Origin of the sequence: Rhodobacter capsulatus SB 1003 (genome assembly GCF_000021865.1) — a bacterium.
GTDB classification, from domain to species: domain Bacteria; phylum Pseudomonadota; class Alphaproteobacteria; order Rhodobacterales; family Rhodobacteraceae; genus Rhodobacter; species Rhodobacter capsulatus_B.
Window position 1 is genome coordinate 2,863,037 of the sequence record NC_014034.1, and the last position, 54,441, is coordinate 2,917,477.

The following is a 54,441-nucleotide window of genomic DNA, read 5'->3' on the forward strand; positions in this document are numbered from 1 at the left end:
GTGGCAGTCAAAGAACCACAGATCGGGCGTGATGTCGAATTCGGCCACCACATGGCCCTTGCCATGCAGCCCGCCGTCTTCCGAAATCTCGGTGATGCGGTCCATCATCAGCATCGGCGGCGCCGGAAGCTGGGCATTGCCCGGCCCGAACAGCTCGCCTCGCGCACATTTGAGCAGATCGTCCTTGCCGAAGCTTGTCGGATAGAGTGACATCGGCGTTTCCCCCCAAGGTCTTGTCCCCCTTCCTCTAACACCCCCCCGCCCGAAGGTGCAAGGCCCGCCCCCGCCCCCGGGGGTGCGTCAGAATCCCGTTGAATGCGATGCCGGTTCAACTTATAATAGTTACAGGAAAAAAGGGTTTTCGATCATGAAGACGATGGCTCAGGAACGTGGACTGCGCTGGCTTGCCGCGGGCGGGCTGCGGCCGACCCGGCAGCGGATGTCCTTGGCGTCGCTTCTGGTCGGCGACGGGATGAACCGGCATGTGACCGCCGAGGGGCTTTATGCCGCCGCCCGCGACGCCGGGGAAAAGGTCTCGCTCGCCACCGTCTACAACACTTTGCGCGCCTTTTGCGAGGCGGGGATCATGCATGAAATCACCGTCGATGCCGGGCGCAGCTATTTCGACACCCGCATGGACGACCACCCGCATTTCTTCTGGGAGGGCGAGAACCGGATCTCTGACGCCCCGGTCGAGGAACTGGAACTTGTGCGCGTGCCGAAGGCCCCCGAAGGGACCGAGGTCAGCCGCGTCGATGTGGTGATCCGGCTGAAAAAGATCTGAGCACAACCGAATGCAGCAAAAGGCCGGGGGGTTCCCCGGCCTTTTGCATGTCGGCCCGCAACGGCGGTCTGCCAGTGGCAGACCGCGCGGGACGATTGCCCGAAGGCGCAAGCCGCAGGGCAAGGGGCCAGACGCAAGACTGAGGGTTGAAAATCGGGCCGCGCCTGACTGGGCTGGCGCGGAAACGCGCCTGCCACGGGCAGGCAGGCGCGGCCCGATTTGTCACGGGCCAAATCGGGCAAAGTCCCGGCCGGACCCACGCCCCCAAACCAAAAGGCACCCCGGAGGGTGCCTGAGGGTCGTCGCTGATCCGAAGGATCACTCCTTGGCGCGCTCCACATAGGAGGTGTCGGCGGTATTGATGATGATCTTCGTGCCCACGCCGATATGCGGCGGCACCATCACGCGGATCCCGCCGGTGCACATCGCGGGCTTGTAGGAGGAGGACGCGGTCTGCCCCTTCACCACCGGCTCGGTCTCTTCGACCTCGACGGTGACCTTTTGCGGCAGTTCGATCGACAGCGCCACGCCTTCATGCGTCAGCAGCCAGACCCGGATACCGTCGCGCAGGTGCACCTTGGCATCGCCCACCACATCTTCCGACACGGTGATCTGGTCGTAGGTCTCGGGGTTCATGAAGTGGAAGCCCTCGCCATCCTCATAGAGGAAGTCGAATTCGTTCTCATCGACATGCGCCTTTTCCACGCTGTCGACGGTGCGCCAGCGTTCCGACACCTTCACCCCGTCCGAAATCCGGCGCATCTCGACCTGCGTCACCGAGTTGCCCTTGCCCGGGTGGATGTTTTCGGCGGTCAGCACGATGTACAGCACGCCGTCCATGTCGACGACGTTGCCCTTGCGCAGCGAAGAGGCGATGACTTTGGCCATGTGTGGTTCCTTGAATGGGGTCTAAGACAGGCTCTGGCGCCCGGATGGCGAAGCGCCTAAACCATCGCGAGCCGTATTTCCAGCAAAAGCCCCGAAAATGAGCCAAACGCCCTGGTGGAGCCCCTCTCGTCACGCCGATCGCCGCCCGGCGCTTCTGGCGCGCGCCCGCATTCAGGCCGCTTTGCGCGGCTGGCTGACCGATCACGCCTTCCTTGAAGTCGATCCGGTGGCGCTGCAAGTGAGCCCCGGCAACGAGGCGCATCTGCATGGTTTCGCCACCACCGCCATCGGCAATGATGGCGCGGGCGTGCCGATGTATCTGCACACCAGCCCCGAATTCGCGATGAAAAAACTGCTGGCGGCGGGCGAAACCCGGATCGCCGCCTTTGCCCATGTCTGGCGCAACCGCGAACGGGGACCGCTGCATTCGCCCGAATTCACCATGCTGGAATGGTATCGGGTCGGCGAGGACTACTCCGTGCTGATGCAGGACTGCGCCGATTTCCTGCGTCTGGCCGCCGAAGCGGCGGGCAGCAGCGTTCTGCGCTACAAGGGCCACGCATGCGACCCCTTTGCCGCGCCCGAACGGCTTTCGGTGGCCGAGGCGTTCTTGCGCCATGCTGGCATCGACCTTCTGGCCACTTGCGGCGCCGATGGCAGCACCGACGCCGAGGGGCTGCGCGCCCAGGCACGCGCCGCCGGGATCAAGGTCGGCGACGAGGATACCTGGTCGCTGATGCTCTCCAAGGTTCTTGTGGAAAAGGTCGAACCGCATCTGGGCCATGGTCGCGCGACGATTCTGGATCGTTATCCGGTGGCCGAGGCCGCGCTGGCCCGTCCCGCCCCCGATGATCCCCGCGTCGCCGAGCGCTTCGAGCTTTACGCCTGCGGGGTGGAGCTGGCGAACGGCTTTGGCGAATTGACGAACGCGGCCGAACAGCGGCTGCGGTTTCAGGCCGAGATGGACGAGAAAGCCCGCATCTATGGCGAGCGCTACCCGATCGACGAGGATTTTCTGGCAGCCCTTGCGCAGATGCCCGCGGCCAGCGGCATCGCGATGGGCTTTGACCGGCTGGTCATGCTCGCCACCTCGGCGCCGCGGATCGATGACGTGATCTGGACGCCGGTCAGCGATCAGATCGCGTAAAGCCGCAAGACCTCGAGCGGCACCAGTTCCAGCGTGCGGCGATGCGTGGCCTCCAGCCGGATCTCGGGGGCGCAGCCCTCCTCATGCGCCTGCAGGAAGCGGCTGGCGCAGAGGCACCAGCGATCCCCGGGCTTCAGCCCCGGGAAATCATGCTCGGGCCGCGGCGTGGACAGGTCATTGCCGACATAGGCCGACCAGGCCAGAAACTCCGCCGTCATCACCGCGCAGACCGAATGCAGCCCGCGATCCTCCCAGCAGGTGTTGCAATGCCCGTCGCGAAAAAAGCCGGTCTTCGGCGCCATCGAACAGGCCTCAAGCGGCCCGCCCAGCACATTGACCGAAGGTTCCATTTCCATGCGATCCCCCTTTCAGGGTTGAGCCTGCGCCAGTTGCCGGAACATCGCAAGGTTTTCATCGGTCACCCCCGGCGCGGCAAAGCCCAGATCGGCGGCATTGACCGCGATGACCACCTTGCGGGCGGGGTTGATGTAGAGGAACTGCCCGTAGATGCCCTGCGCCATGTAGTCGTTGCCGAACGCGGCATTGTCTTTCGGCACCCACCATTGATAGCCGTATCCCGCCCCATCCGCCGCCTGATGCGCGGTCGAGGCCGCGACCCAATCGGCGGGCACGATCTGGCGCCCGTTCCAGAAACCGCCTTGCAGGAACATCTGCCCGATGCGCGCATAATCGCGCGTGCGCAGATTGAGCCCGCCCAGCACGAAACCCGTCCCCTCGCCATCGGTCAGCATCACCGGGCTCGCCTCGAGCCCCATCGGCGCGATGATCCGTTCCGCCATCAGATCGACCGGATCGCGCCCGGTCGCGCCCTTGATCACCATCCCCAGAACATGCGTGTCGACCGAGACGTAATGCATGTGGCTGCCCGGCGCGGTGTCGCGGGTCTTCAGCGAGGCGGCAAAGCCGTCCATCGAGCCACCCAGCGCCAGAACCCGGCCCATCCGGTTGATGTCGGAGGAAAATTTCATGTAATCTTCATCGAAATGCACGCCCGAGGTCATCGTCAGCACGTCATGGATGCGGACACCGTCATAGGCCGAGCCCTTCAGCGCAGGCACGACATCCACCACCTGCGCGCCCAGATCGGGGATCGCCCCTTCCGCCACCAGCGTCCCGAACAGCGCCGAAAGCACCGATTTCGCCATCGACCAGCTGATCCGCAGATCCTCGGGCCCTGTGCCCTGATAGTAGTTTTCATAGGTGATCTGCCCGTCACGCAGGATGACCAGCGCGGTGACCGCACGGCGCTTCACCCAGGCCTCGGCCGCGGGGGACAGCGTTTCCGGCACGCCCATCGGCAGGGCCGAGACCGGCCCGGGGCCGCGGTCAAGCACGCGGGAATGGAAAAGCCGGTCCATCTGCGAGAAATTCGCGACGATCCGCCCCTCGTCGAACAAGGTCTGCACCGCCATCAGCCGGGCGATGTCGGCGCGTTTCACATAGGCCGCCGCCGCGCCAAGGACGAGCAGAACCAGAAGAACGCGCCAAAAGATGCGCAGAAACCGCCGCATGATCCCCTCCCAAGCTCCGGCGCCTGGCGCCTGACGGACCCGCAAAGGAAAGCACGCCGCCTGCCCCGGGGGCAAGCGGCGCGATGCAGCCTGTCGCTGCGTCAGTCCTCAGTAGATGTAGCGGATCTGATCCGACCCGTAGCGCTCCATCCGGCGCAGGGTGCGGTTCATCTCGTCCATCGCGTCAAGCGTGATCACGTTGCGCGCATCCATGCCCTTGGCATGGCGTTCAAAAAGCGCCGTGACCCGTTCGCGCAGATCGACCCCCTTCGCGGTCAGCTTCACCCGCACCGAACGGCGGTCGATCTCGCAGCGCTGGTGATGCATGTAACCGCATTCGACCAGCTTCTTCAGATTGTAGCTGACATTCGAGCCCTGATAGTAGCCGCGCGTCTTCAACTCGCCCGCCGTCACCTCGTTCTCGCCGATGTTGAACAGCAAAAGCGCTTGCACAGGGTTGATTTCCAAAATCCCCAGCCGTTCGAATTCGTCCTTGATCACGTCCAAAAGCAGACGATGCAGACGCTCGACCAGAGACAGACTGTCCAGATAGCAGGACATGATACCGGGAGAGGCGCCTTCTTCCGTTCCGGGCGCTTTCATCGGGGTTTGAAATGACATTCGGTTCTCCGCCAGCCTCGCTTCCTGAGGCCACCTTGGCGGCAAAACCCGAAAATACGGTTAAACCCAGACGAAGTTTCGGAAATTCGTCACAATTTCTGCAAGATAGCGCCTCAGCCCCGCGCCAGCTTGCCCTGCATGAAGGTGGCGATTTCCGCAAACAAATCAACATATTGTGGCGGGCAGGGCTGCGCCCCCGAAAACCAGGGGTACAGATCCTGGTCATTTTCTTCCAGAAGCGTATCGAACAGATCGAGCTGCGCGGTATCGAATCCTTCAAGCTTCGCATCGGCATAGGGCCCCAGAATCAGGTCCATCTCGCGGATGCCGCGGCGCCAGCTGCGCATCTTCATCCGCTTGATCCGGGCTTCGTGCGTTTCGCTCATGATCCACCTTCCTTGCCGTGCCTGCCCCTGCCTTGCACCCGCCAACCCCGCCCGTCAACTGCGTTTTCCTTGAACGCCTGCGCCCGCGCGCGTGAAGGAGGGGCGACCCAGAACAGGAGCCCGCCATGGCCTTTTTGTCCGATACGCTTGCGCGCGTGAAACCCTCGCCCACCATCGCGGTGACCAACAAGGCGCGCGAACTGGCCGAGGCCGGGCGCGACGTGATCGGCCTTGGCGCGGGCGAGCCCGATTTCGACACCCCCGCCCATATCAAGGCGGCGGCGGTTGCGGCGATCGAGGCGGGACGCACCAAATACACCGCCGTCGATGGCATCCCCGAGCTGAAGAAAGCCATCTGCGCCAAGTTCGAACGCGAAAACGGGCTCAGCTACAAGCCGAGCCAGATCACTGTCGCCTCGGGCGGCAAGCAGGTGCTTTACAATGCGCTGGTGGCCACGCTGAACCCGGGCGACGAGGTGATCATCCCCGCGCCCTATTGGGTCAGCTATCCGGACATGGTTCTGCTGGCGGGCGGCACCCCGGTCTTTGTCGAGGGGCGGATGGAAGCGGGCTACAAGATCAGCGCCGAGGCGCTGGAAGCCGCGATCACGCCGCAGACGAAATGGGTGATCTTCAACTCGCCCTCGAACCCCTCGGGCGCGGCCTACACCCGCGATGAACTCAAGGCGCTGACCGATGTGCTGCTGCGTCACCCCCATGTCTGGGTGATGTCCGATGACATGTACGAACATCTGGTGTTCGGCGGGTTCGAATTCACCACCCCCGCGCAGGTCGAGCCCGGGCTTTACGACCGCACGCTGACCTGCAACGGCGTCTCGAAAGCCTATGCGATGACCGGCTGGCGGATCGGTTATGCGGGCGGGCCCGAGGTGCTGATCAAGGCGATGGCCAAGGTGCAGTCGCAATCGACCTCGAACCCCTGTTCGATCAGCCAATATGCCGCCGTCGCCGCGCTGAACGGACCGCAGGATTACATCACCGAAAGCCGCGTCGCGTTCGAGCGCCGCCGCGATCTGGTGGTGGCGGCGCTGAACACCTGCCCCGGCATCAGCTGCCCCGTGCCCGAGGGGGCGTTCTACGTCTATCCCTCGATCGCCGGGCTGATCGGCAAGACCTCGGCGGCGGGGGTCAAGATCACCGATGACGAGACCTTTGCCACGGCGCTGCTGGAGGAAACCGGGGTGGCCGTCGTCTTCGGCGCGGCCTTCGGCCTTTCGCCCGCGTTCCGCATCAGCTACGCTACCTCGGACGCGGCGCTGGTCGATGCCTGCGCGCGGATCAAGTCCTTCTGCGAGGGGCTGAAGTAAGGCCGGACCGGCCCTGGGAGTGTGCGATGGCCGGGGATCTGCCCGAGTATTATTTCCGTATCCGCGACAATGGCGCGGCGGTGTTTCGGGTTGATACCGAAAACCGCCAGCGCCGGATCGAAATGGAGCAGATCGCCGTCGTCAACGTCAAGAACGGCGAGATCAAGCCGCAGGGCGACCGCAAGCTGACGCCCGCCGACCTGCGCGAGATCGAGGCCTGGATGGCGAAGCGCATCGCCACCCTGGCCGCGCGGGATGTCGATGACATCCTGCGCACCGTCGATCACCTGAACCTGACGACGCAATGGGTGCAGGCCAAGGCGACCGAGGCACAGCTGGAAGAGGTCACCGATGCGCTGCTTCTGGCGATGCACGACCTGCGCACGGTTCTGGTGCGCAAGAAGGCCGAGCGGATGATGAAAGCCGGTCCCGAGGCTGACACGGAGACGTGAGCCGGTTTTGCTTGCCTGAACGGGCGGCGCTGCGCTAGCCTTGCATTCACAAAACGGAATGTAAGGAAGCCCCCATGACCCATATCGTCGTCCTCGGCTCGGGCTTTGCGGCGCTGACCGCGGTGCGCTGCCTGCGCAAGCGCGGCGTGACGGCCGAGATCACCCTGATTTCCCCGCGCGACAGCCTGCATTACCTGCCCTCGGCGATCTGGATCCCCTCCGGTCTGCGCGAGGTGGAAGAGCTGCAGATCCCGCTGGCCCCGTTCCTCGCCCGCCACAAGGTGCGGTTCCTGCAGACCGCGGTCACCACGCTGGATGCGGGCGCGCGCAGCGTCACCACCCTGGACGGGCAGGTGATTTCCGCCGATCACCTGATCATCGCCACCGGGGCGCGGTTCCTGCGCAAGCTGCCGGGGATCGAGCATGCGCTCATCCCCTGCGAGGGGCTTGCCCCGGCGCAGGCGATTTCCGAACGCTTTCATGCGCTTGAGGGCGGCACCATCGCCATCGGCATGGCCACGAACCCGAATGAACCCGGCGCGATCCGCGGCGGGCCGATGTTCGAATACCTGTTCATCCTCGACACGCTGCTGCGCCGGCAGATGCGCCGGGACCGCTTCAAACTGATGTTTTTCTCGCCCTCGGACCGGCCCGGGCAGCGGCTGGGCGAAAAGGCGGTCGACGGCATTCTGGCCGAGATGAAACGGCGCGGCATCGAAACGCATCTGGGACACAAGATGGTGCGGATCGAGCCCGACAAGGTGGTGACCGAGGCGGGCGAAATCCCGGCCGATCTGATCCTGTTCCAGCCGGGTCTGACCGGGCTTTCCTGGTTCGAGGACACCGATCTGCCGCTCTCGCCGGGCAAGATGATCCTGGCCGATGCGTTCTGCCGCGTCACCGGCAAGCCGGGCGTCTGGGTGGCGGGGGATGCCGGATCCTATCCCGGGCCGGACTGGCTGGCGAAACAGGCGCATCAGGCCGATCTGCAGGCGCAGGCGATCGCCGCCAACATCGCCGCCATCGAAAAGGGCCTGGAACCGGCGACCCCGTTCCTGCCTGAACTCATCTGCATCATGGACAGTCTGGACAGCGGCCGGTTGGTGTTCCGGCGCGGCAAGATCAATCTGGTCCTGCCCGCGCTGAAACCGCTGCACTGGCTCAAGCGGCTTTACGAAGGCCACTATCTGCGGGCGTTCCGTTAAGCCAGGGGCCGCGCCAGAACCGCACCATCAGCGTGATGCCGACACAGGCCAGCCCGATCACCAGACCCAGCCACAGCCCCACCCCGCCCAGATCGAAGCGGAAGGCGAGGATGTAGCTGGCGGGCACGCCGACCAGCCAATAGCTGATCGTGGCGATCACCATCGGCACCCGGGTATCATGCACGCCGCGCAGCAGGCCCAGCGCCATCACCTGCGCCGCGTCGAAGAGCTGGAACAGCCCCGCCACGGCCAGAAGATGCGCGCCAAAGACCAGAATCTCGGCCGCCTCGGGCTTGGTGCGGTCCAGAAACAGCCCGATCAGCGTTTCCGGCATCGCCAGAAAGACCGCGATCGTCAGACCGGCAAAGACCCCCGACATCAGCACCGCGGCCTTGGCGCCCGCCCGCAGCCGCGCGGGATCGGCGGCGCCATAGGCATGGCCCGCCCGGACGGTGGCCGCATTCGACAGCCCCATGTGGATCATGAAGGTCAGCGAGGCGAGTTCAAGCGCGATCCCATGCGCCGCCAGCTGCACCGTGCCCAGCCAGCCCATCATCAGCGCCGAGGCCTGAAACAGCCCGGCCTCGGACAGATGCGTCAGCCCGGCGGGCAGGCCCAGACGCACGACGGCGCGCATCGCCTCCCAATCCGGGCGCCAGAACCGGGTGAAAAGCTGGATCTGCCGCAGCTTCGGATGCCAGGCGGCATAGGCGGCCAGCAGCAGCGCCGAGACCGCCTGCACCAGCACCGAAGACAGCGCCGCCCCCCGCACGCCCATCTCGGGCGCGCCGAAATGGCCGAAGACAAAGGCCCAGTTGCCCAGGATGTTGACGCCCACGCCCAGAACGGTGATCCACATCACCACCTGCGCGCGATGTTGCGCCCCCAGATAGGCGCGCAGCACCGCCACGACCAGCGCGGGCACCAGCCCGAAAGCGGCGATGTTCAGGAATTGCGCGGCGAGCGCGGTCAGATGCGGGTCCTGCCCCAGCACGCGCAGGATCGGCGTGGCGGCGAACATCACCGGCATCGCGACCAGCCCGTAGCCGATCGAGACCCAAAGCCCCATCCTTGTGTCGCGGCGCAGCTGGGTGGCATTGCCTGCGCCAAGGGCCGCGGAAATCCGCCCCATCAGCGCATAGGAAAAGCCGGAGCCAAGGATGAACAGGAAAAAGAAGAACGACGATCCCAGCACGACCGAGGCCAGTTCGGCGACCCCGTACCAGCCCAGCATGATCGTATCGGTGATGTGAAGCGCCATCTGGGCAACGTTGGAGCCGATCATCGGCAGGCCCAGAACCAGAGTGGCGCGGAGATTGGCGGCAAGGCCGGATTGCCCTGCGGGAGAGTTAACCTGTGTCATCCCCGCAGGTTAGCGCAAAACCCGGCCGCCGTCCATATGGCTCAGTCGGGGCGACGCCCGGTGATCATCGGGGTGATCAGGTCCTCGCGCTTCCAGAGCCGGTAGAAGAAGATCGCCGCCACATGCAGCCCGACCAGCGCCAGAATGAGCGGCGCAAAGGTCTTGTGCCAGCCCAGCACCAGCTTGTTCACGTCTTCGGACACATAGCCCGACAGCGGCCCCATGTTCACGTAATCATCGGTGCCGACGAACAGCCCGGTCAGGACCTGCAGGCCCAGCAGGACCAGCATCGCCACGACCGCCCAGCCGCCCAGCGGATTGTGGCCGGGCGTATGGCTCGGCTTCCGGCTCGGCAGCGTCAGGGCATAGCGCAGAACCGGCCCCGGCCCGGTGACGAAAGTGGCAAACCGCGCCGTGCGCGGACCGACAAGGCCCCACAGGATGCGGATCAGCAGAAGGCCGCCCACCGCATAGCCCAGCCAGAAATGCAGCGTCATGATATCCGGGCCGAATTCGCCCAGAATCCAGGCCCCGACGACGCAGATCATCAGCGTCCAGTGAAACACCCGCACCAGCGGATCCCAGATCATCGGGCGGCGCCCGGCGGCGGCATCGGTCACATCGGTCATCGGACTACACCTTCAACGGAAAGGAAAAGGGGGCGGGGGTTTCCCCGCCCCGGGAAGATCAGTCTTCTTCGCGATAGTCGTCGTGGCAGGCCTTGCAGGTGCCGCCCAGCTTTTGCAGCGCCGCGCCGAAGGCCGCGCCGTCCCCGGCATTGGCCGCCGCGATCACCGCGCCACCGGCTTCGTGCATCGCTTTGCCCTTGGCGCCGAAATCGTCCATGTTCGCCCAGATCGCCGCCTTGGCTTCGGTCTGGCCGGGCAGATCGGTGCTCGAGGTGCCCGCCGGGAACAGCGGCGCGACATCGGTCGCCAGGATCTTTTCAAGCTTGGCCGCTTCGGCCTTCGCGGCTTCGGCATCAAAGGCCTTGGCCACGCCCGTCATCGCCTTCATCGAGCCGCCAAGCGACTTGAAATAGGCCTCACGGGCTTCAAGAACTTCTTTGGTATCAGCGGCATAGGCGGCCGAGCCCAGAACAAGGGCCGCCACCGGAAGAGCGAGAAGGATTTTGCGCATGCGTCATCTCCTGAAAGGGTTGGGGTCAGTGCATCGAGCCTACTAAACGCACGACAAGCACGGTTCCGTCTATGCCGGGCGCAATAAATTGTCTGTGACGAGGTCACAGTTGGCATCATCTTGCCGGCTTGACCGCGACCAGGTCGATCAGCGCCGCCTTGCCGCTGTGCCCGGGGCCCTCGGCCAGAACGGCGTCGTAATCGGCCTGATGCCGGATCTCCCAGCCGGGAAAGGCCGCGCGCAACAGATCCAGCGTCCAAAGCTGCGCCGCATCTTTCGGCCCGCCCGAGGCATTGGCCAATTGCCGCACCGAAAAACCGTGCAAAAACAAAAGCCCGCCGGGTTTGAGCGCCGATGCCATGCCGCGAAAGATCGCGCTGCGCAGCGCGGGCGGGGCGAATTGGATGAAGACGCCGAAGACCGCGTCATAGGCGGCGACGGGCCAGATGAAGCGGGCCAGATCGGCCTTTTCGGTGCTCAGGCTCACCCCCCGCGCGGCAGCAAGTTTCTGCGCCTTGGCCAGCGCCGGGGCAGAGCCGTCCAGCGCATGGATGCACAGCCCCTGTGCGGCCAGCCTCACCGCATTGCGGCCCTCGCCCTCGGCGACCGAGAGCACCTGCGCGCCCTGCGCCAGCCGCCAGGCCTGCGCCGCAACGAACCGCGCCGGTTCGGTGCCGTAGAAATATCCCTCGCCCGAAAACCGTTCGTCCCACATGGCCGATCCCCCGTTGCCCCGTGCCAAGATGGGCCGGGGCCGGGGGTCACGCAAGGGACTTCACGGTTTCGCCCGTGTCGCAGGGCCGCGCCGCTCGGGATGCTGCGCGCTGGCCAGAATATGCGCCGCGCCATGCACGACATGGCTGGCATGGCCGACGATCAGCGGATCGGGGGGCGTGACGATCGCCGGATCCTTGTCGGGATAGTCGAGCGAGGACAGGAAATGCTTCATGCAGTTCAGCCGCGCCCGCTTCTTGTCATTCGACTTGATGATCACCCAGGGCGCATCGGCGGTGTCGGTGTAAAAGAACATCGCCTCCTTCGCCTCGGTGTAATCGTCCCATTTATCAAGGCTGGCCATGTCGATCGGCGAAAGCTTCCAGCGCTTGAGCGGATCGGTGGCGCGTTCGGTGAAGCGCCGCCGCTGCTCCTCGCGCGAGACGGAGAACCAGTATTTGTAAAGCCGGATGCCCGAGCGCACCAGCATGCGTTCGAATTCGGGCGCCTGGCGCATGAATTCCAGATATTCGGTGGGGGTGCAAAAGCCCATCACCCGTTCGACCCCGGCGCGGTTGTACCAGCTGCGGTCGTAAAACACCATTTCCCCCGCGGTGGGCAGCCAGCGGACATAGCGCTGGAAATACCACTGCCCGCGTTCCTCGTCCGAGGGCTTGTTCAGCGCCACCACCCGGGCAAAGCGCGGGTTCAGATGTTCGGTATAGCGCTTGATCGTGCCGCCCTTGCCCGCGGCGTCGCGGCCCTCGAACAGGATGACGAATTTCTCGCCCGTCTCCTGCGCCCAGCGCTGCACCTTGAGCAGTTCGGCCTGCAACAGCGCCTTTTCCCGCTCATAGGCCACGCGGCCAAGCCGGTGCGGATAGGGATATCTGCCGCTTTCAAAGGTCTTGCGGACGGTGGCGGCCTCCAGCGTCGGAAATTCCTGCGGCCCGCTCAGCGCGGCGCTTTCGCCCGCGGCCGGCTCGGGCAGCGCTTCGGGCGCGGGCCCGGCCGGGGAAACCTCCTCGGCCTGCGACGGTTCGGCAACGGCCTGTTGCCCCCCCAAGGTGACATGATCTTCCATCCGAACCCCTCCCTGCTGACCGCTCAAGCGTGGCAGACAAAGGTGAAAATCGCCTTGATGCGTGTCAAGAAACCGTCATCCGGCAGTTGCATTTTCCGCCTTCCCTCTGCCCCGATCCCGGCGCAGCATGGGCAAAACAGGAGGGACCGATGATCACACTTTACGGCATGTATCGTTCGCGCGCGACGCGCAACATCTGGGCGGCGACGGAACTGGGGCTCGACTGGCATCTGAAGCCCGTCATTCAGGCCTATCGGCTGGAAGCCCAGGGGATCGACCCCGCCCACCCCGAGGCCCCCTTCAACACCCGCACGCCGGAATTTCTCAAGCTTTCGCCCGCGGGCGCGATCCCGGTGATGGAGGATGCGGGGCTGGTGCTGTCGGAATCGCTGGCGATCAATCTTTACATGGCGAAAAAGGCGGGCGGGCCGCTCGCGCCGAAAGACCTGCGCGAGGAAGCGCAGATGCTGCAATGGGCGCTTTACGGCGCCACCGCGATCGAAAATCCCGCGCTCGACATTTCCTTTGCCTATGCCCGGGGCGAGGCCGCGACCGAAAACGGCGAGGCAAAGATCGCCGCCGCCTCGGCGCAGCTGCACCGCCCGTTCAAGGCGCTTGAAACCCATCTGGCGGCGCATAGCCACATGGTCGGCGGGCGCTTCACCGTGGCCGACATCAACATGGCCGAGATTGTCCGTTACGCCCAGGCCCACACCCGGCTGATGGCGCAATTCCCCCGCCTCTCCGGCTGGCTCGACCTCTGCCAAAGCCGCCCGGCCTTCCGCGACCTGATGGAAAGACGCGCTGCCGAACCGGCGTGATCCGCCGCGCGCCCCTGCTTTTTCTTGGGGAAAATACGCCGGGGGTCGTCCATTGCGGCGCCATCGGTTCAAGCCCGATGGACGACGGGGCAGCGCCCCCGCCCGGGTCGCCCCGGGCGCAGCCCCGGGGCGAAATCCCCGCCCACCCCCGCCCACCCTTGACCCAGAGCCCGGTCTCGGTCAGATGAACCCATGGTTCCGCTCGACAAACTTGCCCAGATCACCGCGCGTTTCGAGTTTCTCGAAGCGAAGCTGAACACGGCCCTGCCGCCCGCGGAGATCGCGACGCTCTCGCGCGAGTACAGCGACCTGCGCCCGGTCGTCACCGAGATTGCCGCCTATCGCCAGTCGCTCGACGATCTGGCCGAGGCCGAGGGCTGGCTTTCCGACCCAGAGATGAAGACCTTGGCAGAGGAAGAGCTGCCGCGGCTGAAAGCCCGCATCCCCGCGATGGAACAGGCGCTGCGGCTCGCCCTTTTGCCCAAGGACGCGGCCGATGCCCGCCCGGCGATCCTGGAAATCCGCCCCGGAACGGGGGGCGAGGAAGCGGCGCTTTTTGCCCATGACCTGTGGCGGATGTATGAACGCCACGCCGAAAAGATGGGTTGGCGCTTCGAGCGGCTGGAATTCACCGCGACGGAACTGGGCGGCGTCAAGGAGGCCATGGCCCGGATCGAAGGCGAAGGCGTCTTTGCGCGGCTGAAATACGAATCCGGCGTGCACCGGGTGCAGCGCGTGCCGGAAACCGAGGCCGGCGGGCGCATCCACACCTCGGCCGCGACGGTCGCCGTCCTGCCCGAGGCGGAGGAAGTCGACATCGACATTCCCGCCGCCGATATCCGCATCGACACGATGCGCTCGTCGGGCGCGGGCGGACAGCACGTCAACACCACCGATTCCGCGGTCCGCATCACCCATTTGCCCACCGGCATCATCGTGACCTCCTCGGAAAAGAGCCAGCACCAGAACCGCGCCAATGCGATGGCCGTGCTGCGCGCAAGGCTTTACGAAATCGAACGCGAGCGTCTGGCGACGGAACGCGCCGAGAACCGGCGGTCTCAGGTCGGCTCGGGCGATCGCTCGGAACGCATCCGCACCTACAACTTCCCGCAGGGGCGGATGACCGATCACCGCATCAACCTGACCCTTTACGCCCTGCCGCAGATCCTGGCGGGCGATCTGGGCGAGGTGATTGATGCGCTCGTCGCCCATGATCAGGCGGCCAAACTGGCGGAGATGGACGAATGAAGGCACAGATCGCGCTGATGTTGGGCACGCGCCAGCTCGAAGGCGCCGGGATCCGGGGGGCGGCCACCGATGCCCGCCGCCTGCTCGCCCAATGTGATGGAGGTGCCGCCGGAGCGGCTTTACCTGTCGATCCATTCCGAACTCTCCGAAGACCGCCACAAGCAGTTCCTCAAATGCCTCGCCGCCCGCGAGGCGCGTCAGCCGGTGGCGCAGATCACCGGGCACCGCGCGTTCTGGAAACACGAATTCCGGGTCACGCGGGCGACGCTTGATCCGCGGCCGGAAACCGAATTGCTGGTCGAAGTGGCGCTTGAAACCGCCTTCGAGCGGGTTCTGGATCTGGGCACCGGCACCGGCTGCATCCTGCTCAGCCTTCTGGCCGAACGGCCCGCGGCCCGGGGCGTCGCCACCGACATTTCCGAAGCCGCGCTGGCCGTGGCCCAGGAAAACGCCGAACGGCTCAGCCTGTATGAACGCGCCCATTTCGTGCAGGGCGACTGGTTTCACGGCGTCGAGGGGCGCTTTGACCTGATCGTCTCGAACCCGCCCTATATCACCGAGGCCGAGATGGCCGAGTTGGCCCCCGATGTGCGCGACTGGGAACCCCACACCGCCTTGACGCCGGGCGGCGACGGGCTGGGCGCCTATCGCGCCATTGCATTCGGCGCCTTTGCCCGGCTCAAGCCCGGCGGGCGGATCGCGCTGGAGATCGGCCCGACCCAGGCGGCGGCGGTTTCGGCGATGCTGACGGCGCAGGGCTTCGCGGATGTCGAGGTGCGGCAAGACCTTGGTCACCGCGACCGCGTCGTGCTGGCGCATCGGCCCTGAGCATCGGCCCCGCGCCACGCGAAACGCGGTTTTCCCGCCGCAATCGGCAGATTTTCACGATCTTTTCCCTTGCAGCGCCCGATTCCGTCTTGCACCACCGCGCCCGAAATGCTTAGTGCAGTCGCGTGAGGGGCTGGTTTTCGTCCTCCCCCCGGTCAGCTTCCTTCCAGGGTCGGTTCCAGGTGCAGGCGATGCCTGCCGGGTTCGAACCCCGGTCAGACGGGCGCCCAACTCCGGTCCGGCCCAGACCTTCCACCCGCAAGGGTCCAACAGACGCAGGCTCATGAGATCCTCCAAGTCCCGTTCGCGCAACAAGTCGAACCGCCAGCGCAGCATCGGCAACATCATCAACCGGGTCTTCGACAGCTCCGGCCCCGAGGGCAAGGTGCGCGGGACGCCGCAGCAGATCATCGAGAAATATCTGGCGCTGGCGCGCGACGCGCAGCTGGGCAATGACCGCGTGGCGGAACAGAACTTCCTGCAACATGCGGAACATTACACCCGCATGCTGGGCGAGGCGCAGCGCGAACTGGCCCGCGAACAGGAAGAACGCAGCCGCAATTACCAGCAAAACGGCAACCAGAACGGCGGCAACGCGCAGCAGGGCGGCCAGAACGGCAATGGCAACGGCAACGGCTATCGCGAGCGGCCCGAACGGGAACCGCGCGAGCCGCAACAGCCCGACCCGGTCCGTTTCGAGGACGCGCCGCAGCCCCGTTACGAAGGCGCGCCGGTGCTGATGCCCGATTTCTTCGCCGCCGCCGCCGAAGATGACGGGCCGGGCCTCGTCGAGACCCCGGAAACCCGCCAGCCCGAGCCGCCGCGCCCCGAAAAGCGCAGCCCCGCGCAGCGCCCGGTCGAAGCCGCCGCCGCCCCGGCCGAACCTGCGCCCGAAGCCGCCCCGGCCTCCGCGAAAGCGGAAACCCCGAAACCCGAGGCCGCGCCGAAACCGCGCAGCCGCGCCCCGCGCAAGCCGCGCACGGACAAGCCCAAGGCCGACCGGCCCGCCGAGGCGCCGCCCGAAGGCTCTGCCGCAGAATGAAAAAACCGCGCCTTCGGGCGCGGTTTTCGTTTCAGCAACCGGGATCGCGGCTCAGCCCGCCGCCACCAGCCGCGCCAGATGGCAGAACTGCTCCAGGCTCACCCGCTCGGCCCGCTCGGTCGGCGGGATGCCCGCTTCCTCCAGCAGCGCATCGATGCGCGGATGCACGCCTTTCAGGCTGGATCGCAGCATCTTGCGGCGCTGGTTGAACCCGGCCGCCACCACGCGTTCGAGCACCGCCGGATCGGCCGGATAGCGCGGCGCGGGCAAGGCGGTCAGATGCACCACGGCAGAATGCACCTTCGGCGCCGGGGTAAAGGCCTCGGGCGGCAGCACCATGACGATCTTCGCCTCGGCCCGCCACTGCGCCAAAAGCGCGAGCCGCCCGTAATGATCCGTGCCGGGCTTCGCCACGATCCGCTCGGCCACCTCTTTTTGAAACATCAAGGTCAGGCTTTGCCAGAACGGCGGCCAGACCGCGGGGGTCAGCCAGCGGATCAGAAGCTCTGTCCCGACGTTATAGGGCAGGTTCGCCGCGATCCGAATGGGCGGGGTCAGATGCGCCAGAACGTCGACCGCCAAAGCATCGCCGTTGATCACTTCAAGCCGCCCGGGGTAATGCGCCGCGATCTCGGCCAGCGCGGGCAGACAGCGGCTGTCCTTCTCCACCGCCAGCACGCGCCGCGCGCCCTCGGCCAGAAGCCCGCGCGTCAGCCCGCCCGGCCCCGGCCCGACTTCGAGCACGTCACAGCCGGTCAGATCCCCCGCCGCCCGCGCGATCTTCGCGGTCAGATTCAGATCGAGCAGAAAATTCTGCCCCAAAGCCTTCTTCGCCACCAGCTCATGGGTCGCGATCACCTCGCGCAAGGGCGGCAGCCCGTCAATCGCAGCCAAAGCCCGTCCCCTTCCTTTTCATCTTGCTTCAAATATCCCGGGGGTCCGGGGGCAGAGCCCCCGGCGGCCCGCCGCCCCCATCTTCGCCGCCATCGTCAAGGCCGCGATCAGACTGTGCGGGCTGGCCTTGCCGGTGCCCGCAATGTCATAGGCCGTGCCATGATCGGGCGAGGTCCGCACGAAGGGCAGCCCCAGCGTCACATTCACGCCGCCGTCGAAATCCAGCGTCTTGATCGGAATGAGCGCCTGATCGTGATAGGCGCAGATCGCCGCGTCATAGCGCGCCCGCGCCGCGGGGTGAAACATCGTGTCGGGCGGCAGGGGCCCGGTCACCGCCAGCCCCTCGGCGCGCAGACCCGCCACCACATCGGCGATCCAGTCGATTTCTTCCTGCCCCATCGCCCCGCCCTCGCCCGCATGCGGGTTCAGCCCCGCCACCGCAAGGCGCGGATTTTCAAGGCCGAAATCGCGCCGCAGCCCCTCGGCGGTCAGCCGCACCACCTCGCGCAGAAGCGCGGGCGTATAGGTGTCGAAGACCTCGCGCAGGGCGATGTGGATCGTCGCGGGCACGACGCGGCAGGGCGGATCGACCCGGTCGGAGGCCAGCATCATCACCACCCGCGCGCCGCCCGCCAGATGCGCCAGATATTCGGTATGGCCCGGAAAGGCGAAGCCCGCCCCGTCCTTCAGCGCCTTCTTGTTGATCGGCGCCGTGGTCAGCGCCAGCCCCGCGCCGCGGGTGACCAGATCGACGCCGCGCGCGATCACGTCGATCACCGCTTGCGCATTGGCCGGATCGGGTTGCCCCGGCACCGCCGCCGCGGGGAACGGATGCGGCAACACGCAGAGCGCCGCCCCGGCATGGGTCATCGCCTGATCGGGCGTGTCGATTTCGCGCACCGCCGCGCCGCGCGGCAGATGCGCCGGATCGCCCAGCCAGACAAAGGGCAGCCGCGCCCCCAGCGCCTGGCTCGCCCGCACCGCCAGTTCCGGCCCGACCCCGGACGGATCGCCGCAGGTCAGGATCACCGGCCGGTCGCCCCCCGCCGCCTCGGTTGCGCGCAGGCTCATTTCCGCACGATCACCGCTTCGGCGCGCAGCTGCGCCAGCAGCCGGTCGGCCAGGGCGCCCACGCGGGCATTCAGCAGCTGATCCCGCGTCCCCTCGCGCGAGGGGCCGGTCTCGCCCACCGCCGCGTTGATCGCCCGGCCGCGGTCGCACAGCATCACCAGCACGTCATTGCCGCCGCGGGTCAGGACCGTCATCTCGCCGATGTCCATCCGCGGCAGGACCCGCGCGATATCGGCCGGGATCTGCCCGGCCCGCGCCGCCTCGACCCGCTCCAGCCGCTCGGGCGGCAGCTGCGCCGCCACCGAATAAAGATCGTCGCAGCGCTGCGCATCGGCCTCGGCCTTGGCACGCCAGCCCGCCGCCTCGGGCGAGCCCGAGGCGCCCAGAAGCAGCGTCGCATAGCCCTGGGCCACGGTCTGCGGCGTCAGCGGCGCGCCCTCGTCCAGACCGCGCAGGAAGAAGACCGACACCGAATTCGGCGTCTCGACCGGCGCCGAGGCGCGGCCGGGCCGCAGCCCCAGCACGGTTTCGCGCACTTCGGGCGGCAGCGCGGTGACCGGCATCCAGTCCAGCCGCCCGCCCTGCCCCGCGCTTTTCGCCGAGGACAGCTCTTTTGCCAGCGCGGCAAATTCCGCCTCGGTCTTCGCCGCGGCGGCCTTGCGCGCCTTGGCCATGGTCTCGGCATCGCGGCCGGGGAAATTGCGGATCACGATTTCCGAGATCAGCACCTTCGGCGGCTCGGGCTCGGCGCCCTTCGGCGCCTCATGGGCCAGCGCCCGGTCGATCTCGGCATCGGAAATCTGGATCCGGCCGCCGCCATAGGTCGTCTTGACCACCTCGCGCCAGATCACCCCGGAGGTGACGAAATCGCGATAGGTCTGCGCCTCGACCCCGGCCCCGGCCAGCGCCTTGAGGAAATCTTCGGCGCTCAGATTGGCGCGGGCGGCGAATTCCGCCATGCCGCGGGTCACCGCCTCGCGCGACACCGAAATGCCAAGGCTCTGCGCCTTCCAGCCCTGCAGCCGGTCGTCGATCAGCGCCTCTTCGGCCATCTTGCGCACGTCGCCCGTGGCGCCGAGCAGTTCCATGAACCGGGCGCGCTGCGCGATTTCATAGCCGCTGATCGCCAGGCCGTTGACGGTGATCGCCGGGGCGAAATCGCCCGTCGCCTGCGCCTGCAGCGGCGCGGCGGTGCCCAGCGCCAGCCCGGCCGTCAGAACCCATCCGAGAAGCGAGGGAAAATGCCGCATCATTCGTTCCGTCATCCGTTCGTCGTTTCTTCGTCGTTTCCTTGCGCGGCCGTGCGCCTGCGGGCCCGGTCTCAGCGCCGACAGACCCGCTCGGTCCGGTTGCCCCCCGATCCGGCGCCAAAGCCCGCAAGCGAGATCGACAGGCCGAAGTCGGTTTCGGGCTCCACACTAGTGGAGGACGTGAACCGGCGCGAGAGGGAAAGATCGACGGTGACGCATTCGTTTGAATATTGCAGGCCCAGCGACGCCTTGGCGGCGCGGTCGGCGACAAGGTCGTAACGGGTGTCGAAACCGGTGGACCAGCCCCGGCGTAGCTGCCAGTCGGATTCGAACAAAAGCTCGGATGTTTTCGGCGTCGCCTCGGTTTCCAGCATCCACAGATAGCCCGCCGCCACCTGCGCCCGCTCTCCCAGATAGGCCAGCCGCAATTCGTCGCGGTCAAAGTCCAGATCGTCATCGACCAGCGCCCGGTTCGACAGCACGAGCCCGCCCGCCGTGCTCAGATGCGTGGCGATCAGCCAGTCGGACCGGCTGCCCGAAAGCCCGGAGCCCTGCGCGAAATCATCCAGATCATCCAGCCGGATCACCCGCCCCGCCGTCAGCCCCAAGGACCAGCCCGAGGCATCATGCCGCGTCCAGCTGAGCCCGAGATTGGCCCGCGTGCCGCGTTCGCGCCGGTCGCCGCCCGGATAGCGGGAAAAGTCGAACAGGTTGCCCTCGTCGAATTCGGTCAGCAGGCTGTCCTCGTCGGGCAATTCCTTCAGGCTCTTGCCGCTCCAGATGATCTGCGCGACCGGCTCGATCACCTGCGCCGCGCGGCCTTCGCTTTTCACCCAGGGCCAGCGCAGCTCGACGCCGAGCGAGGGCAGCGCGCGCAGGCTTTCGCCGGAAAAATCCCGGTCCTGACGCACCGCCGTCGCGTCGATCGCCAGCTCGCCTTCCAGCGCCGCCAGCACGCCGCCGCCCAGAAGCCAGTTCCGCCGCCAGTCCGCCACGCCCGAAAGCCGCGTCACGTCGCGCCCGTCGGCGGCGTCACCGGCATCGGCCCCGTCCGTCGCCAGATCCGAGGCCCGCCAATGCGCATGCAGGCTGCCCTCGAAGCTGAGTTCGCCACCGATCAGCCCGGGCCGCCAGACCCGCGTCCAGGCCGCATCGGCCGAGCGCATCGGCTCGGTCTCGTTGCTTTCGCCCTCGCGCAGGGAATGGGTCTTGCCGATCTTAGCCTGCACCATTTCCGTGGCGCGCACCCGCCCCAGCGTCACCCCCGACCACAGCCGGTCATCCTCGGTCACGTCGTAATTGAGCAGATAGGACGGGTCCGAGACCATCCGCAGCTGCAACCCGAGCGTGTAATCAGCGGGCAGCGCAAAGGTGCCGGTGCCAAAGAGATAGCCGCGGGTCCTGCCCTCGCGGATGGAATCGCGGCTCGCGGCGCCCTCGATCTCGAAACTGCCGCTGCGCAGCGCCTGACGGTAGCGCAGCCCCAGCGTGCGGGTGTAATTCGCCGACAGATAAGGCGTCACCGTCAGATCGGCCGAGGGGCCGAAGGTCAGGAAATAGGGCACCTTGAGCCCCGGCCCCAGCAGCGAGGTGGTGCGCAACGTCGGGCGCAGCACGCCCGACATCCGTTCCACCGTCGGATCGGGCATGCGCAGCCGCGGCAGCCAGATCAGCGGCACGCCCATGGCGCGGAACTGCGCGCTTTCAAACAGAAGCTGGCGGGTTTCGGTGTCATGGGTGATGGTGCGGGCGCGGATTTCCCAAAGCGGTTCGGGATCGGTCAGACAGACCTTGCAGGAGGAGGCGACGACCTCGCGCAGCACGGTGCGGGTGCCGCCCTGCCGCTCCATCCGGTTCGCCGCCAGCTGCAATTCGCGCGACAGCACCATCCGCGCGCCGCTCAGCACGCCGTTTTGCAGATCGCGGCTCAACTCGGCGGTATCGGCCAGAACGACCGAGCCGGTCGCCCCCGGCTGCACCAGCCGGATCGGCCCCTCGATCGCCAGCCGGTCGCTGGCCTTGTCATAGGTGATGCGCTCGGCGGTCAGCCGGTGCTCGTGCCAATAGACCTTGACATGGCCCGAGGCGATCAGCCGGTCGGTGCCGGTGACCTCGATCCGGTCGGCGAGCAGCGTCGCGGCATCGGAATAAAGCGGCGCCGCCAGCGCGGGGGCGGGGGCAGCCGGGGTCTGCGGCCAGGCCGGGACGGCAAGCGTCAGCGCCAGAGCCGAGCCCAGAGCCGTACCCAGCGTCCAGTTCCGCAAGCGGCGGTTGCGCATCATCCCTCCTCCTGCTGCAGAACCAGCGTCAGCGCCAGCATCAGGGCGATGGCCGGCGGCGCCCAGGCCGCCAGCGCGGCGGGGATCTGCCCGTTGTCTCCCAGAACCTGTGCGACATTGCGCAGGAAGAATAGCGCAAGTCCGGCCAGAAGCGCCAGCATCACCCGCCCGCCGGTGCCGCCGAACCGCGCCGGACGCATGGTGAAACCCGCCGCCACCAGCACCATCGCGGCCAGCATCAGCGGCTGCGCCAGTTCCACCTGCAGCCAGACGATGTGACGGCGCGCGGAAAAGCCCGCCGCCTCCAGCGCGCGGATGAAGCCCGGCAATTCCCAGATCGGCATCGCCGAGGGGGCGCCGAAACTGTCGGCGATGCTTTCGGCGGTCAGCGTCGAGGGCAGCGAGATCGTCTGTGCCCGCGTCGCGTCGCGTTCGGGGTTGGTCGAGCGGCCCAGCGGCCAGTCCTTCGCCTCTGACAGCACCCAGGCGCCGGGCGTCAGCCAGGCCGAGGCGGCATCGATCCGGCGCACCGGCCCGGCCTTGGCGTCGAACAGAAGGAAGGTCACCTGGTAAAGCGCCGTCGCATCGGCATTGCCGCGCATCGCATGGATCACCGCCTGCCCGCCATCGGCCGTGCCCTGCCGCATCCACAGCCCCTCGCGGCCGATCGAGACGGTCTGCCGCCCCTCGGCGCGCAGCTGGCCCTCGATCTCCTCGGCGCGCTTGCTGGTGGCGGAAACGATCGGATTGCCGACCGCGACCAGCAGGACGCCGATCAGCAGCGCCACCGTCACCGGCGCCAGCAGCATCCGCAAGGCCGAGCGCCCGGCGGCGCGGATCACCACCAGTTCCGACGACCGCGCAAGGCCCAGAAAGGCGACCACGCCCGACAGCATCACGACCAGCGGAAAGATCGTGTAAAGCGTCGAGGGCACCGACAGCGCCGCCAGATGCGCCGCATCCGAAAGCGCGCCGCGGGCGGGGTCAAGACGGCGGATCTGCTCGACCATCTCGATCAGGAACAAGACCCCCCAGAACGCCCCGGCGACGATCAGGAAGGCCTGCCCGAAGCGGCGCGCGATATAAAGCGACAGCGTCATGCCCGGTCCTCCGCCGCCGTCAGGGGCGGTGCCTTGCGCCGCCGCCCGGCCCAGGACAGCGCCAGCGCCACCCCCGCAAGCCCGGCCAGCGCGGGCATGTAATGCAGCGCCCACAGCGCCGGATCGGCGCGGGTCATCGAGGTGGCGACATTCGACAGCGACTGCAGCCCGATCAGCGCCAGCACCGCCAGCCCGATCTGCCGCCACAGCCCCAGCCGCGAAAACCCGCCCAGCATCATCGCCGCCGCCGCGATCAGCGCCGCCACCGGCGCCATCAGGGGCTGCGCCAGCCGGTCGTTCAGCTCCAGATGCGCCGCCGCCACCGTCGATCCGGTCGCGGCCAGCAGCTCCGGCCCCGGCGCGATCAGATCGCGGCTGGGCACTTCCTCCCAATCGATGCGCCCGCGCAGGCCGGTGCCGATCGCACCGCCCAGATCATAGGTGAAATCGGAAAACCGCGTCAGCGCCAGCGACCCATCCGAGGGCCGCAGCGTCTGCGCCGTGCCGTCGAACATCACCAGCTTCGGCCCGGCCTCCGAGGGCACGATCAGCGCCTTTTCCGCGGTATAGATCGTCTCGGCTCTCTGGCCGCGGGCATCATAAAGAAAGATGTCCAGAAGCTCGCCCAGATCGGAAATCTCGCGGATATAGACGGTGATGCCCGCGGTGGGGGTCTGGAAGCTGCCCTCGGTCAGAAAGCGCGCGGTGACATCTTGCGACACCTGCGCCTGCCGCTCGGCCAGCCTTGCGCGCGAGGCGGGGACCAGCTCATGCACGAGGGCGAGCATCAGCGCCGCGACGATCAGCCCGAAAACGGCGACCGGCCGCGCCAGCCGCCACGGGCTTGCCCCCGCCGATTGCATCACCACCAGTTCGGATTCGCCCGAAAGCCGGTTGATCGCGTAAAGCACGGCGGCAAAGGCCGCCACCGGCAGCACCAGCGAAATCACCTTGGGCAGGGTCAGCGCGGTGAATTCCAGCACCACCCAGGCGGTCTGGCCGTCACCGATCAGCTTGTCGAACAGCAGCACCGCCCGGTTCACCCAATAGACCGAGACCAGCACCAGCGCGAAAAATCCGAAAATCGCCATCAGCTGGGACAGGAGATATCGGTCCAGGCGTTTCAAGGTCGGATCTCTCCCGCGGGGTTTGCCCTTCTCTAGCGCGGGATCACAGCCGGGAAAAGCCCGAAGACCCGGGGTCGCGCAGCTTCCCGCCCATCATCGCGCGGCTATACAATCGCAGTGGCGCCGCATAGGCTTGCGCCGAACCAACCAGCCGCAGGGACTGCCATGATCCACCCCGTCGCCCTTCGTTTCACCGCCTCCGACGCCGAGGCCCTTGCCCCCCGCGAAGGCCGTCTGGCGCTGATCGTGCCGCCCGAGGGCAAGCTGGGCCAGTTGGGGCGCAAGCTTGACCGGCTGACGCGGGGCGCGGTGACGCGGGCGCTGGCCTCCGAGGGCTGGGGCAAGCTGGCGGCGGGTGATTCGCTCGATCTCGGCTTTCCGGGCGGGCTGGCCTGCGAGACGCTGGCGCTGGTCAAGCTGGACCGCCGCGCCAGCGTGGCCGAGGCCCGCAAGGCAGGCGCAACCGTCGCCAAGGGGCTGGGGGAAAAAGGCGCGCTGGTGATCGCCGAGGCGCATCCGCGGGCGGCCGACATTTCCTTTGGCCTCGCGCTGCGGGCCTATCGGTTCGACTACCTGAGCGAGCCGAAAAAGCCCTTCGGCCCGGTCGAGATGATGGTCTCCGCGCCTGAAACCGTCGCCGCCGAGGCCGCGCCGCATGCCGCGCTGGCCGAAGGCGTGTTTTTCACCCGCGATCTGGTGAACGAACCGGCAAACATCCTGACCACCGACGATTTCGCCGCCCGGCTGGCGGCGATGCATGAACTGGGCCTCGAGGTCGAGATCCTGGACGAGGACGAGCTGGAAAAACTCGGCTTCCGCGCGCTGCTGGCGGTGGGGCAAGGCTCGGAAAGCCCGTCGAAGGTCGTGGTGATGCGCTGGCAGGGCGGCGAGCCCGATGCCGCGCCCTTGGCGCTGGTCGGCAAGGGGGTCTGCTTCGACAGCGGCGGGATTTCGATCAAGCCCGCGGCGGGCATGGAAGAAATGACTATGGACATGGGCGGCGCGGCCGTGGTGGCGGGCGTCATGCGCACGCTCGCCCTGCGCAAGGCGCGCGCCAATGTCGTGGGTCTGGTCGGTCTCGTGGAAAACATGCCCGACGGGCGGGCGCAGCGTCCGGGCGATATCGTCAAAAGCCTGAAAGGCGACACGATCGAGGTGGTCAACACCGATGCCGAGGGGCGGATGGTTCTGGCCGATGTGCTGTGGTATGCGCAGGAGCGCTTCGCCCCCGCCGCGGTGATCGATCTGGCGACGCTGACGGGCGCGATCATCGTGGCGCTTGGCCATGATCATGCGGGCATTTTCAGCAATGACGACAAGCTTTCGGGCGATCTTCTGAGCGCCGCGAAATCCGAGGGCGAAGGTGCCTGGCCGATGCCGCTCACCCCCGGCTATGATCCGCTGATCAAGTCGCGGCTGGCCGATATCAAGAACTCCGGCGGGCGCTGGGGCGGCGCGATCACCGCGGCGGCGTTTCTGAAGCGCTTCATCAAGCCCGATGTGCCCTGGTGCCATATCGACATCGCGGGCGTCGCCCTGCCGCCGGGCGAAAGTGCGCTGGCGCCCAAGGGCGCGACCGGCTGGGGGGTGATGACGCTTGACCGGCTGATCCGCACCCGGTTCGAGGCCTGACCCATGCCCGCGCTTTTCTATCACGTCACCCAGTCGCCGGTCGAAGGGGTGGTCGAAACGCTGCTCACCCGCGCCCTGGCGCAGGGCTGGCGGGTGGAATTGCGCGGGGTGTCCCCCGAGCGGATGGACTGGCTGGACCAGAAACTCTGGCTTGGCCCCGAGGAAGACTTTCTGCCGCACGGGCTGGCGGGCGGGCCGCATGATGCGCTGCAACCCGTGCTCTTGACCACCTCCCCGCGCCCCGAGGGGCGGCAGGCGGTGATGACGCTCGACGGCGCCGAGGTCACCCCCGCCGAGGTGGCGGCGGCCGAACGGGTCTGGATCCTGTTCGACGGCCGCGACGAAACCGCCGTCGCCCGCGCCCGCGATCAGTGGAAGGCGCTGACCGGGGCGGGCACCGCGGCGCAATACTGGCGCGAGGAAAGCGGGCGCTGGCAGAAGAAGGCCGAAAAGTAGCGCCCCCTCGCGCCCCCCCCGCAAAACACAGTTTTCGCTTGCAGCTTTGGCGCGGGGCCTTATGGTCCGGTCTCACCTCGGGGTGCTCTGTCAGGGGCTGAGATGCGTTTTCGCAAACCCGTTGAACCTGAACCGGTTAAGACCGGCGGAGGGAAGGTATCCGGGCACTCTCCCGGCCTGACCCCGCCCGTCACGCCATTGGAGAGAAAGATGAAAACTGCTCTGATGCTGGCGGGTTGCGTGCTTGCCGCAACCCCTGTTCTGGCCGGGGACAAACCCGTCCTCACCGTCTATGCGCCCGATTACTTCACCAGTGAATGGGGCCCCGGCCCGGCGATCGAAAAGGGTTTCGAGGCGGACTGCGGCTGCGATCTGCAATTCGTCGCGGGCGATGTGCTGCCGCGGCTGATGCTGGAAGGCGCGAAGACCGAGGCCGATGTGGCGATCGGGCTGAACACCGACATCACCGCCCGCGCCCGGGCGACCGGGCTTTTCGCGCCCCATCATCAGGATCTGTCGCGGCTGAGCCTGCCGATTGCCTGGGCGGATGACACCTTCCTGCCCTTTGACTGGTCCGAGGTCGCCTTTGTCTATGACAAGACGAAACTGACCGCCCCGCCGCAATCCTTTGCCGCGCTTCTCGACGCCCCCGACGACGCCTTCAAGATCGCCCTCGAAGACCCGCGCTCGTCCACCGCCGGGCTCGCGCTGCTTCTGTGGGTCAAGCACATCTATGGCGACAAGGCGGGCGAGGCCTGGGCGAAGCTTGCGCCCAAGGTGCTGACCGTGACGCCGGATTGGTCCGAGGCTTACGGGCTTTTCACCGAGGGCGAGGCCGACATGGTCCTGTCCTTCACCACCTCGCCCGCCTATCACCGCATCGCCGAACAGGATGACAGCAAGGCGGCGGCGATCTTCCCCGAGGGGCATTATTTCTACACCGAACTGGCGGCGCAGCTGAAGACCTCGGACCAGCCGGAGCTGGCGCAGAAATTCATGGATTACATCCTCTCGGACGGGTTTCAGGGCATGATCGCCACGGCGAACTGGTCCTATCCGGTGATCGAGAAACCCGGCTTCCTGCCCGAGGGGTTCGCCACCCTGCCCCGCCCCGCCAAGACCTTCTTTTACACCGAAACCGAGGCCGAGGCCCTGCGCGGCCCGGCGCTGGAAGAATGGCGCGCGAATTTCGGCAAATGATCCCGGCGGCATCGGCGGCGGTCCTGGTGGCCGCGCTGGTGCTGGCCCCCCTCGGCGCGGTGATGATCCGCGCCGGGGGGCTTTCGGCGCTGAGCGCCGCCGATCTTGCGGCCCTGCGCTTCACGCTCTGGCAGGCCGCGCTCTCGGCGCTTTTCTCCTGCCTGCTGGCGATCCCGCTCGCCCGGGCGCTGCACCGGCGCCGCTTTCCCGGCCGCGGCCTGTTCATCGCCGCGCTTGGGGCGCCGTTCCTGTTGCCCACCCTTGTCGCGGTGATGGGGCTTCTCGCCATCTTCGGCCGTCGCGGGCTGCTCAATGGCGCTCTGGACGCGCTGAACCTGCCCGGCGTGTCGATCTATGGGCCCTGGGGGGTGGTGCTGGGCCATCTGTTCCTGAACCTGCCCCTGGCAACGCGGATGCTGCTGCAGGGCTGGCAGGCGATCCCGGCCGAGCGGGTGCGGCTGGCGCTGTCGCTGGGTCTTGGCCCGGCGGACATCGCAAGGCATCTGGAGGCGCGGATGCTGCGCGCCGTCCTGCCCGGGGCCTTTCTGGCGATTTTCCTTGTGTGCCTCTCGTCCTTCGCCGTCGCGCTGACGCTGGGCGGCGGTCCCCGCGCCTCGACGCTCGAGGTGGCGATCTATCAGGCCTTCCGCTTTGACGCCGATCCGGGCCGGGCCGCGGCGCTTGCGGTGCTGCAGGTCGCGCTGGCGCTGGCGGCGCTGGGCATCGCCGCGCGGCTGACCCTGCCGCCCGGCTTTGGCGCGGGGCTCGACCGGGTCTTGCCGGTGCCCCTGGCGCCGGGGCTGCCGCATCGGATCGGGGATGCGCTGATCCTGAGTGCCGCCGCAGCCTTCCTGCTCTCGCCTCTGGCAGCCATCGCGCTGCGCGGCCTGCCCGCGCTGGCCGATCTGCCCGCACAGGTCTGGCAGGCGGCTTTCACCTCGGTCTGGCTGGCGCTCGGCGCCGCGGCGCTGACGATGGTGCTGGCGCTGCCGCTGGCTTTGGCCGCGCCGCGCCACATCTGGGCCGAGCCCGCGGCGATGCTGCCGATGGCGGCCTCCTCGCTCGTCCTTGGCACCGGGCTGTTCCTGATCGCCCAGCCCTTCGTCGCGCCGACCGCGCTGGCCCTGCCGGTGACGCTTTTGACCAATGCCGCGCTCAGCCTGCCCTTTGCGCTGCGCCTGCTTCTGCCCGAGGTCCGCGCGCTGCAGGCCGATTACGACCGGCTGGCCGACAGCCTGAACCTGCGCGGCCTGGCCCGGCTGCGGTTCCTCACCCTGCCCCGGCTGGCCCGGCCGACGGGCTTTGCCGCGGGGATTGCCGCGGCCTTTTCGATGGGCGATCTGGGCGCCATCTCGCTGTTTTCCGATGGCCGCAGCCAGACCCTGCCGCTTGCCGTCTATCAGCTGATGGGCAGCTATCGCATGGATCAGGCCGCGGGCGCGGCTTGCCTTTTGATGGCGCTGACCTTTGCCCTTTATGCCGCCTGTGACCGGATCGGAGCCCATGCTGACCCTCGATAACCTCCTGATCGAACAGGATGATTTCCGCCTGAGCGCGGATTTCGCCATCCCCCCGGCCGCGCGGGTGGCGCTTTTGGGCCCCTCGGGCGCGGGGAAATCGACGCTGCTTGCGACGCTGGCGGGGTTTCTGGCGCCCGGCCGTGGCCGGATCCTGTGGCGCGGCGCCGACATCACCGGTCTGGCGCCGGGGGCGCGGCCGCTCTCGATCCTGTTTCAGGACCAGAACCTGTTTCCGCATCTGAACGTGGCGCAGAACCTCGGGCTTGGCCTGTCGCCAAAGCTGCGGCTGGCCCGTGCCGATCACGCGCAGATCGCGGCGGCGCTCGACCGGGTCGGGCTTTCGGGGCTGGGGGATCGGCGGCCCGCGACGCTTTCGGGCGGGCAGCAAAGCCGGGTGGCGCTGGCGCGCTGTCTGTTGCGGGCGAAACCGCTTCTGCTTCTGGACGAGCCCTTTGCCGCGCTGGGCCCCGCGCTCAAATCCGACATGCTGGCGCTGGTGGCCGAGATCGCCGCGGACCAGCACGCCACCGTGCTGATGGTCAGCCACGAGCCCGCCGATGCCGTCGCGCTTTGCCCGCAAACCGTGCTGGTGGCCGAGGGCGTCGCCCATCCGCCCGCCGCCACCGCGGGCCTTCTGGCTGATCCGCCGCCCGCCCTTGCCGCCTATCTGGGCAAATGATCGAAAAAGCCGCCCAATCACTGCAACTTGGGTTCTCAACCGTCTTTCCGGCCTGTATAGAAAGGGCGATTTCGCGGCCTTGCCGCATCTGCCGGATGGAAGACCATGCTCACCAAATATGCCCTTCTTGCCCTTGCCGCGCTGAGCCTGACCGCCTGCGGCCCTTCGCCTGAAGAAGAAGCCGCCGCCGAGCCCGCGCCGACCCCGCACATGACGCAGCCGGTGTTCCAGACCGGCGTGCTGGAAAACCGCTCGCCCGACACCTGCCACGCGGCGCAATATGCCTCGGCGCTGGGGCAGCCCGCGGCGATCATCCCGACGCTGGGCATCACCGATCCGGTCAACGTGATCGAATGGCGGGGCATCGAGCCGCAGGAATACAATTCGCACCGCGTGGTGTTCCGCCTTGATCCGAAAGGCAACATCTTCAACATCGACTGCGGTTGAGCCGATGCGGGCGAAAGCTCTTGCCCGGCTGGCGGTCGGTCTGACGCTGGTCAGCCTGTCCTCGGGCTGTTTTCTGGTCGTGCCGGTGCCGCTGGGCACTGCCGTCGTGCCGCCCGCCACCGCGCCTTCCGGGCCCGACAACTGCGGCGCGGCCGGGCTGAAGGATCTGATCGGGCAGCCGAAATCCGCGCTGGACGGGCGCGATCTGGCGGCCGGGACCCGGGTCCTGCATCCCGGTCAGCCGGTGACGATGGAGTACAGCGCGACGCGGCTGAACATCCTGATCAACCGCAAGGGGCGGATTTCCAGCCTGAATTGCGGCTGAGCGGGCCGGGATCGCAAAAGCAAAGGGGGCCGCGGCCCCCTTTTTCATTGCAGCTTGAAGCGGCCGTGGCAGTCCTTGCAGGCCGCCTGCACCGGCGCCAGCGTGTCCGCCAGCGCCCCGGGCTCCGACCCGTCCAGCGCCGCCGCGGTCTTCACCAGCTTCGCCGTCTTTTGCCGGAATTCCGACGGCGCGGCCCAGATCTCGGGCAGCGCCTGCGAGGCCGGATCCTCGGCGCGGCTGCGGAACGCCGGGGCCAGTTCCCCGGCCCCCGCCTGCAGCGCCGCGATCGCCGCCGCGACCCTGTCGGCCGCGAAGGGCTGCGCCCCCGAAGCGGCCTCGGTCAACAGTTTCATCTGCGCCTTGTAGCCCTGCATCAGCTCGACCCGGGCCCTGACCTCCGGGTTGCTGACGCCCTCGGCGGCATAGACGATGCCCCCGACAAGAGCCAAGGCGACGGTCAGGCCAAGATGAATGGCCACATACAGTCGTCGTTTCAATTGCATGAAGTTCTCCCTCTTCATGCCTCCACATGAGAGCGGAAGGGGGCACATGGCAAGCGCCGCGCTGATCACGAAAAGGAAAGCCCCGCCCGGGTTGGGGCGGGGCTCTCGGTGCGAAAGAGCGCCCCGGCGAACGAACTGGGTGGGGGCTGTTGACCGCCCGCCGGGGCTTCAGCGTTTTCCGCTGCCGTCAACTTTGCGGGCCAATCGCGGCGCAATCGCGCTGGTCAAAGGGCATTTTGCGGGCCTTTTCGCGGCAGGATCCGGGCAGGATGAATCGCGCGAAAGCCCTTTCAAACAAGGGCGGATTGATTTTTCGCCGCAGGAATGCCACGCTTTCGACATGACGCTTCAGCCGCCCACGCCCTTCCCCGGACCCGCCCCTGCGCCCGCGCAGGTGACCTTTGATCGGCGCGAACTTGGGGCCATCCTGGCGGTCTACGGACGCATGGTCGCGATGGCCGAGGCGCGGGATTACGCGCTCAGTTTCGGGCGCGAGGCGGCGGTCTTTGCGATCTTACGCCGCACCATGGAAAGCCCGCTCTACCGCCTGGAAAAGCGGCCGGCGCTGCGCAACCGGCAGGGGATCTATGCGCTGATCGGCGCCGAGGGGCAGGTTTTGAAGCGCGGCCATGAATTGGCGCCGCTTTTGCGGGTGATCGAGCGCAAGCTGATCCGCGCGGTGGAATAGGCGGCGAATCACCCGCCGCCGTCAGAATGGCCGCTTGCGCCCGAAGTAACGGCTGCCCTCGGTGGCGGCGATGCGGGCCAGACAGGCCCCGATCGGCTCGCGGCTGACCTGCATCGCATGGCCGTTGGCGTGCAAAAGCGTGCTGTCATCGAGCGCGATCGCCACATGCCCGGACCAGAAGAACAGATCCCCCCGTTCGGTCAGCGCGGCTTCGGGCAGGAAATCGCCAAACGCGGCGCGTTGCTGGTCGCTATCGGCGGGGCAGGCGCGGCCCGCCAGGGTGAAGGCCAGCTGCACCAGGCCCGAACAATCGATGCCCGCGGCGGAATTGCCGCCCCAAAGATAGGGCGTGCCGAGAAGCCGTTCCGCCACCGCGACCGGATCTGGCTCGGGCTCGCTCAGCGGGCGCAGGTGGCTGGCGGGGATGAAACCATCGGCCGTGCGGGCCAAAGCGCCGTCTTGCCCCAAGACCGCGACGCGGGCGCCAAGGCTGAGCGCACCGATCTCGCCGCGCTTGATCGAGGGCGCGCGATACAGATGCGTGCCGCGGCTGGCGACGACATGGGTGGCGGGCACCGGCGCGGCCAGCGCGGCCTCGGGCAGCCAGCCGCAGGCGCCATCCAGCGCCGCCTGCGCAAAGGCGAAACCGTCGCGGCGGTCGATCACCGTGACGGCGGCGCCGTGCAGCCATTGCCGTTCGCGCGGGCCCCCGGGATCCGGCGCCAGATCCGCCAGCATCGCGCCGATCCGCGCCGGTTCGCCCGCACTGAAGGCCGGGGCGTCGATCTGACCGCGCAAGGACACGTGCGCGACCCGGCCCGAAAACGGCAGCAGACGGCGGTCGGTCACAGCCCCAGCACCTCGGAGAGCGCGCCCAGAACGGCGCGGCCGCCCTGCCCCAGCCCGCCCTTGCTCCGGCCCGGCGCGGCCGTCGGTTGCCAGGCGTAAAGGTCGAAATGCACGAAACGCTCGGTCTCGGTGACGAAGCGGCGCAGGAACAGCGCGGCGGTGATCGAGCCCGCCATGCTGCCCGCGGGGCAGTTGTCGAGATCGGCCAGGCTCGGCTCGATCAGCGGCTCGTAAGGCGCCCAGAACGGCATCCGCCAGAGCGGATCGCCATTGCGGGTGCCCGAGGCCGTCAGCGCCGCCGCCAGATCGTCGTCATCGGTATAAAAGGGCGGCAGATCGGCGCCCAGCGCCACCCGCGCCGCGCCGGTCAGCGTCGCCATGCACAGGATCAGATCGGGCGCCTCCTCGTCGGCGGCGGCCAGCGCATCGGCGAGGATCAGACGCCCTTCGGCATCGGTGTCATTGACCTCGACCGTCAGCCCCTTGCGCGAGGTGTAGATGTCGCCCGGCCGCATCGCATTGCCCGCCACTGCATTTTCGACCGCGGGGATCAGCAGACGCAGCTTCAGCGGCAGGTTCAGCGCCATGATCATATGCGCAAGCGCGAGCTGGTTCGCCGCCCCGCCCATGTCCTTTTTCATCAAGGCCATATAGGCCCCGGTCTTCAGGTTCAGCCCGCCGGTGTCGAAACAGACGCCCTTGCCGACCAGCGCCAGATCGGGGCCATCCGTGCCCCAGCGCAGCTCGATCAGCCGCGGCGCCCGGGCGCTGGCGCGGCCGACGGCATGAATGAGCGGATAGCCCTGCGCCAGCAGATCCTCGCCGGTGATCACCGCGACCTTTGCGCCATGCCGCGCGGCAAGGTCGCGGACGGCGGCTTCCAGCTCATCCGGCCCCAGATCATTGGCGGGGGTGTTGATCAGATCGCGGGCCAGAGCCTCGGCCTCGGCCATGATTTCCAGCCGCGCGGCATCAAGCCCCGCAGGCGCCACCAGCCGCGCCTCGGGCACGGATTGCGTGCCGTAACGGTCGTAGCGATAGGCTTCAAGGAGCCAGCCCAAAGCCTCGGATTTTTGCACCTCGGCCGGAAGCGGGCTGGCCAGAGCCCAGGCCCCGGCGGGCAGTTTTGCCGCTGCCGCCGCCAGCTGGAACCGCGCCCGCGCCCGTTTGCGCGCCTCGCCGTAGCCGAACAGCGCCGCGACAATCGCCCCGGTCTCGTCGGGCAGCAGGCACAGGCTGCCCAGCGCGCCGGTGAAGCCCTGCGCCGCGGCAAAGGCCCGTTGCGCCGGGCTCAGCGTCGCGGGCAGATCGGCCCCCGTCTCGACCAGATGCAGCGGACGCGCCGCGGCATCGGCGGGCGCAAAGCGCATCTCGGGACGGAAACGGAAAAGATCGGACATGCTCGGGCCTCCTGCGACTGTCGCGCCAGCCTAGCGCGGCGATCGGCGCCCGCAAGCCCCGTTCGCCGCCCGCAGCCGCCCGCAGCCGGTCAGAGCTGCATGTCCTGATAATCCCAGACCGCCGTCAGCGAGCGTTCGGCCAGCCGCACCAGCCGCGCCAGAACCGAGGCCTGCGCCACCGCATCGCCCCGCGTGACACAATCGCGCAGATCCTGCGCCACCCGGGCCAGAAGCACCATGCCGACCTGCCGCGCCAGCCGCGCGATCTCGGCCGCGCCATGGTCAAGCACCTCGCTCCGCCGCTCCTGGGCCGCGAGCTGCACCGCCACCAGATGCACCGCCAGATCCTCCATCGCGGCGGCAATCAGCCGTTCTGCCGCGAATTGCCCCAACTCGGCATACAGAACCACAAGCCTGTCAGGATCAAGCCGCACCGGCTCGTCCATCCGCAAATTCTCGATCGCGCTCACCCCAGCCTCCGTCTGCGTCTTGGTATTCCCAGCCCCCACGGCCTGCCCCACCATGGCGCGCAAGTTTCAAGAAAAGGTTGAGGCGCGGCGAAAAAGCCCTCGCATTCAAGCGGGTTGACGCCTATCTGATCTGGAACTTGCGATGGGGATGACAATGAAAGAGCACGTGCGGCCCTTGCCCTCCTACCTGACCAACCGCTACCACGGCTGGCGCGCCACCACTTATACGGAAAACCGCCCCTGGTATCGCCGTCTGGCCGATGCCGGTCAGCACCCGCGGGCGATGGTGATTTCCTGCTGCGACAGTCGGGTGCATGTCACCTCGATCTTCGGCGCGGACGAGGGCGAATTCTTCATTCACCGCAACATCGCCAACCTGGTGCCGCCCTACAATCCCGACGGCGATCACCACGGCACCTCGGCCGCGATCGAATATGCGGTGCGCAATCTGAAGGTGGCGCATGTGATCGTGCTCGGCCATTCGCAATGCGGCGGCGTCGCGGGCTGTCATGCCATGTGTTCGGGCCATGCGCCGGAGCTGGACGAGAAGACGTCGTTCGTCGGCACCTGGCTTGATCTGCTGCGGCCCGGTTTCGAGCGCGTCAAGGACAAGCCCGAGACCGAGCGGGTCACCGCGCTGGAACGCGAAGCGGTGGTGATCAGCCTGGAAAACCTGCTGACCTTCCCCTTCGTGCGCGCCGCGGTCGAGGCGGGCGACATGAGCCTGCACGGGCTTTGGAACGACATCGGCGAGGGGATGCTCTGGCAGTTCAACCCGGAGAGCAAAATTTTCGAGCCGATCTGAATCAACCTTAATTCGATTCACCTCGTATTAAGGTCGATGCGCGAATCTGACGACATGACCCAGCACCGACTCGTCACCCTTCGCCTTCCGACGGACCTGATCGCCAAGATCGAGGCCGCCGCCCGCCTGCAGGAGGAAACGCCTGCAGAGCTGATCCGACGCTCGCTGAGCGACGCGCTGCGCGAGGCCCCGAGCGTCGTGCAAAAAAACGAGATGGCGGTGATCACCGCCGCCTTCGACAAGGCGCAGGGATGGCTTGATCTGCAAGCCAAGCTGCGCAAGGCCGGCTTCGTGCTGCGGCTCGAGGACGAACGGCTTGGACTGCACGAATGGCCTTCGGACCGGTTCGTGCTCTGGATAGAAGAGATCGGCCATTCGCTGACCGATCTGATGCTGCAATACCGCGCCCCCTTCCCCGGCGCGCTGACCCGACGGGCGGGGCTTGCCCCGCGCGAGGTCGGTGTGACCGGCAGGGGACGACACCCGGGGCGGGCCGCCTGAAGGCGACCCCGCTGCACCGCCAGAATGGCGGCGTGATCCGGCCCCCCGCATGCGGGGCCAGGGCCTGACCGGCGGCAGAACGCCTCCGGTCAGGTTTTTTCTTTGCCGGTCCGGCCCGATGACCGGCGGGCGGCGTCCCGTCGCCCGCGGGCGATCCGCCGGAATACCAGCCCCACCGCCGCGGCCCAAAGCCCGGAGATCAGCGCCACCTCCAGATTCGACAGCGCCCCGTCGGTCCCGCGCAACAGGGCACAGACCCCGGAGCCGATCAACAGGGCCTTGAGGATCTCCATAAGCCTGGGGCTTACTGCAGCACCTGATCGGCGGGCCAGCGCATCTTCGTGTCAAGCCGGATCGCCTGCGTCGCCCCGGCCGCCAGATCGAACTCCCAGGCCAGAACGCCGCGCATGTCGTCGTAATCGGTCGTGGTCGCGGGCGGCGTCGCGGCATGGGTGATCTGCAGATCCTCCTGTTCGGCATAGGGCACGCGGTCGATCACCCGCAGCGCCCAGGGCTTGCCGGTCAGGTTCTCCACCGTGATTTCGGCGGTCTCGGTCCGTTCGTTCGATTTCGTGATCAGGCCGCGGTCGCCCTCGTTCGTCTGCGGGATCACCCGCTTCAGCCGCAGCCCGTCGATCGCGCCAAAGCCCAGCCGCAGCCTGTCGCCCGCCGCGATCAGCGGCAGATCCGCCGCCCCCACCACCGCGCCATCAAGCCAGAGCACCGCCGGGCCGGGCAGGATCGGCTCTGCCCCCGCGGTCCGCCCCTCGACGACCCGATAGGCGGTCTCGTCGAACATCGGCACCGCCTCGGCCAGCAGCTTGACCGGCGTCTCGATCCGATCCAGCTTCAGGCGCAGGTTTTCCACCCCGTCGCGGATATCGACCGCGCCCGGATAGGTGTAAGTCACGGTTTCACCTTGCAATTCCATCGCCATCCGGCCCGCCGCCGGGGCCGGGGCGGCCTCTGCCACCGGGACGGCATAGCTGTCCATCGCCGCTTTCGGCGCCGCCATCCCCACCATCGGCGGCTCGGCCGGGCCGATGCGGCGCAGATCCGACCACATCTGCGACGGGTCGGTGCGCTCCGAGGGCCGCGCCGTGGACAGCACCAGCGCCACCCCGCGCCAATCCTCGCCCGAGGCCTGATGCACCGAGACGAACCGATCCAGCGCGAGGCTGCCCGCCGCGCTGTCCAGCCGCGCATCGTAACTCGGCGCCCAGCCCGCCTCGGCCACAAAGGTCGTCACCGTGACCCTGCCCGCGCCCGAGACCGTCAGCAGCAGCGAATCGCTGTCCTTTTTCGGGTTTTGCAGCGCGTCGAGCGCCTGTTTCGCCCGCGCCACCGCCTCTTTCGCCGGTTTCAGCGCCGCTTCCGCCGCGCGCACCTCGGCCCGGGCGGCGATCCGCGCCTGTTCGGCCGCAAACACCCCCTCGGAGACCGTCCGCGCCAGCGCCGTCACCTTGTCGGGCGGCGTGTTCGAGGTATCGAGCGCGGTGAAGAAATCGGCCTCGGCCTCGGCCGCGGTGATCTTGGCGCGCAGCGCGGCCAGCTTGTCCTGCTGCGCGGCCAGATCGGCCCGCGCGGCCTCGAGCGCGGCGCGGGCCGCGCTGACCTCGGCCGAGGGCGCGCGTTCGGCGGCGGGTTCGCGCGCGTCCATCAGCGTCACCGCGCCGATCTCCACCCCCTCGCCCATCACGCGCAGGCTGGCGGGATCGGTGCCGTCGGGCAGATCGGGCACCAGCACCTCGGTCACGCCCGCGGGCACGGTGACGGAACGAGTCACCTGCGCGCCTTCGGGGAAAAGCGTGACCGTGGAAAGGGTTGCGGGAATTTCCGCGGGCGCGGCAAACAGCGCCGCGGGGGCGCAGGCAAGGCAAAGGCTGGCGAAAAGCGGCAGACGGGGCATGGGGGTCCTCCCGGGAAAAGATGCTCTCAGCGTCCCTTGGGTCGCGCGCAAAAGCAAGAGGGCGCCCCGGGGGGACGCCCTCACGTTTCAGCGGGTGGCGCGTGATCAGCCTTTTTTCAGGCAGCGTTGGCCCAGCACTTCGGCGATCTGCACCGCATTCAGCGCCGCGCCCTTGCGCAGGTTGTCCGAGACGCACCACAGGTTCAGCCCGTTCTCGATCGTGCTGTCCTGCCGGATGCGCGAGATGTAGGTGGCATATTCGCCGACGCATTCGACCGGCGTGATGTAGCCACCGGCTTCACGCTTGTCGACGACGAGCACGCCCGGGGCTTCGCGCAGGATCTCGGTCGCTTCTTCCCAGTCGAGGAATTCCTCGAACTCGATGTTCACCGCTTCCGAATGGCCGACGAAGACCGGCACGCGCACGCAGGTCGCGGTGACTTTGATCGACGGATCAAGGATCTTCTTCGTCTCGGCCACCATCTTCCATTCTTCCTTGGTCTCGCCGGAATCAAGGAAGACGTCGATATGCGGGATCACGTTGAAGGCGATCTGCTTGGGGTAAACCTTGGGCGCGACTTCCTGACCGGGGACATACATGCCCTTGGTCTGGTTCCAAAGCTCGTCCATCGCTTCCTTGCCGGTGCCCGAGACCGATTGATAGGTCGAGACCACGACGCGCTTGATTTTCGCGCGGTCATGCAGCGGTTTCAGCGCCACCACCATCTGCGCGGTCGAGCAGTTCGGGTTCGCGATGATCATCTTGTTGGTGTAGCGCACGACGTCATCAGCGTTCACCTCGGGCACGATCAGCGGGATTTCCGGGTCGTAACGGTACAGCGAGGAGTTGTCGATCACCACGCAGCCCTGCGACGCGGCTTTCGGCGCGTAGACTTTCGTCGCGTCCGAGCCGATCGCGAAGAGCGCGATGTCCCAGCCGGTGAAATCGAACGTGTCGAGGTCCTGGGTCTTCAAAGTTCGGTCGCCAAAGCTGACTTCGGTGCCAAGCGACTTGCGCGACGCCAGCGCCGCGATTTCGTCCACCGGAAACTCGCGCTCGGCGAGAATGTTCAGCATTTCCTTGCCAACGTTGCCCGTGGCACCGACGACGACGACCTTGTAGCCCATCCGGACCTCCTTCTCGAAAGAACGACCCCCGCTAGCGGAAACGGGGGGGTTTGGAAAGGGTTCGGGAAGTTTTCGGGAAAGTGGTGCGCAAAGGTCCCGGATCGGATCGGGCGGATCAGGAAACGCGACCCGCGTTTCCCCGCCCGTCGGTGCAGCGTCTGCCCCGGGGCCGATCTGCGCCAGGCGCGACAGAGGCCAGCGCCAGCCCCGGGCGGCGCGAAAGCGCCCGCCATGGGGCGGGGCGGGCGCTGGCCGGGGGCCTTTGGGCCCCCGTCTGACAAGGGGAACCGTCTCGCAGGGCGAAGGCGATGGCCTTCGCCCCCTCAATGGGGCCGCGCGCGCGAGAACAGATAGACCGCCAGACCGGCCACGACCGGGATCAGGAAGAACAGGAAAAGCGCCCGATAGGCCGCCACCGGATCGCCCGCGCTTGAGGCCGCGGCAAAGACCGGACGCGACAGGAAGAGCCCGATCCCCGCCCCGGCGATCGAGAACAGGTTCAAAAGCGTCACCCCCCGGCCCACCAGATGCGGCGGCAGGAAGGTCCGCCCATGCGCCATCAGAACCGGGAAGGAGGCGCCAAAGAACCCCACCGCGGCCAGAAGCGCCGTCGCCTGCCACAGCCCCGCATCGGGCGCGAAGGCAAGCGCCGCAAGCGCCAGACAGAGCACCAGATTGCCCGCAATCGCCACCCGCTTGTGGCTGCCAAGGATGCGGTCGGCCGGGCCATAGGCGAAATTGCCCAGCACCATCGCCACCCCCATCGCCAGCGTGACCTTGCCGATCAGGCCCGCATCGGCGTCCTGCAGCGCGCTCAGCCAAGGTCCCGCCCAAAGCCCCCGGATCGCCGCGGCGGCAGTGTAATTGGCAAAGATCAAGGGCAGGATCAGCCAGAAGCCGGGCAGCCGCAGGATGTCGAAAACATTGCCCTTTTGGCCCTTGTGCGCGATGCGTTCCGGGTCGCGGGTAAAGATCAGGATCGCCAGCGCCACGACTAGCGTCACCCCGGTCAGCCCCCAAAGCGTGGCCCTCCAGCCGAACGCGTCGATCGCCGCGGCAAGCGGCGCGGCGCCTGCCAGATTGCCCAGACTGCCGACCCCGATAACCGCCGCGGCCAAAGTGCCGAAGATCGCGGGGGAAAAACTGCGCGCAAAGATGTAGTAAGATCCCATCAGAACGGGCGAGCAGCCGATGCCGATCAGCACCATCGCCAGATGGATGCCCCAGGGTCCGGTGGCCAGCGCGAAGGTCGCCGCGCCCCCGCCCCCGCCCAAGGCCAGCAGCCAGCCCACGGTCCGGCGCGGCCCGATCCGGTCGAGCGCCTCGCCCACCGGGATCTGCATCAGCGCGAAGGCCAGATACCAAAGGCCAAGCGAGACGGCCAGATCCTCGGCCGAGGCCCCCAGTTCCGTCTTCAGAACCGGCGTCAGCACCGCAAGGCAGGCACGATAGAACTGGCTGAGCACATAGCCCGCCACAAGAAACGCAATCGACAGTCGCATGATCCCTCCCCGGAGCCGGGCCAAGCTGCCTTGGGACGTGCGCAAACACAAGGGTCTGCGACAAACCGGGGGTCTGCGGCGCGTCAAGATCGCGCCTGCTTGCTTGCGGGCGTCCTGCGGCTGCCCTAACCTCGCCTCCGTTTTCCGCACGAAGGGCCGCTCCATGTTCGACTACACCGCGCTGCACTGGTCGGGCTTTCTGACCGCCGCCGTGCTTTTGAACCTGTCCCCCGGCCCGGACATGGCCTTCATCCTCGGGCAAACCCTGCGCGGCGGTCGCAAGGCGGGGTTCGCGGCGATGACGGGGGTCTGGACGGGCGCCCTCGGCCATGCGCTTTTTGCCGCCGCCGGGCTGTCGGCGCTGCTCGCCTCCTCGGCGCTGGCCTTCGCGCTGGTGAAGGCGATCGGGGCGGCCTATCTGATCTTTCTCGGCCTCAAGGCCCTGCGCGCGCCCGGGGGCAGCTTCGTCTCCGAGGCGCCCGAAGGCCTCTGCCCGGGCTGGCAGGTCTGGCGTCAGGGCGTGTTCGTGTCGCTGCTGAACCCCAAGGTCGCGATCTTTTTCCTGGCCTTCCTGCCGCAATTTGTCGTGGCCGGTGCGGGGCCGGTGTGGGCACAGCTGTTCCTGCACGGGTTTCTGGTGATCGCGGTCGCGGCGCTGATCGAGCCGCCCCTGGTCCTGATCGGCGCGACCGTGACGCGCGGATTGCGCGATCGCCCCGGGGTCGGACGCTGGCTGGACCGGGCCCTTGGCACGCTGCTGGTTGGTCTTGGGGTCAGATTGGCGCTGCAGCAGCGGTGATCCGGCGCGGCGCGGATCCCGGGGGAACGGCGGATGCCGCCGGACCGGGCCTGCGCCGCCGCAGCGCCCCGGGCGGCAGAGCCCCTCATCTGCCTGTGGCCACCTGCCGCACAGAATTAGCTCTTGTTCTGCCCTGCCGTGCCGCATATACGAGCAGACGGAGCGGTGGCCGAGTGGTCGAAGGCACACCCCTGCTAAGGGTGCAGGCGGGAAACCGTCTCGAGGGTTCGAATCCCTTCCGCTCCGCCACTTGCCCCCGCGAAAGCGTTCTCCCGATCCGGCTGCGGCCGGATTTTTTCGTTGTTTTCGAGGGTTATGCGGGAGGGGCTGAGCACCGGCGTCAGCACCTGGAGGCCCGGAAGCGGTCTCTGAGGACTGATATTCTCCGGACCTCATGACTGCCAAGTTCCAGTACTGAGCCATTATCTAATTGATTTTATTTGAGATTTCTGGGATCACCCTGAGCACTTCGCTTTCTGTGCCATTCGCGAGTTGGAACAGAAATCAAACATATCCGGCGCGCTCCTATGCGTTGATGCCTCGGAATTGTGACGCCGTCAGCCGTCGGCCTTCGACGGGTTGCGCCTCAGCTCGGTCGCCAGTTAGGGTCCTATGGCGGCAACAGCGCCCGTTCTACTGGTGCGAGGGCATCGATCCGCGCCTTGCCGAGTTGTCGACAACCGGCAAGTTCAGTCAGAAATCGCACCCCTGCCACGCCTGCGGGGAGTGGTGGCCTGATGGCTGGGATCACGCTCATATCGTACATCCGCAGGGAAGAGGTCGCACGGGCTAGGTCGAACGACCAGCCCAGCGCCGACTGCATATCTCGCCCGAGTGTGTCGGCCACCACGGTGCGAAGCTTCAGTATGAGGTCGTGAAGCTCGATCCGCGCCTCGATATCGGAAACAAGCTCTGCGAGTGAGAAACCGCCTGCGGCCGGCTGAACGACCAAAGAGGATAGAATCCCTGTAGTACCTGGTGGTGGATTTGCCTGTTCGAAAGAGACCTCATGTGCCCGGCGGTCCGTGGTGGTAGCCTTCGCGTCCAAGCGAAGGGAGCCCACGGCGAAGTCATAGCGCTCGTCTTGGTCTACGCGCCAGGCGCGGACAGCTGATGCGGGGTCAGTTGCGGCCCGGATGACGAGCAACTCGCCAGCCAATCCGACCATGTTCTTCCTTGGCGTTTTGGCGAGCCGCTGAAAAAGGTCCACCAAGCGGTCCACAACCTCGGCAACTGCGGCCACCGTTGGATTGGGGCCGAGTGTCGCAGCGAGGAACTCCATCGTGGTGAGAAAGTATCGCTCGGCCGCACGTTCCTGAGACCTGCAAGAGACGACCGTCAGATTCTCGGTCCGGACTTCGCCGTCGCGCTCTTCAATGCGACAGGCGACGCTGAAGCGCGCCTCGATACCCGCAAGGACCAACGGCACCCGGTTTGTGGCCCCTGAGGTCCGGATCAGCAGTGCTGCGTAACCGGAGTTGTCCCGCCCCACGTAGTAGGCAGCTTCTGTTGGCGCCGCGGCGACGCTGAACGTGCCAGCCTGATCTGGCCTAGGCAGCCGTTCAAGCAGAGCGGGCAGTTGGCTGATCAATCTTGCACTTCCTGACCAGCTTGCAGTTGCACCAGCCATTCCTTCGCGAGATGTGGGGGAATGTGGATCGCCAGAAGCGGAACTGCGGCAGCCTCAATCGGCCCTCGATCTGTGTAAGACAGGTCGAAGCGATGGAGCTGAATGGTCGGCCGGTCATCCATGGCAAACGCCGAGTCGCCCGGATAGTTTCGGCCTCCACCTGCTAAACGTGTCGGACCCTGCTGGAACCCCTTCTCGAGATTTCCAAACTCGGAGACAGTACGACGAGAACCACTTGCGTTAGGTCGCATTCGATAGACAGCCACCGCAGTGTCAGCATTACGGCGGAGCGCTTCGCCAAGCGTCACAAGCATGCCAGTAAAGTGTGCAGTGTCGCGTGGATCCTCGAGTCTGTACTCTGAAAGCATGTCAATGACCGCTGTAATCGGTACTTCCCGCGCGACGAAGTGCCTTTGGCTGTCCTCGGTCGACAGATAAGTCTGAGTGTCCTCGGAAAAGCTGAACGCCTGAGCAAAGGCTTCCAGCAGATCGGCGTTCTTAGCACGAAGCTCCTCGGAGATGAGCGCACCTTTTTGCTGGGTCCACCCACCCGCACGTGTCCCTCTAAAAAAACTGTCCGACACTACGCTTCGCCGACAGGGCTGTAGGGAACTGTCGAGGACAAAACGGCGCCGCCACTTGTTTAGGCCGCCGGGCGTGGTCTCCATCAGCTTCAACTCACGCCGCATAAGGTTCTCGTGCTCCACGTACCCCTCGAAGGCCGAACGAGTGTCAGCTTCGAGCCAGATGCGACAGATCCCTAAGTACTTGCGTTTGTATCCAAAAAAGCGCGCCCTCTGTTGAACGGTGTCGGCGTTCCCTACCCCAACGCTGCGGGGCATATATGTGACTGTCAGACGGTCCACCGTAAAGCCTCGATCGACGGCTTGCCCGCCGACCAAGATCCAGCCCTCGGAGTTGCGCCAAGTGATTTCTGGCGTTCGCGGACGGCCATTTGTGTTGAATTCGATGATGGTGGTCTGCCGGAGTGCCCTAGGCATCTTGCCGAGGACATCCTCGAACGACGGGAGATGCGCGTCTGTAGTCGCTAAATGGTCGTATGAGGCGCGGAAATCCGCGACAAGTTCAATCCTGTCAGGGTCCGCTTCCTTCAAATTAAGCACAGTTAGCCAAGCCGACTTGGCCTCGGTTACCCACTGCACGAACTGCCTGTGGTCCGCGCGCAACCGAGACGGATGGATCAGCATAGACCGACGTAGCCCGTCGCGGATCAAGCTGCCAGCGAGGCCAACAAAGAAGACCCTCAATGCCTCCAGCATGCTCTCAGGAGGATCATTGCCTTGCGCAAACTCCTGCGGGGGGATGTTCCTGATATAAGGAGAGCCGGGAGCGAAGAACTCTTGGCCCCCAACGTAGTCCGCACCAGGCTCAAGTACCTTGGGGAAATCAGGGGATAGGACGTCGGCGATGTTGATTAGAAGAGGTGCCTGCGGTGTGGCGGTGTATTGCAGGTAGGTGTGGCAGGGTAGTGCGTCCCGGAGTTCACGCAGCTTGGTGTAGGTGGGGCTCTCGCCGCCCTGCTGGGCACGCGTGTTGAGGCTGGCCTGATCGGCCTCGTCGTCAACGACAAGAACTGGTACGCGCTTGAGGTCCAGCTTACGGAGTAGCATTGTCAGGCTTTCAAGTCGCTGCCGCTGCTTCAGCACGGTCACAATGAGCGTTGGACGTTCATCATCCTCGAGTTCATCGTTCTGCCATGCTTCGATGGCCTGCCGGATGGATTGCTCGTCGTGAGCGTCGTTGGCCTGGACGTTCTTCTGTATCTTCCACGAAGGAAGCCCTTCACCAGCGTTGACGTTCAGATCCTTCTCGAGCCGCTCGTGCGACTGGTTGAGGAGATTTACTTTCGTCCCAGCGATAACAATGACCAACGGGAACCCGTTGTCCCGCGCAAGCCCGATGACAGTAGTGAACGACATGGTCTTGCCGCTCTGTACATTTCCAACCACCAACCCGGTTGCTGAACCATTCGGGTTACAAGGATCAACACCACGGCCAAGAATTTCGGCTGCATCCGCAATGAGCCTTGCCTGTGATGCCGCGTCGACTCCGCTTCGCCGGACTACACCGGTCGCCTCCTCTCCCTGGACGGGCACCCACTTCATCTGTGGATTTGGCAGGGATGCAGAAAGCGGGATTGCTTGTCCCGGGTGTGCAGCTGCGGCGTCACTGTCTTGGGTCATGCGCGTGACAAAGCCTCTCGCAGGATTTCGTTTACGTTACGCCGGATGGTGCCAGCCAATTTCACGCCAGCTCGCCGGGCCAGTTTTTCCGAAACGGCGATCGCAGAGCCGACTCGGATCAGAGCCTCGATGTTACTGGGGTCCGTTTGTGCAAATAGAACCATGAATGGGTGAGCCATCGCGAGACGGATCTCAAGCTTCTCCGCACCACCTTCAGAGGACTGCTGATCACTCACGGTAAGCCAATCACCTTCGGCTGGGTCATCGGAAAGTTCGATGTGAATGACCCAGACTTGCCCTCGGAATTTCACTGTTAACTCGCGCGTAGCGAGCGTCGGCTGCGGCGCCAAAGGCTCCTTTTGGGTTTCGACCGGTATGGCATCAGCGACACGTTGGAGCACATCCGGAATGGACTCTTCGATAACCTTTGTGGTCCGATCCAGCGCCTTGCTAGCGGCGGCTGCGCGGTCAGCTTTTGCCGCCCGTGCTTGGTAATTGTCGGCCTGCTTAAGAAGGGGCAGATCAGCACTGTCTAGGTGCTCTCGGAGCAGATCGAGAAAAGGCTGCTCATCATCGTCATTCCAACGAAACCCGTCCTTTGTATGGCTCACCTCGAACCCATCGAGTTCCAATTCCCCGAAGAGGCGCAGATGGCGGAAGCTTCCTGGGAGCTGAAAGATGTGGTGGGGGCGGTAACCATCCTCACCACTTCCTTGGATTAGCCTACCACGACGGAAAAGTGCAAAACCTGAACGAGCGTGACTTCCGGGGTCGCGAAGGGCCGCAAAACCCTTCACTTTCTGACCCTGTCCGAGGTCGAACGCAATTTCCTTTCTCCAGGTTCTAGGCTTACCGCCATCTTCCCGAGCATAGGGAGTAACAAGGATGTTTGGCGGTTCGTAGACGCAGGCCTCGCCGTTGAAGCGCAGTTCGAGTGTACCATTTCTAACAAAAACGCGGTATATGTCCGTCAGGTGTTCCCGGATCTTTCCGATGGTCCTTTTCACTGGAATGTGGTGAAGGCCCTCCAGCACGATCTCTGTGTAGTGTGCGTTCGGCGCAGCAGGTTCTTCGTGGATGTCGAGTTCCTCGATTTCGTCGTTGACGATCCGTGAAATGTCGAACTTGACGGTGCGCTCGACGGGTTCACCGACGGCCTTCGTCCGAACGCGCCAATGGCTTGAGAACCAGCATGCCGCGCTTTTCATACCCATGCCGAATTCGCTGAGGCCCGACGCATCCAACGGGACGACTGCGGGACGGAATGCTCGCGGAAACTCTGATCCAGCGATGCCTGCTGCGTTGTCCCGGATAGTGATCCGGCCGGGCGGCGCGGAATCGATCTCGATGGAAACCCTCAATCGTTGGGAGCCGCCGTCAGCCAAGTCCAGTCGATCACGACTAGAGAGGTGGCTTTGAATGGCATTGTCAACGAACTCGGCTAGCGCGAACCATGGCTTGTAGTTCAGGTAACGCAGAACCGCTAGAACACTCACACCAGGCCGAATATCGACTGTATTCACCGACAAATGGCGGCCTCCCCTTAAACGAACGCAGGCGCTTAGGCCGCCGATACAAGTTCCCGAGTAATTTTCTCGTCCCGGACATCACTGCCATTTGGCGGCACTTGTGAACTTTGAAGGCTTTGCCCAGGAAGTAAGGCCTCTGCAACCGCAGCGATGACATCGACATTCACAGCGTTGCCAAGTGCCTTGTGCGCGGCTGCCTGGTTTTCGGGAAGATGCTTCAACTGCCCCATGCTCTGAAGCCGAGCGCATTCGCGCATAGTCATGTATCGGCGCTCCCAAGGAATCACGGGCACCTGACTTGTTGTTAGGGCAACAAGTGATGGTGCAGCTGTCGGTCGCTTGGCTCGAATACCTGATGCCCGAAACTGGATGACTGACTGCCAAAGGTCGCGCGGTCCACCTTTCCAGTTCCACTCGAGCTTTTGAAAGCTAGGTGCGAAGTCCATGATCCTTGGAATCCAAGGATCAATTATGGCTTTGTGCCGGAGGTAGAAATCCCTGTTCTGCCGGATGAAGTTCTTCTTCCAGTCCGGAAAATGGGAAACCTGATCTCGCGCATACGAGGGAAGTGCAGCCTTCACCGCCTCGTGCTTCAAGCCCTCAAGCGAGCGCCCCAGCGCCCCCGTAAATGCGCCCATTCGATTGAGCCCGATGGCATGGGGCGTACTATCAAGGTAAGGGTATGTTGCGCCGAACTCCATTGCCCATATTGGGAATGATGGCAGTTGCTCGTCTTTCGGCAGAGCGTCGATGAGCGATTGCCACGTTTCAAGATATTGAATGAAGCGAGGACCGAGCGGTCGAGCCTCTTTTGGTTTCTCGTCCAGGACGCTCTTGATCGTGACTTGGTCAAGTTGGTGGGTCGGCTCAGGCCATGAAAAATGCCTTAGACCTGTCCTTGATCCAACGATAATTGCGCGCTCTCGTACTTGAGGCACACCAAACATGAATGGCGAGAGCTTTTTCTTGTCGACTTCATATCCTAGCTCTTCGAGTCGCACCTTGATTTTACCCCATGTCCTCCCGCCGTCGTGCCGCAGAAGATTAGGCACGTTCTCGATCAGCAGATAGGAAGGCTTGTGCTTGTCGAGAATTTCAAGAACGTAATTGAACAAATCACCCCACTGTGGGCAGTCAAAACCAAGTTGCTCACCTGCTTTAGAAAATGGCTGACAAGGGAAGCCAGCACATAGGATGTCGTGAGGCGGCACATCATCAATCGCTTCACGGATATCTCCGTGCGGACGAATGCCAAAGTTCTTTTCGTAGAGGTCGGCAAGCCCGCTATTGAGTTCTGAAGCGAATACACAAGTGTGTCCAAGACCCTCAAGCGCCTGATGAAAACCACCCAGGCCCGCGAAGAGATCGGCGAATTTCAAGTTTCCCATAGCTTAATTGTCCAAGGGAAGAGCGAGTTGGCGCGTGGCGTGCTTTTCCAGCAAGTCTTTAACCGCGACATTCAATATGTACTGCAAGGAGAGAGGCGGGCGGTGGCCCTCAGCCATGGCGCGCAAGGCGTCGTAGTCTTCCACCTCGAGCGAGATGGACAAACGCTTCTTTGAACTAGACATGCCCACACCGCACCTGTTTGCACCAGAGTGCACCAAAATGGCCGTCTTGTCGATCCTTGATTGCCCTCCCATGACCAAACCCCGAGAGCAACATCCCTTCCAACGAGGGCATCGTTCATCAGCCATACGGAGCCAGTTCCTCATCCAAGTTGCTCCTGCTGTTCGAGCCATTCCATGGGGAACGGCTTCAGCGCCCGTTCCAGCGACACATCCCGCCCCTGCGTCCCGCAAACTATCGCTTCCACGATGTCGGGCGAGAGCAGTGTCAGGCGCAGGATGCGGGTCATGTAGGACTGTGCGATGCCCTCGCGCTTGGCCAGTTCGGCGATGGTGGCGTACTCGCCCGACTCCAGCAGGCGCTTCCAGCGGAACGCCCGCGCCAGCGCCTTGACCAGTGTATTGTCCGTCCGGCGTGGCGGCGATGCACCGTTCGGCAGTTGCATTTCTTTCCGCCCGCCGCGCTTCACGACGCGGAACGGTACGTGGAGCGTCACCGTCTCGGGGATCGGAGCCGCGCGGGTCATGCGGCTTCCCCAATGCCCCCGGCCAGCATCTCGCGAGCCAGACCTCCGAGCCCATCGACGCGCAGTCGGACATTCAGACCATCTATGCCGATTTCGACGCGCTCGACCAGCAGCGCTACGATGCGAGCCTGTTCGGCGGGGAAGAGTTCGTCCCACAGCGGGTCGAACTTTTGCAGGGCCTCGCGGGCGTCGGTCTCTGTGATATCGGCAGCCTGCGTTCGCGCGGCTTTCCAGGTGCCCGCGACGATCTCGGGTTGGTGGAACGCGGCGCGGAGCCGGTTGATCACGGCCGCTTCGACCTCGCCTGCGGGCACGCGGCCGACCGGGCAGGATCCTGCGCCATGCTTCAGCACCGTCTGGCTGACATAGTAGCGATAGAGTCGCCCACCCTTGCGGGTGTGCGTCGGTGAGAACGCGGCGCCATCGGGACCGAAGAGAAGCCCCTTCAGCAGCGCGGGTGTGTCAGCCCGGGTCCGCGCGGCACGCTTGCGCGGGCTCTCCTGCAGGATGGCGTGAACCTTGTCCCAAGTCTCGCAATCGATGATCGGGTCGTGCTCGCCCGGGTAGCTGTCGCCTTTGTGGACCGCCTCGCCGATGTACGCGCGGTTGGACAGCATCCGATAGAGGTACTTCTTGTCGATCCTGTTGCCGCGTGGCGTGCAGAGGCCCCGCGCGCCTACCTCGCGTGCCAGCAGCGTGCAGGAGCCGATTTCGATGAACCGAGAGAAGATCCAGCGCACATGCGCGGCGTTGTCCTCGTCGACCAGCAGCTTCCGGTTTGCCACCAGGTAGCCGAAGGGCGGCACCCCGCCCATCCACATCCCCTTCTTCCGGCTGGCGGCGACCTTGTCGCGGATGCGTTCGGCGGTCACCTCCCGCTCGAACTGGGCGAAGCTGAGCAGGATGTTCAGCGTCAGCCGCCCCATGGAGGTCGTCGTGTTGAAGGATTGCGTCACCGAGACGAAGGTCACGCCGTTCCGGTCGAACACCTCGACCAGCTTGGCGAAGTCGGCGAGCGAGCGGCTAAGGCGATCGATCTTGTAGACCACCACCACGTCGACCAACCCGTCCTCGATATCTGCCATCAACCGCTTCAGGCCGGGGCGCTCAAGAGTGCCGCCGGAGATGCCACCGTCATCATACTGGTCGCGGACGAGCACCCAGCCCTCGGAGCGCTGGCTGGCGATGTAGGCCTCGCAGGCCTCGCGTTGCGCGTGGAGGCTGTTGAATTCCTGCTCCAACCCTTCCTCGGAGGATTTCCGGGTGTACACTGCACAGCGTAGCTTGCGGACGAGCTTCGTTTTTTCGGGCGGCTTCGTCATGACCGCCCCCTGTGGTTCTTGAGGCCGAAGAACACCCAGCCGTTCCAGCGGGTGCCAGTGATGCCGCGCGCGATGGCAGACAGCGACTTGTAGGGCCGCCCCTGCCACTCGAAGCCATCGGCGGTGACGGTGACGACATACCCGACGCCCTGCCATTCGCGCAGGAGGCGTGTGCCTGTGATGGGGCGGTCGCGGTCGAGGCGCATTCCGCGCTTCTTCTTGTCGCCGCCGTCCAGTTCTTCGCCCAGTCTTTCCAGCCGCCGGACGGTCTCGGGCTTCAGCCCGCCATAGGCGAGTTCCTGGATCCGGTAGGCCAGGCGGGATTCAAGGTAGCGCCGGTTGAACGGCGGCGGTTCGCTGTCGAACAACTCGCGCCACTGCTTTTTCAGGTCGGGCGTCGGTGTGGTCTTCAGCGCGGCCAAGCGCGCGGGGATGGGGTCGTGTGTCGTCATGCGGTCTCCGTTGGCTACTGGGTTGCATGACGGCATCGGTCGGCCGGATAGTGTAGGTGAATTTCTCTAGTATCGTCAGTAGGTTCGTCCTGAGGTTCGTCCTGTTGGCGTTGCATCAAGCGCACCAGCCCGAGGGCGAGCAGCCCGCACAATTCGGCGCGGCGCTCGGCGGGCGTCATCTGGTCGGGTGACAGTGGATTGGGGCGTTTCATGCGAGCAAGTCCGTGTTGGCTTGCCTTGCCTCTACTCAGGCGAACCGGAAAACGTCCCGCAGGTTAAGATGGCGGTTATGCACAAGGCCGGACTCGACTCATGGTTGATTCATCGTTTAGAACATAATCAGAACAGGCCGGCCATTTGCGAGGTATTCCCGTGGGTTCCGATCTCAAGAAATTTGTTAATCCGAAGTTTCTCAAAACCATTGATCCGGCCTTGATGCGGGCGTTGTTCGTTCGGCACTTCGGCGAGGATGAACTGCCTGTGTCATTCGAGGGAGAGGCCCCAACCATTCGCGCAGCTCTGGCGGCGCATTTCGAAGGAACCGTTGCCGGTTGGAACGCCGGAATGGTCGCCGATTTGCATCGCGTTGCCGAGCTTGGAACTAGCGAGGGCATGCAGCTTATTCTGAACGAAGCCCGTCGTCGTGGCGTGGTTCTTTATCCCGAGCCCGAAACTGACGATGCCGAGGCAGCGCCCATTAGCCACGATCCCAAACACGTCGCGCTTTACACCTACCTGCTGCATCACCGCGTTTTCGAGGCCGCAGCCGACTTCCATGCGCTTCGTGCGCCGACCTCGCCCGCAGAGTTCCGCGGGCCGGAACGCGACTTGGGAGCGGACCTGACCGAAGAAATGACCGAGGCTTTCAAGGCTGCAGTGATCAATCTGTTCTCGCAGGATCTGCAGGGTCAATATTGCCGTCTTGGGCCCTATGAGGAAGATGGCGAAATCAACCTGGTCATCAGCCACGGGGCGCAAGTCACCACAACGCCGGTGATCACGGGCGACCGGGAAGAGATCATCACCCTTCGCGCGGTGAAATATGCAGTGCTGCGCTACTCCCCAATTGAAGGACGCCTGTTCGTGGGTGGCGTGGTCAAGGCGCAGCAAGGCGAGATCGCCGAGCTTTTTGCCCGGCATATCCTGAGGCGGCCAGGCTTCTTCTCTGGGCGGGACGCGCGCGATCTCTATACGCTCGATCCGATCAGCGATGCCGGGCCCGATTTCGCGTTCCAGCATCGCTATGACGAGACCATCAAGGAGGTGCGGATCGTTACCGCCGCCGCTGACCTCTTCGAGTGGGATGAAGAGGATCAGCGCTGGCGTCATGTGCGCAGTTGGGAATCGAAAGACGCGTCCGGCGGTGCGCTCACGCACTTCCGGGGCAGCGAGGTGCGGTTCGGCCGGGGATGGCGGTTGGGCGAGATCACCTTCCGGGTCGCATTCGAAACCGGTGCAAAGCGACCGGCACAGGTCACAGTGCGGCTGAAACCGCCAGGGACGCTCGCCTTCCGCCGGACGCGGTTCGAAAAGGCGATCCACACGCTGGTTCAGCGCAATGGGCTAGAGAAGGACCGCGATGCTGGCATGGTTGTGGACGCGGCTGAGTGAGGGCGGCGCTCGGGTCGCGATCTCGGGCCGGGCGCTGAGCCGTTTTCCCGCAAACGACATTGAGCGCCTCTTGCGGGCGCAGGTGCTGATTGAAGAGCGCAAGGCCGATACCTGGTCGGTCTGTGCCGAGTGCGACTGCGGGCTAGACGCGCGCCCCGTCGAACAATTGGGTGATGCGTTCCGGGCCTGCTGCCCGCACGATCAGGCCGAAGACATGATCCTCCAGAAGGACGATCTGCGCCGCTTTTCGGTCGACGTCGACCGGCTTGTGACCCGGATTTCTGCCAGCGGGAATCTTGGCGGCGCGGTCGCCCGCATTGCTGAAGGCGTCTGGCTGATGGGGGACACCCCGTCCGGGCATGCCGTGGTCCTGTCATTCGATGCTGAAAATCTGGTTGCGCCGGGCGCGGTAATGGCGATCAGGGCGGCCGTGGGGCCGAAACCGATCATGGCAATCGTCCACGACCTTTCCCTGACAATCGCTGTCAGGTTGCGGGAGGTCGGGGTCGAGCCCCACGAAATTGCGGCGGTTTTCAAGGCGGGGTCGGATGGCGTGGAACGCCTCGTCCTTGATCCGCCATCTTCAGTGCCGCGCCTCGTCGTGAAGCTTTCGGCGCAGTCGATCACTCTCGACGGGCGTCGGCTCGACCTGCCGACACAGATGTTCGCACTGTTTCGTCTGCTGATCGAGCAATCCTCCAAGCGTGATCCAGTCCTGAAGAACCAGGAGATCGAGACGCAGACCGGCCGGCCGCCCAACCAGATCATCCGAGACCTTCGGAAAGCGCTGGTCAGTTGTGGGCTGACCAGCGACCAGGCAAAGGCGTTGGTCGCGACAGTACATGCTCGCGGCTACCGGCTCGGCCTTGCCCAAGCCGAAGTGGTCGTCGAGCCCTGAGGCCGCCACACACAATCCACACATAACAAACACACGGCAATCACACCGGCAGCGGCGGGCTGAGCGGCACATTCGGAACCACAGCAACATGTTCCGAGGTGCTCCCGCATGCTTCCGCCGATTTCCCCCTCCGACCTTGCCACACTGATCGACGAAGCGGCCTTTGCCGCGCGCCGCCTGCATCGCAAGCTGGTGCTGCCCGCCGCCGATCTCGACGATCTCTGCCAAGACCTGCTGGTCGACCTGATCTGTCGGTTGCCGGGTTTCGACGCTCGCCGTGGCAGCATCGGCGCCTTCGCCAACATCGTCCTGCGCAACCAGTCCTCGCGGATCGCGATCCGCCATCACCGCCAGCGCCGCGCACAGGGTGGCACGGTTCTGTCGCTGGATGCGCCCGTTTCCGGCGGCACCGAGTCGCTGGGTTGCATGCTGGCAGAGGCGGACAGTCTGGCCGCCTGGCATGGTCAGGACCGCTCCGCCGTGGAAGATGCCGAGACCCGTCACGATCTCGCCCGGGCGCTGGGCGACCTGCCGGAGGATGCCCGCGGGCTTTGCGCGGCACTTGGCACCTGCGCTGTCGCGGAGATTGTCGAGCGTACCGGCACCTCCCGCTCCGCCCTCTACCGCCACATCGCCCGCCTGCGGCTTGACCTCGCCATGCGCGGGTTCGGGGCGGAGTGGGACGCCTCGTATGCGGCGTGAGTAGAGGACCGACATGGAGATGATCGTCATGCCCCTCACCGAATTCACGCCCGCAAAGGCCCGGCCGCTTACCGACATCGAGTTCTGCGCCTGGATCGGCCAGGCCATGCCGGGCGACCGGCTTGAGTATCATCCCGGCTTTCTCGGAATCGATACCACGGCGGTGATTTCCACCTTGCCGGAACCAGATCGCCGCAGGCTCGGAGCGCTGGCCAGTGCCGCCCACCGCGCCTTCGAGGCCGCGCTGGTGCATCTGGTGCAGGTCCGGGTCGGCCCCGACCGCTTCGCCTATCTGGCCATCGCGCGCACCAAGCCGCGCCATGCGCCGATCCCGCTTTCCCAACTCATCGCGACAGAGGAGGCCGCCTGATGCGCGCCGTGCTTGCCTGGATCGGGGATTGGCTCCCGCCGTCCCTCTACTTCGCCATCGCCGGAAAACCGACCGAAACCGCGACATCGGAGCCGCTGCCCGCCCGGCTGCCGAACCTGATGGCGCGGCTGCGCCGTGCCTTCCACAGCCTGGACGACCTGCCGGATGCAATCCCTGCGCCCTGGCGCGAGGGGAATGAGACCGAACCGCTGCTGATCGAGCTGGCGACCATCGACGACGTCGCTTTCGCTGTCGTGGCGGCGAATGCCGACGTGTCGGCCGCGATCCGCCGCTCCTCGGCGCTCGAACGGCTCCACCGCCTGGCCCGCGAGGCCGGGGCTCTCGGCACGGACCGCGCCGTTGACGCGGCCCTGAAGCGGGAGGGGCGCTGATGGCCATGCCGTTCCCCAGCACCGATACGCCGACCGAGGGGCGCGACGGCAACATGCCGACGTTCGATGACCTCGATCGGCTGTCCATCGGCGAGATCGCCGACATGCCGCCCGACCTG

General features: G+C 65.9%; 57 protein-coding genes, 1 tRNA gene, 1 pseudogene and 1 riboswitch (2 of these 60 only partly in view). Of the genes and pseudogenes, 27 read left to right on the plus strand and 32 right to left on the minus strand.

Annotated features, from left to right (window positions below; translation table 11 throughout):
• A protein-coding gene (gene fabA / locus RCAP_RS13220) for a bifunctional 3-hydroxydecanoyl-ACP dehydratase/trans-2-decenoyl-ACP isomerase (RefSeq protein ID WP_013068378.1) crosses the window boundary here: on the minus strand, positions 1-213 show its beginning. It extends 297 nt beyond the left edge of the window; 213 of the gene's 510 nt are visible here — the first part of the coding sequence; its start codon is at positions 211-213; the stop codon falls past the left edge of the window.
• A 154-nt stretch (positions 214-367) separates the two neighbouring features.
• Here fabA and irrA point away from each other — a divergent pair, with 154 nt between their 5' ends.
• Positions 368-784 carry an iron response transcriptional regulator IrrA gene (irrA, locus tag RCAP_RS13225; protein ID WP_013068379.1) on the plus strand — a complete coding sequence of 139 codons (417 nt, stop codon included), beginning with the start codon at positions 368-370 and terminating at the stop codon, positions 782-784.
• Between the two features lie 318 nt (positions 785-1,102).
• On the opposite strand, the gene efp is transcribed toward irrA, so the two are convergent.
• Positions 1,103-1,672: an elongation factor P gene (efp, locus tag RCAP_RS13230; protein ID WP_013068380.1), complete on the minus strand. Its 570-nt coding sequence runs from the start codon at positions 1,670-1,672 to the stop codon at positions 1,103-1,105.
• A gap of 97 nt (positions 1,673-1,769) precedes the next feature.
• Here efp and epmA point away from each other — a divergent pair, with 97 nt between their 5' ends.
• Positions 1,770-2,819, plus strand: a complete 1,050-nt coding sequence (gene epmA, locus RCAP_RS13235; protein ID WP_013068381.1) for an EF-P lysine aminoacylase EpmA — start codon at positions 1,770-1,772, stop codon at positions 2,817-2,819.
• On the opposite strand, the gene RCAP_RS13240 is transcribed toward epmA, so the two are convergent.
• From RCAP_RS13240 to RCAP_RS13255, 4 genes are all read right to left on the minus strand, one after another.
• Entirely contained in the window at positions 2,807-3,175 is a 369-nt protein-coding gene (locus RCAP_RS13240) for a DUF2237 family protein (RefSeq protein WP_013068382.1), read from the minus strand. The two genes, epmA and RCAP_RS13240, sit on opposite strands and share 13 nt — an antisense overlap.
• Before the next feature lie 12 nt (positions 3,176-3,187).
• Entirely contained in the window at positions 3,188-4,351 is a 1,164-nt protein-coding gene (locus RCAP_RS13245; protein WP_013068383.1) for a serine hydrolase domain-containing protein, read from the minus strand.
• 108 nt (positions 4,352-4,459) lie between these two features.
• Positions 4,460-4,954 carry a MarR family winged helix-turn-helix transcriptional regulator gene (locus tag RCAP_RS13250; protein ID WP_050759941.1) on the minus strand — a complete coding sequence of 165 codons (495 nt, stop codon included), beginning with the start codon at positions 4,952-4,954 and terminating at the stop codon, positions 4,460-4,462.
• A 131-nt stretch (positions 4,955-5,085) separates the two neighbouring features.
• Positions 5,086-5,358, minus strand: coding sequence for an FAD assembly factor SdhE (locus RCAP_RS13255; RefSeq protein ID WP_013068385.1), 273 nt, complete (start codon positions 5,356-5,358; stop codon positions 5,086-5,088).
• Between the two features lie 125 nt (positions 5,359-5,483).
• On the opposite strand from RCAP_RS13255, the gene RCAP_RS13260 reads away from it, so the two are divergent.
• The 3 genes from RCAP_RS13260 to RCAP_RS13270 all read left to right on the plus strand — a co-directional run bounded on the left by RCAP_RS13260 (position 5,484) and on the right by RCAP_RS13270 (position 8,343).
• Positions 5,484-6,686 (plus strand): pyridoxal phosphate-dependent aminotransferase, encoded by a 1,203-nt coding sequence (locus tag RCAP_RS13260; RefSeq protein WP_013068386.1) that lies wholly within the window; start codon positions 5,484-5,486, stop codon positions 6,684-6,686.
• 26 nt (positions 6,687-6,712) lie between these two features.
• The gene (locus RCAP_RS13265) at positions 6,713-7,138 is read left to right on the plus strand and encodes a hypothetical protein (protein WP_013068387.1); all 426 of its coding nucleotides are present in this window, start codon (positions 6,713-6,715) and stop codon (positions 7,136-7,138) included.
• Positions 7,139-7,212: 74 nt separating this feature from the next.
• Positions 7,213-8,343, plus strand: coding sequence for an NAD(P)/FAD-dependent oxidoreductase (locus RCAP_RS13270; protein ID WP_013068388.1), 1,131 nt, complete (start codon positions 7,213-7,215; stop codon positions 8,341-8,343).
• On the opposite strand, the gene RCAP_RS13275 is transcribed toward RCAP_RS13270, so the two are convergent.
• The 5 genes from RCAP_RS13275 to ppk2 form a co-directional block, all read right to left on the minus strand.
• A complete protein-coding gene (locus RCAP_RS13275) occupies positions 8,300-9,706 on the minus strand; it encodes an MATE family efflux transporter (RefSeq protein WP_013068389.1) in 1,407 nt (468 codons plus the stop codon). The two genes, RCAP_RS13270 and RCAP_RS13275, sit on opposite strands and share 44 nt — an antisense overlap.
• Positions 9,707-9,747: 41 nt before the next feature.
• Positions 9,748-10,335 carry a cytochrome b/b6 domain-containing protein gene (locus RCAP_RS13280; protein WP_013068390.1) on the minus strand — a complete coding sequence of 196 codons (588 nt, stop codon included), beginning with the start codon at positions 10,333-10,335 and terminating at the stop codon, positions 9,748-9,750.
• A gap of 58 nt (positions 10,336-10,393) precedes the next feature.
• The gene (locus tag RCAP_RS13285; RefSeq protein ID WP_013068391.1) at positions 10,394-10,846 is read right to left on the minus strand and encodes a c-type cytochrome; all 453 of its coding nucleotides are present in this window, start codon (positions 10,844-10,846) and stop codon (positions 10,394-10,396) included.
• Between the two features lie 115 nt (positions 10,847-10,961).
• The gene (locus RCAP_RS13290) at positions 10,962-11,561 is read right to left on the minus strand and encodes an SAM-dependent methyltransferase (protein ID WP_013068392.1); all 600 of its coding nucleotides are present in this window, start codon (positions 11,559-11,561) and stop codon (positions 10,962-10,964) included.
• A gap of 60 nt (positions 11,562-11,621) precedes the next feature.
• A complete protein-coding gene (gene ppk2 / locus RCAP_RS13295; protein WP_013068393.1) occupies positions 11,622-12,644 on the minus strand; it encodes a polyphosphate kinase 2 in 1,023 nt (340 codons plus the stop codon).
• A gap of 149 nt (positions 12,645-12,793) precedes the next feature.
• On the opposite strand from ppk2, the gene RCAP_RS13300 reads away from it, so the two are divergent.
• From RCAP_RS13300 to RCAP_RS13315, 4 genes and pseudogenes are all read left to right on the plus strand, one after another.
• A complete protein-coding gene (locus RCAP_RS13300; RefSeq protein ID WP_013068394.1) occupies positions 12,794-13,465 on the plus strand; it encodes a glutathione S-transferase family protein in 672 nt (223 codons plus the stop codon).
• Positions 13,466-13,657: 192 nt separating this feature from the next.
• Positions 13,658-14,713: a peptide chain release factor 1 gene (prfA, locus tag RCAP_RS13305; RefSeq protein ID WP_013068395.1), complete on the plus strand. Its 1,056-nt coding sequence runs from the start codon at positions 13,658-13,660 to the stop codon at positions 14,711-14,713.
• Positions 14,710-15,541, plus strand: a pseudogene (prmC, locus tag RCAP_RS13310) (peptide chain release factor N(5)-glutamine methyltransferase). The gene prfA and the pseudogene prmC overlap by 4 nt, the downstream one beginning before the upstream one ends.
• Before the next feature lie 283 nt (positions 15,542-15,824).
• Positions 15,825-16,583 carry a DUF4167 domain-containing protein gene (locus RCAP_RS13315; protein WP_013068397.1) on the plus strand — a complete coding sequence of 253 codons (759 nt, stop codon included), beginning with the start codon at positions 15,825-15,827 and terminating at the stop codon, positions 16,581-16,583.
• Between the two features lie 51 nt (positions 16,584-16,634).
• Here the strand turns inward: RCAP_RS13315 and rsmA are convergent, their stop codons facing one another.
• The 6 genes from rsmA to lptF are packed head-to-tail and all read right to left on the minus strand — an operon-like array spanning position 16,635 to position 24,304.
• Positions 16,635-17,477, minus strand: a complete 843-nt coding sequence (gene rsmA / locus RCAP_RS13320) for a 16S rRNA (adenine(1518)-N(6)/adenine(1519)-N(6))-dimethyltransferase RsmA (RefSeq protein ID WP_013068398.1) — start codon at positions 17,475-17,477, stop codon at positions 16,635-16,637.
• Positions 17,478-17,495: 18 nt separating this feature from the next.
• On the minus strand, positions 17,496-18,548 hold the full coding sequence (gene pdxA / locus RCAP_RS13325; protein ID WP_013068399.1) for a 4-hydroxythreonine-4-phosphate dehydrogenase PdxA: 1,053 nt from the start codon (positions 18,546-18,548) through the stop codon (positions 17,496-17,498).
• Positions 18,545-19,813 carry a peptidylprolyl isomerase gene (locus RCAP_RS13330; RefSeq protein WP_080514634.1) on the minus strand — a complete coding sequence of 423 codons (1,269 nt, stop codon included), beginning with the start codon at positions 19,811-19,813 and terminating at the stop codon, positions 18,545-18,547. Before RCAP_RS13330 ends, pdxA begins: the two co-directional genes overlap by 4 nt.
• Before the next feature lie 56 nt (positions 19,814-19,869).
• A complete protein-coding gene (locus RCAP_RS13335; RefSeq protein ID WP_013068401.1) occupies positions 19,870-22,080 on the minus strand; it encodes an LPS-assembly protein LptD in 2,211 nt (736 codons plus the stop codon).
• Positions 22,077-23,177, minus strand: a complete 1,101-nt coding sequence (gene lptG, locus RCAP_RS13340) for an LPS export ABC transporter permease LptG (protein ID WP_013068402.1) — start codon at positions 23,175-23,177, stop codon at positions 22,077-22,079. Before lptG ends, RCAP_RS13335 begins: the two co-directional genes overlap by 4 nt.
• Positions 23,174-24,304 (minus strand): LPS export ABC transporter permease LptF, encoded by a 1,131-nt coding sequence (gene lptF, locus RCAP_RS13345; RefSeq protein ID WP_013068403.1) that lies wholly within the window; start codon positions 24,302-24,304, stop codon positions 23,174-23,176. The genes lptG and lptF overlap by 4 nt, the downstream gene beginning before the upstream one ends.
• A 165-nt stretch (positions 24,305-24,469) precedes the next feature.
• Between lptF and RCAP_RS13350 the strand changes: the two genes are divergently transcribed.
• From RCAP_RS13350 to RCAP_RS13380, 7 genes are all read left to right on the plus strand, one after another.
• The gene (locus tag RCAP_RS13350) at positions 24,470-25,936 is read left to right on the plus strand and encodes a leucyl aminopeptidase (protein WP_013068404.1); all 1,467 of its coding nucleotides are present in this window, start codon (positions 24,470-24,472) and stop codon (positions 25,934-25,936) included.
• A gap of 3 nt (positions 25,937-25,939) precedes the next feature.
• Positions 25,940-26,392 (plus strand): DNA polymerase III subunit chi, encoded by a 453-nt coding sequence (locus tag RCAP_RS13355; RefSeq protein WP_013068405.1) that lies wholly within the window; start codon positions 25,940-25,942, stop codon positions 26,390-26,392.
• 68 nt (positions 26,393-26,460) lie between these two features.
• Positions 26,461-26,563: riboswitch (TPP riboswitch) on the plus strand.
• A 39-nt stretch (positions 26,564-26,602) separates the two neighbouring features.
• Entirely contained in the window at positions 26,603-27,592 is a 990-nt protein-coding gene (gene thiB, locus RCAP_RS13360; protein ID WP_013068406.1) for a thiamine ABC transporter substrate binding subunit, read from the plus strand.
• Entirely contained in the window at positions 27,568-29,112 is a 1,545-nt protein-coding gene (locus tag RCAP_RS13365; RefSeq protein ID WP_013068407.1) for a thiamine/thiamine pyrophosphate ABC transporter permease ThiP, read from the plus strand. Before thiB ends, RCAP_RS13365 begins: the two co-directional genes overlap by 25 nt.
• On the plus strand, positions 29,096-29,791 hold the full coding sequence (locus tag RCAP_RS13370) for a thiamine ABC transporter ATP-binding protein (protein WP_013068408.1): 696 nt from the start codon (positions 29,096-29,098) through the stop codon (positions 29,789-29,791). The genes RCAP_RS13365 and RCAP_RS13370 overlap by 17 nt, the downstream gene beginning before the upstream one ends.
• Positions 29,792-29,896: 105 nt before the next feature.
• Positions 29,897-30,238, plus strand: coding sequence for a hypothetical protein (locus RCAP_RS13375; RefSeq protein ID WP_013068409.1), 342 nt, complete (start codon positions 29,897-29,899; stop codon positions 30,236-30,238).
• A 4-nt stretch (positions 30,239-30,242) separates the two neighbouring features.
• Positions 30,243-30,563, plus strand: coding sequence for an I78 family peptidase inhibitor (locus RCAP_RS13380; protein WP_013068410.1), 321 nt, complete (start codon positions 30,243-30,245; stop codon positions 30,561-30,563).
• Positions 30,564-30,607: 44 nt separating this feature from the next.
• On the opposite strand, the gene RCAP_RS18615 is transcribed toward RCAP_RS13380, so the two are convergent.
• The gene (locus tag RCAP_RS18615) at positions 30,608-31,066 is read right to left on the minus strand and encodes a cytochrome c (RefSeq protein WP_013068411.1); all 459 of its coding nucleotides are present in this window, start codon (positions 31,064-31,066) and stop codon (positions 30,608-30,610) included.
• Between the two features lie 340 nt (positions 31,067-31,406).
• Between RCAP_RS18615 and RCAP_RS13390 the strand changes: the two genes are divergently transcribed.
• Positions 31,407-31,754 (plus strand): DUF2794 domain-containing protein, encoded by a 348-nt coding sequence (locus tag RCAP_RS13390; RefSeq protein ID WP_013068412.1) that lies wholly within the window; start codon positions 31,407-31,409, stop codon positions 31,752-31,754.
• Positions 31,755-31,775: 21 nt separating this feature from the next.
• On the opposite strand, the gene RCAP_RS13395 is transcribed toward RCAP_RS13390, so the two are convergent.
• From RCAP_RS13395 to RCAP_RS13405, 3 genes are all read right to left on the minus strand, one after another.
• The gene (locus RCAP_RS13395) at positions 31,776-32,603 is read right to left on the minus strand and encodes a C40 family peptidase (protein ID WP_013068413.1); all 828 of its coding nucleotides are present in this window, start codon (positions 32,601-32,603) and stop codon (positions 31,776-31,778) included.
• Complete coding sequence (locus RCAP_RS13400; RefSeq protein ID WP_013068414.1) at positions 32,600-34,003, minus strand: leucyl aminopeptidase family protein; 1,404 nt, start codon at positions 34,001-34,003, stop codon at positions 32,600-32,602. Before RCAP_RS13400 ends, RCAP_RS13395 begins: the two co-directional genes overlap by 4 nt.
• An 89-nt stretch (positions 34,004-34,092) precedes the next feature.
• Entirely contained in the window at positions 34,093-34,473 is a 381-nt protein-coding gene (locus tag RCAP_RS13405) for a hypothetical protein (RefSeq protein ID WP_013068415.1), read from the minus strand.
• A 154-nt stretch (positions 34,474-34,627) separates the two neighbouring features.
• Here RCAP_RS13405 and RCAP_RS13410 point away from each other — a divergent pair, with 154 nt between their 5' ends.
• Complete coding sequence (locus RCAP_RS13410; RefSeq protein WP_013068416.1) at positions 34,628-35,278, plus strand: carbonic anhydrase; 651 nt, start codon at positions 34,628-34,630, stop codon at positions 35,276-35,278.
• 36 nt (positions 35,279-35,314) lie between these two features.
• Positions 35,315-35,779: a hypothetical protein gene (locus RCAP_RS13415; protein WP_013068417.1), complete on the plus strand. Its 465-nt coding sequence runs from the start codon at positions 35,315-35,317 to the stop codon at positions 35,777-35,779.
• 89 nt (positions 35,780-35,868) lie between these two features.
• Here the strand turns inward: RCAP_RS13415 and RCAP_RS13420 are convergent, their stop codons facing one another.
• The 4 genes from RCAP_RS13420 to RCAP_RS13435 all read right to left on the minus strand — a co-directional run bounded on the left by RCAP_RS13420 (position 35,869) and on the right by RCAP_RS13435 (position 40,318).
• Positions 35,869-36,072: a hypothetical protein gene (locus RCAP_RS13420; RefSeq protein WP_013068418.1), complete on the minus strand. Its 204-nt coding sequence runs from the start codon at positions 36,070-36,072 to the stop codon at positions 35,869-35,871.
• A gap of 11 nt (positions 36,073-36,083) precedes the next feature.
• On the minus strand, positions 36,084-37,688 hold the full coding sequence (locus RCAP_RS13425) for a DUF4139 domain-containing protein (RefSeq protein ID WP_013068419.1): 1,605 nt from the start codon (positions 37,686-37,688) through the stop codon (positions 36,084-36,086).
• A 105-nt stretch (positions 37,689-37,793) separates the two neighbouring features.
• Positions 37,794-38,816, minus strand: a complete 1,023-nt coding sequence (locus RCAP_RS13430) for an aspartate-semialdehyde dehydrogenase (protein WP_013068420.1) — start codon at positions 38,814-38,816, stop codon at positions 37,794-37,796.
• 323 nt (positions 38,817-39,139) lie between these two features.
• On the minus strand, positions 39,140-40,318 hold the full coding sequence (locus tag RCAP_RS13435) for an MFS transporter (RefSeq protein WP_013068421.1): 1,179 nt from the start codon (positions 40,316-40,318) through the stop codon (positions 39,140-39,142).
• 163 nt (positions 40,319-40,481) lie between these two features.
• Here RCAP_RS13435 and RCAP_RS13440 point away from each other — a divergent pair, with 163 nt between their 5' ends.
• Together RCAP_RS13440 and RCAP_RS13445 are read left to right on the plus strand one after the other, a co-directional pair.
• The gene (locus tag RCAP_RS13440; RefSeq protein WP_013068422.1) at positions 40,482-41,117 is read left to right on the plus strand and encodes a LysE family translocator; all 636 of its coding nucleotides are present in this window, start codon (positions 40,482-40,484) and stop codon (positions 41,115-41,117) included.
• Positions 41,118-41,276: 159 nt separating this feature from the next.
• Positions 41,277-41,366: transfer RNA gene (locus RCAP_RS13445), tRNA-Ser, on the plus strand.
• Positions 41,367-41,727: 361 nt separating this feature from the next.
• On the opposite strand, the gene RCAP_RS13450 is transcribed toward RCAP_RS13445, so the two are convergent.
• The 7 genes from RCAP_RS13450 to RCAP_RS13480 all read right to left on the minus strand — a co-directional run bounded on the left by RCAP_RS13450 (position 41,728) and on the right by RCAP_RS13480 (position 50,349).
• Positions 41,728-42,708 (minus strand): PD-(D/E)XK motif protein, encoded by a 981-nt coding sequence (locus tag RCAP_RS13450; protein ID WP_013068423.1) that lies wholly within the window; start codon positions 42,706-42,708, stop codon positions 41,728-41,730.
• A complete protein-coding gene (locus RCAP_RS13455) occupies positions 42,705-44,951 on the minus strand; it encodes a Z1 domain-containing protein (RefSeq protein ID WP_013068424.1) in 2,247 nt (748 codons plus the stop codon). Before RCAP_RS13455 ends, RCAP_RS13450 begins: the two co-directional genes overlap by 4 nt.
• Entirely contained in the window at positions 44,948-46,474 is a 1,527-nt protein-coding gene (locus RCAP_RS13460) for an ATP-binding protein (protein ID WP_031321470.1), read from the minus strand. Before RCAP_RS13460 ends, RCAP_RS13455 begins: the two co-directional genes overlap by 4 nt.
• 38 nt (positions 46,475-46,512) lie before the next feature.
• Complete coding sequence (locus RCAP_RS18990; protein ID WP_013068426.1) at positions 46,513-47,868, minus strand: DNA cytosine methyltransferase; 1,356 nt, start codon at positions 47,866-47,868, stop codon at positions 46,513-46,515.
• A gap of 323 nt (positions 47,869-48,191) precedes the next feature.
• A complete protein-coding gene (locus tag RCAP_RS13470) occupies positions 48,192-48,575 on the minus strand; it encodes a hypothetical protein (protein ID WP_013068427.1) in 384 nt (127 codons plus the stop codon).
• Positions 48,572-49,897, minus strand: a complete 1,326-nt coding sequence (locus RCAP_RS13475; RefSeq protein WP_013068428.1) for a recombinase family protein — start codon at positions 49,895-49,897, stop codon at positions 48,572-48,574. The genes RCAP_RS13470 and RCAP_RS13475 overlap by 4 nt, the downstream gene beginning before the upstream one ends.
• Positions 49,894-50,349, minus strand: coding sequence for a DUF2924 domain-containing protein (locus RCAP_RS13480; RefSeq protein WP_013068429.1), 456 nt, complete (start codon positions 50,347-50,349; stop codon positions 49,894-49,896). Before RCAP_RS13480 ends, RCAP_RS13475 begins: the two co-directional genes overlap by 4 nt.
• Before the next feature lie 372 nt (positions 50,350-50,721).
• Between RCAP_RS13480 and RCAP_RS13485 the strand changes: the two genes are divergently transcribed.
• From RCAP_RS13485 to RCAP_RS13510, 6 genes are all read left to right on the plus strand, one after another.
• The gene (locus RCAP_RS13485) at positions 50,722-51,960 is read left to right on the plus strand and encodes a hypothetical protein (protein WP_013068431.1); all 1,239 of its coding nucleotides are present in this window, start codon (positions 50,722-50,724) and stop codon (positions 51,958-51,960) included.
• Positions 51,929-52,858 carry a winged helix-turn-helix domain-containing protein gene (locus RCAP_RS13490; protein WP_013068432.1) on the plus strand — a complete coding sequence of 310 codons (930 nt, stop codon included), beginning with the start codon at positions 51,929-51,931 and terminating at the stop codon, positions 52,856-52,858. The genes RCAP_RS13485 and RCAP_RS13490 overlap by 32 nt, the downstream gene beginning before the upstream one ends.
• A gap of 108 nt (positions 52,859-52,966) precedes the next feature.
• Positions 52,967-53,560 (plus strand): sigma factor, encoded by a 594-nt coding sequence (locus RCAP_RS13495; protein WP_013068433.1) that lies wholly within the window; start codon positions 52,967-52,969, stop codon positions 53,558-53,560.
• A gap of 13 nt (positions 53,561-53,573) precedes the next feature.
• A complete protein-coding gene (locus RCAP_RS13500) occupies positions 53,574-53,930 on the plus strand; it encodes a hypothetical protein (RefSeq protein WP_013068434.1) in 357 nt (118 codons plus the stop codon).
• Entirely contained in the window at positions 53,930-54,322 is a 393-nt protein-coding gene (locus RCAP_RS13505; protein WP_013068435.1) for a hypothetical protein, read from the plus strand. The genes RCAP_RS13500 and RCAP_RS13505 overlap by 1 nt, the downstream gene beginning before the upstream one ends.
• Positions 54,322-54,441 carry the start of a hypothetical protein gene (locus RCAP_RS13510; RefSeq protein WP_013068436.1) on the plus strand. It continues 399 nt past the right edge of the window, so 120 of the gene's 519 nt are visible here — the first part of the coding sequence; the start codon lies at positions 54,322-54,324; its stop codon lies beyond the right edge, outside the window. Before RCAP_RS13505 ends, RCAP_RS13510 begins: the two co-directional genes overlap by 1 nt.

Coding starts and splice junctions, on each gene's coding strand:
- irrA (WP_013068379.1), top strand. CDS start 368: ATGAAGACGATGGCTCAGGAACGTGGACTGCGCTGGCTTGCCGCGGGC.
- efp (WP_013068380.1), bottom strand. CDS start 1,672: ATGGCCAAAGTCATCGCCTCTTCGCTGCGCAAGGGCAACGTCGTCGAC.
- epmA (WP_013068381.1), top strand. CDS start 1,770: ATGAGCCAAACGCCCTGGTGGAGCCCCTCTCGTCACGCCGATCGCCGC.
- RCAP_RS13240 (WP_013068382.1), bottom strand. CDS start 3,175: ATGGAAATGGAACCTTCGGTCAATGTGCTGGGCGGGCCGCTTGAGGCC.
- RCAP_RS13245 (WP_013068383.1), bottom strand. CDS start 4,351: ATGCGGCGGTTTCTGCGCATCTTTTGGCGCGTTCTTCTGGTTCTGCTC.
- RCAP_RS13250 (WP_050759941.1), bottom strand. CDS start 4,954: ATGAAAGCGCCCGGAACGGAAGAAGGCGCCTCTCCCGGTATCATGTCC.
- RCAP_RS13255 (WP_013068385.1), bottom strand. CDS start 5,358: ATGAGCGAAACGCACGAAGCCCGGATCAAGCGGATGAAGATGCGCAGC.
- RCAP_RS13260 (WP_013068386.1), top strand. CDS start 5,484: ATGGCCTTTTTGTCCGATACGCTTGCGCGCGTGAAACCCTCGCCCACC.
- RCAP_RS13265 (WP_013068387.1), top strand. CDS start 6,713: ATGGCCGGGGATCTGCCCGAGTATTATTTCCGTATCCGCGACAATGGC.
- RCAP_RS13270 (WP_013068388.1), top strand. CDS start 7,213: ATGACCCATATCGTCGTCCTCGGCTCGGGCTTTGCGGCGCTGACCGCG.
- RCAP_RS13275 (WP_013068389.1), bottom strand. CDS start 9,706: ATGACACAGGTTAACTCTCCCGCAGGGCAATCCGGCCTTGCCGCCAAT.
- RCAP_RS13280 (WP_013068390.1), bottom strand. CDS start 10,335: ATGACCGATGTGACCGATGCCGCCGCCGGGCGCCGCCCGATGATCTGG.
- RCAP_RS13285 (WP_013068391.1), bottom strand. CDS start 10,846: ATGCGCAAAATCCTTCTCGCTCTTCCGGTGGCGGCCCTTGTTCTGGGC.
- RCAP_RS13290 (WP_013068392.1), bottom strand. CDS start 11,561: ATGTGGGACGAACGGTTTTCGGGCGAGGGATATTTCTACGGCACCGAA.
- ppk2 (WP_013068393.1), bottom strand. CDS start 12,644: ATGGAAGATCATGTCACCTTGGGGGGGCAACAGGCCGTTGCCGAACCG.
- RCAP_RS13300 (WP_013068394.1), top strand. CDS start 12,794: ATGATCACACTTTACGGCATGTATCGTTCGCGCGCGACGCGCAACATC.
- prfA (WP_013068395.1), top strand. CDS start 13,658: ATGGTTCCGCTCGACAAACTTGCCCAGATCACCGCGCGTTTCGAGTTT.
- RCAP_RS13315 (WP_013068397.1), top strand. CDS start 15,825: ATGAGATCCTCCAAGTCCCGTTCGCGCAACAAGTCGAACCGCCAGCGC.
- pdxA (WP_013068399.1), bottom strand. CDS start 18,548: ATGAGCCTGCGCGCAACCGAGGCGGCGGGGGGCGACCGGCCGGTGATC.
- RCAP_RS13330 (WP_080514634.1), bottom strand. CDS start 19,813: ATGACGGAACGAATGATGCGGCATTTTCCCTCGCTTCTCGGATGGGTT.
- RCAP_RS13335 (WP_013068401.1), bottom strand. CDS start 22,080: ATGATGCGCAACCGCCGCTTGCGGAACTGGACGCTGGGTACGGCTCTG.
- lptG (WP_013068402.1), bottom strand. CDS start 23,177: ATGACGCTGTCGCTTTATATCGCGCGCCGCTTCGGGCAGGCCTTCCTG.
- RCAP_RS13350 (WP_013068404.1), top strand. CDS start 24,470: ATGATCCACCCCGTCGCCCTTCGTTTCACCGCCTCCGACGCCGAGGCC.
- RCAP_RS13355 (WP_013068405.1), top strand. CDS start 25,940: ATGCCCGCGCTTTTCTATCACGTCACCCAGTCGCCGGTCGAAGGGGTG.
- thiB (WP_013068406.1), top strand. CDS start 26,603: ATGAAAACTGCTCTGATGCTGGCGGGTTGCGTGCTTGCCGCAACCCCT.
- RCAP_RS13365 (WP_013068407.1), top strand. CDS start 27,568: ATGGCGCGCGAATTTCGGCAAATGATCCCGGCGGCATCGGCGGCGGTC.
- RCAP_RS13370 (WP_013068408.1), top strand. CDS start 29,096: ATGCTGACCCTCGATAACCTCCTGATCGAACAGGATGATTTCCGCCTG.
- RCAP_RS13375 (WP_013068409.1), top strand. CDS start 29,897: ATGCTCACCAAATATGCCCTTCTTGCCCTTGCCGCGCTGAGCCTGACC.
- RCAP_RS13380 (WP_013068410.1), top strand. CDS start 30,243: ATGCGGGCGAAAGCTCTTGCCCGGCTGGCGGTCGGTCTGACGCTGGTC.
- RCAP_RS18615 (WP_013068411.1), bottom strand. CDS start 31,066: ATGCAATTGAAACGACGACTGTATGTGGCCATTCATCTTGGCCTGACC.
- RCAP_RS13390 (WP_013068412.1), top strand. CDS start 31,407: ATGACGCTTCAGCCGCCCACGCCCTTCCCCGGACCCGCCCCTGCGCCC.
- RCAP_RS13400 (WP_013068414.1), bottom strand. CDS start 34,003: ATGTCCGATCTTTTCCGTTTCCGTCCCGAGATGCGCTTTGCGCCCGCC.
- RCAP_RS13410 (WP_013068416.1), top strand. CDS start 34,628: ATGAAAGAGCACGTGCGGCCCTTGCCCTCCTACCTGACCAACCGCTAC.
- RCAP_RS13415 (WP_013068417.1), top strand. CDS start 35,315: ATGCGCGAATCTGACGACATGACCCAGCACCGACTCGTCACCCTTCGC.
- RCAP_RS13420 (WP_013068418.1), bottom strand. CDS start 36,072: ATGGAGATCCTCAAGGCCCTGTTGATCGGCTCCGGGGTCTGTGCCCTG.
- RCAP_RS13425 (WP_013068419.1), bottom strand. CDS start 37,688: ATGCCCCGTCTGCCGCTTTTCGCCAGCCTTTGCCTTGCCTGCGCCCCC.
- RCAP_RS13430 (WP_013068420.1), bottom strand. CDS start 38,816: ATGGGCTACAAGGTCGTCGTCGTCGGTGCCACGGGCAACGTTGGCAAG.
- RCAP_RS13435 (WP_013068421.1), bottom strand. CDS start 40,318: ATGCGACTGTCGATTGCGTTTCTTGTGGCGGGCTATGTGCTCAGCCAG.
- RCAP_RS13440 (WP_013068422.1), top strand. CDS start 40,482: ATGTTCGACTACACCGCGCTGCACTGGTCGGGCTTTCTGACCGCCGCC.
- RCAP_RS13455 (WP_013068424.1), bottom strand. CDS start 44,951: ATGACCCAAGACAGTGACGCCGCAGCTGCACACCCGGGACAAGCAATC.
- RCAP_RS18990 (WP_013068426.1), bottom strand. CDS start 47,868: ATGGGAAACTTGAAATTCGCCGATCTCTTCGCGGGCCTGGGTGGTTTT.
- RCAP_RS13470 (WP_013068427.1), bottom strand. CDS start 48,575: ATGACCCGCGCGGCTCCGATCCCCGAGACGGTGACGCTCCACGTACCG.
- RCAP_RS13475 (WP_013068428.1), bottom strand. CDS start 49,897: ATGACGAAGCCGCCCGAAAAAACGAAGCTCGTCCGCAAGCTACGCTGT.
- RCAP_RS13480 (WP_013068429.1), bottom strand. CDS start 50,349: ATGACGACACACGACCCCATCCCCGCGCGCTTGGCCGCGCTGAAGACC.
- RCAP_RS13490 (WP_013068432.1), top strand. CDS start 51,929: ATGCTGGCATGGTTGTGGACGCGGCTGAGTGAGGGCGGCGCTCGGGTC.
- RCAP_RS13495 (WP_013068433.1), top strand. CDS start 52,967: ATGCTTCCGCCGATTTCCCCCTCCGACCTTGCCACACTGATCGACGAA.
- RCAP_RS13500 (WP_013068434.1), top strand. CDS start 53,574: ATGGAGATGATCGTCATGCCCCTCACCGAATTCACGCCCGCAAAGGCC.
- RCAP_RS13505 (WP_013068435.1), top strand. CDS start 53,930: ATGCGCGCCGTGCTTGCCTGGATCGGGGATTGGCTCCCGCCGTCCCTC.